At 67.7% G+C, this 55,974-nt stretch carries 46 protein-coding genes; 15 read left to right on the top strand and 31 right to left on the bottom strand.

The genetic code is table 11. The features are described from left to right. Both ACQY7V_RS04395 and ACQY7V_RS04390 read left to right on the top strand, forming a co-directional pair. Positions 1 to 516: LysM peptidoglycan-binding domain-containing protein (locus ACQY7V_RS04395; RefSeq protein ID WP_428639076.1), on the top strand; the 516-nt coding region annotated here is incomplete at its 5' end. After that, positions 513 to 989: an Rv3235 family protein gene (locus ACQY7V_RS04390; RefSeq protein ID WP_184452185.1), complete on the top strand. Its 477-nt coding sequence runs from the start codon at positions 513 to 515 to the stop codon at positions 987 to 989. The genes ACQY7V_RS04395 and ACQY7V_RS04390, both read left to right, overlap by 4 nt. 34 nt (positions 990 to 1,023) lie before the next feature. Here ACQY7V_RS04390 and secA read toward each other — a convergent pair whose 3' ends face one another. The 6 genes from secA to mtrA form a co-directional block, all read right to left on the bottom strand. After that, a complete protein-coding gene (gene secA / locus ACQY7V_RS04385; protein ID WP_428639073.1) occupies positions 1,024 to 3,906 on the bottom strand; it encodes a preprotein translocase subunit SecA in 2,883 nt (960 codons plus the stop codon). Positions 3,907 to 4,117: 211 nt separating this feature from the next. Then, a complete protein-coding gene (hpf, locus tag ACQY7V_RS04380; protein ID WP_154478256.1) occupies positions 4,118 to 4,771 on the bottom strand; it encodes a ribosome hibernation-promoting factor, HPF/YfiA family in 654 nt (217 codons plus the stop codon). Positions 4,772 to 4,971: 200 nt separating this feature from the next. Continuing rightward, entirely contained in the window at positions 4,972 to 5,676 is a 705-nt protein-coding gene (locus ACQY7V_RS04375) for a ComF family protein (RefSeq protein WP_428639071.1), read from the bottom strand. A gap of 104 nt (positions 5,677 to 5,780) precedes the next feature. Next, positions 5,781 to 7,442 carry an LpqB family beta-propeller domain-containing protein gene (locus tag ACQY7V_RS04370; RefSeq protein WP_320836475.1) on the bottom strand — a complete coding sequence of 554 codons (1,662 nt, stop codon included), beginning with the start codon at positions 7,440 to 7,442 and terminating at the stop codon, positions 5,781 to 5,783. Then, complete coding sequence (gene mtrB / locus ACQY7V_RS04365) at positions 7,439 to 9,094, bottom strand: MtrAB system histidine kinase MtrB (RefSeq protein ID WP_407826333.1); 1,656 nt, start codon at positions 9,092 to 9,094, stop codon at positions 7,439 to 7,441. Before mtrB ends, ACQY7V_RS04370 begins: the two co-directional genes overlap by 4 nt. Beyond that, on the bottom strand, positions 9,075 to 9,755 hold the full coding sequence (gene mtrA / locus ACQY7V_RS04360) for an MtrAB system response regulator MtrA (protein WP_235361241.1): 681 nt from the start codon (positions 9,753 to 9,755) through the stop codon (positions 9,075 to 9,077). Before mtrA ends, mtrB begins: the two co-directional genes overlap by 20 nt. 146 nt (positions 9,756 to 9,901) lie before the next feature. Between mtrA and ACQY7V_RS04355 the strand changes: the two genes are divergently transcribed. Beyond that, complete coding sequence (locus tag ACQY7V_RS04355) at positions 9,902 to 11,023, top strand: hypothetical protein (RefSeq protein WP_235361242.1); 1,122 nt, start codon at positions 9,902 to 9,904, stop codon at positions 11,021 to 11,023. Here the strand turns inward: ACQY7V_RS04355 and ACQY7V_RS04350 are convergent. Next, positions 11,020 to 11,502, bottom strand: a complete 483-nt coding sequence (locus ACQY7V_RS04350; RefSeq protein WP_320836474.1) for a DUF3499 domain-containing protein — start codon at positions 11,500 to 11,502, stop codon at positions 11,020 to 11,022. The genes ACQY7V_RS04355 and ACQY7V_RS04350 overlap by 4 nt on opposite strands. 73 nt (positions 11,503 to 11,575) lie before the next feature. Between ACQY7V_RS04350 and ACQY7V_RS04345 the strand changes: the two genes are divergently transcribed. Continuing rightward, positions 11,576 to 11,995, top strand: a complete 420-nt coding sequence (locus tag ACQY7V_RS04345; RefSeq protein ID WP_320836473.1) for a metallopeptidase family protein — start codon at positions 11,576 to 11,578, stop codon at positions 11,993 to 11,995. Between the two features lie 4 nt (positions 11,996 to 11,999). Here the strand turns inward: ACQY7V_RS04345 and ACQY7V_RS04340 are convergent, their stop codons facing one another. Genes ACQY7V_RS04340 through ACQY7V_RS04330 form a run of 3 tightly spaced genes read right to left on the bottom strand, consistent with a single transcriptional unit; the run spans position 12,000 to position 16,854 of the window. Further along, the gene (locus ACQY7V_RS04340) at positions 12,000 to 13,400 is read right to left on the bottom strand and encodes a DUF5719 family protein (protein WP_303773591.1); all 1,401 of its coding nucleotides are present in this window, start codon (positions 13,398 to 13,400) and stop codon (positions 12,000 to 12,002) included. After that, complete coding sequence (locus ACQY7V_RS04335) at positions 13,397 to 16,576, bottom strand: glycosyltransferase family 2 protein (RefSeq protein ID WP_320836472.1); 3,180 nt, start codon at positions 16,574 to 16,576, stop codon at positions 13,397 to 13,399. The genes ACQY7V_RS04340 and ACQY7V_RS04335 overlap by 4 nt, the downstream gene beginning before the upstream one ends. A gap of 8 nt (positions 16,577 to 16,584) precedes the next feature. Beyond that, on the bottom strand, positions 16,585 to 16,854 hold the full coding sequence (locus ACQY7V_RS04330) for a WhiB family transcriptional regulator (RefSeq protein WP_407822783.1): 270 nt from the start codon (positions 16,852 to 16,854) through the stop codon (positions 16,585 to 16,587). A 161-nt stretch (positions 16,855 to 17,015) separates the two neighbouring features. Here ACQY7V_RS04330 and ACQY7V_RS04325 point away from each other — a divergent pair, with 161 nt between their 5' ends. After that, entirely contained in the window at positions 17,016 to 17,798 is a 783-nt protein-coding gene (locus ACQY7V_RS04325; RefSeq protein ID WP_320836471.1) for a hypothetical protein, read from the top strand. A gap of 81 nt (positions 17,799 to 17,879) precedes the next feature. Here the strand turns inward: ACQY7V_RS04325 and ACQY7V_RS04320 are convergent, their stop codons facing one another. From ACQY7V_RS04320 to ACQY7V_RS04310, 3 genes are all read right to left on the bottom strand, one after another. Beyond that, complete coding sequence (locus ACQY7V_RS04320) at positions 17,880 to 18,827, bottom strand: glycosyltransferase (protein ID WP_303775128.1); 948 nt, start codon at positions 18,825 to 18,827, stop codon at positions 17,880 to 17,882. A 3-nt stretch (positions 18,828 to 18,830) separates the two neighbouring features. Then, positions 18,831 to 19,838, bottom strand: a complete 1,008-nt coding sequence (rfbB, locus tag ACQY7V_RS04315; protein WP_303773762.1) for a dTDP-glucose 4,6-dehydratase — start codon at positions 19,836 to 19,838, stop codon at positions 18,831 to 18,833. A 103-nt stretch (positions 19,839 to 19,941) separates the two neighbouring features. Then, positions 19,942 to 20,961 carry a glycosyltransferase gene (locus ACQY7V_RS04310; RefSeq protein ID WP_235361250.1) on the bottom strand — a complete coding sequence of 340 codons (1,020 nt, stop codon included), beginning with the start codon at positions 20,959 to 20,961 and terminating at the stop codon, positions 19,942 to 19,944. Between the two features lie 169 nt (positions 20,962 to 21,130). Between ACQY7V_RS04310 and ACQY7V_RS04305 the strand changes: the two genes are divergently transcribed. Then, positions 21,131 to 22,903: a hypothetical protein gene (locus tag ACQY7V_RS04305; RefSeq protein WP_303775124.1), complete on the top strand. Its 1,773-nt coding sequence runs from the start codon at positions 21,131 to 21,133 to the stop codon at positions 22,901 to 22,903. Positions 22,904 to 22,964: 61 nt separating this feature from the next. Here the strand turns inward: ACQY7V_RS04305 and ACQY7V_RS04300 are convergent, their stop codons facing one another. Then, positions 22,965 to 24,401, bottom strand: a complete 1,437-nt coding sequence (locus ACQY7V_RS04300) for a sugar nucleotide-binding protein (RefSeq protein ID WP_407826332.1) — start codon at positions 24,399 to 24,401, stop codon at positions 22,965 to 22,967. 201 nt (positions 24,402 to 24,602) lie between these two features. On the opposite strand from ACQY7V_RS04300, the gene rfbA reads away from it, so the two are divergent. The 4 genes from rfbA (at position 24,603) to ACQY7V_RS04280 (ending at position 29,444) form a co-directional block, all read left to right on the top strand. Continuing rightward, on the top strand, positions 24,603 to 25,475 hold the full coding sequence (gene rfbA / locus ACQY7V_RS04295) for a glucose-1-phosphate thymidylyltransferase RfbA (protein ID WP_235361252.1): 873 nt from the start codon (positions 24,603 to 24,605) through the stop codon (positions 25,473 to 25,475). A 128-nt stretch (positions 25,476 to 25,603) separates the two neighbouring features. After that, on the top strand, positions 25,604 to 26,488 hold the full coding sequence (locus ACQY7V_RS04290; protein WP_320836469.1) for a LicD family protein: 885 nt from the start codon (positions 25,604 to 25,606) through the stop codon (positions 26,486 to 26,488). After that, positions 26,485 to 27,729: a lipopolysaccharide biosynthesis protein gene (locus ACQY7V_RS04285; RefSeq protein ID WP_235361254.1), complete on the top strand. Its 1,245-nt coding sequence runs from the start codon at positions 26,485 to 26,487 to the stop codon at positions 27,727 to 27,729. The genes ACQY7V_RS04290 and ACQY7V_RS04285 overlap by 4 nt, the downstream gene beginning before the upstream one ends. Positions 27,730 to 27,851: 122 nt before the next feature. Further along, the gene (locus ACQY7V_RS04280; RefSeq protein WP_428639063.1) at positions 27,852 to 29,444 is read left to right on the top strand and encodes a DUF2142 domain-containing protein; all 1,593 of its coding nucleotides are present in this window, start codon (positions 27,852 to 27,854) and stop codon (positions 29,442 to 29,444) included. A gap of 51 nt (positions 29,445 to 29,495) precedes the next feature. On the opposite strand, the gene ACQY7V_RS04275 is transcribed toward ACQY7V_RS04280, so the two are convergent. The 6 genes from ACQY7V_RS04275 to ACQY7V_RS04250 are packed head-to-tail and all read right to left on the bottom strand — an operon-like array spanning position 29,496 to position 37,281. Next, a complete protein-coding gene (locus ACQY7V_RS04275; protein ID WP_428639078.1) occupies positions 29,496 to 30,677 on the bottom strand; it encodes an ABC transporter ATP-binding protein in 1,182 nt (393 codons plus the stop codon). 53 nt (positions 30,678 to 30,730) lie between these two features. Then, positions 30,731 to 31,600, bottom strand: a complete 870-nt coding sequence (locus ACQY7V_RS04270; protein ID WP_154478225.1) for an ABC transporter permease — start codon at positions 31,598 to 31,600, stop codon at positions 30,731 to 30,733. Further along, positions 31,597 to 32,712: an acyltransferase family protein gene (locus ACQY7V_RS04265; protein ID WP_428639061.1), complete on the bottom strand. Its 1,116-nt coding sequence runs from the start codon at positions 32,710 to 32,712 to the stop codon at positions 31,597 to 31,599. Before ACQY7V_RS04265 ends, ACQY7V_RS04270 begins: the two co-directional genes overlap by 4 nt. Then, positions 32,702 to 34,600 (bottom strand): rhamnan synthesis F family protein, encoded by a 1,899-nt coding sequence (locus ACQY7V_RS04260; protein WP_428639059.1) that lies wholly within the window; start codon positions 34,598 to 34,600, stop codon positions 32,702 to 32,704. The genes ACQY7V_RS04265 and ACQY7V_RS04260 overlap by 11 nt, the downstream gene beginning before the upstream one ends. 21 nt (positions 34,601 to 34,621) lie before the next feature. Beyond that, entirely contained in the window at positions 34,622 to 35,479 is an 858-nt protein-coding gene (locus ACQY7V_RS04255; protein WP_320836465.1) for an NAD(P)-dependent oxidoreductase, read from the bottom strand. A gap of 44 nt (positions 35,480 to 35,523) precedes the next feature. Beyond that, entirely contained in the window at positions 35,524 to 37,281 is a 1,758-nt protein-coding gene (locus ACQY7V_RS04250) for a rhamnan synthesis F family protein (RefSeq protein ID WP_320836464.1), read from the bottom strand. Positions 37,282 to 37,379: 98 nt separating this feature from the next. On the opposite strand from ACQY7V_RS04250, the gene ACQY7V_RS04245 reads away from it, so the two are divergent. Next, a complete protein-coding gene (locus ACQY7V_RS04245) occupies positions 37,380 to 38,543 on the top strand; it encodes an acyltransferase family protein (RefSeq protein ID WP_428639057.1) in 1,164 nt (387 codons plus the stop codon). Positions 38,544 to 38,605: 62 nt separating this feature from the next. Then, on the top strand, positions 38,606 to 39,502 hold the full coding sequence (locus ACQY7V_RS04240; protein WP_154478215.1) for a glycosyltransferase family 2 protein: 897 nt from the start codon (positions 38,606 to 38,608) through the stop codon (positions 39,500 to 39,502). A gap of 51 nt (positions 39,503 to 39,553) precedes the next feature. Here ACQY7V_RS04240 and ACQY7V_RS04235 read toward each other — a convergent pair whose 3' ends face one another. The 7 genes from ACQY7V_RS04235 to ACQY7V_RS04205 form a co-directional block, all read right to left on the bottom strand. Then, the gene (locus ACQY7V_RS04235; protein WP_154478212.1) at positions 39,554 to 39,925 is read right to left on the bottom strand and encodes a DUF2304 domain-containing protein; all 372 of its coding nucleotides are present in this window, start codon (positions 39,923 to 39,925) and stop codon (positions 39,554 to 39,556) included. After that, positions 39,922 to 40,656, bottom strand: coding sequence for a glycosyltransferase family 2 protein (locus ACQY7V_RS04230; protein ID WP_428639054.1), 735 nt, complete (start codon positions 40,654 to 40,656; stop codon positions 39,922 to 39,924). Before ACQY7V_RS04230 ends, ACQY7V_RS04235 begins: the two co-directional genes overlap by 4 nt. Before the next feature lie 114 nt (positions 40,657 to 40,770). Further along, the gene (locus tag ACQY7V_RS04225; protein WP_154478207.1) at positions 40,771 to 41,694 is read right to left on the bottom strand and encodes a DMT family transporter; all 924 of its coding nucleotides are present in this window, start codon (positions 41,692 to 41,694) and stop codon (positions 40,771 to 40,773) included. Beyond that, a complete protein-coding gene (locus tag ACQY7V_RS04220) occupies positions 41,691 to 43,490 on the bottom strand; it encodes a MarR family transcriptional regulator (RefSeq protein WP_235361264.1) in 1,800 nt (599 codons plus the stop codon). Before ACQY7V_RS04220 ends, ACQY7V_RS04225 begins: the two co-directional genes overlap by 4 nt. 89 nt (positions 43,491 to 43,579) lie before the next feature. Continuing rightward, positions 43,580 to 45,514: a DUF6541 family protein gene (locus ACQY7V_RS04215; protein WP_320836461.1), complete on the bottom strand. Its 1,935-nt coding sequence runs from the start codon at positions 45,512 to 45,514 to the stop codon at positions 43,580 to 43,582. Positions 45,515 to 45,519: 5 nt separating this feature from the next. Continuing rightward, positions 45,520 to 46,827, bottom strand: a complete 1,308-nt coding sequence (locus ACQY7V_RS04210) for a nucleotide sugar dehydrogenase (RefSeq protein WP_428639052.1) — start codon at positions 46,825 to 46,827, stop codon at positions 45,520 to 45,522. Between the two features lie 67 nt (positions 46,828 to 46,894). Then, a complete protein-coding gene (locus ACQY7V_RS04205) occupies positions 46,895 to 48,100 on the bottom strand; it encodes a glycosyltransferase family 4 protein (RefSeq protein ID WP_428639050.1) in 1,206 nt (401 codons plus the stop codon). Positions 48,101 to 48,279: 179 nt separating this feature from the next. Here ACQY7V_RS04205 and ACQY7V_RS04200 point away from each other — a divergent pair, with 179 nt between their 5' ends. Together ACQY7V_RS04200 and wecB are read left to right on the top strand one after the other, a co-directional pair. Next, positions 48,280 to 49,425: a glycosyltransferase gene (locus ACQY7V_RS04200; RefSeq protein ID WP_320836459.1), complete on the top strand. Its 1,146-nt coding sequence runs from the start codon at positions 48,280 to 48,282 to the stop codon at positions 49,423 to 49,425. 32 nt (positions 49,426 to 49,457) lie between these two features. Continuing rightward, a complete protein-coding gene (gene wecB / locus ACQY7V_RS04195; protein ID WP_428639049.1) occupies positions 49,458 to 50,528 on the top strand; it encodes a non-hydrolyzing UDP-N-acetylglucosamine 2-epimerase in 1,071 nt (356 codons plus the stop codon). Positions 50,529 to 50,560: 32 nt separating this feature from the next. On the opposite strand, the gene ACQY7V_RS04190 is transcribed toward wecB, so the two are convergent. From ACQY7V_RS04190 to ACQY7V_RS04175, 4 genes are read right to left on the bottom strand one after another with little or no spacing between them, the layout of a single operon-like run. Then, a complete protein-coding gene (locus ACQY7V_RS04190; protein WP_428639047.1) occupies positions 50,561 to 51,613 on the bottom strand; it encodes a glycosyl transferase family 1 in 1,053 nt (350 codons plus the stop codon). Positions 51,614 to 51,636: 23 nt separating this feature from the next. After that, positions 51,637 to 52,818 (bottom strand): glycosyltransferase, encoded by a 1,182-nt coding sequence (locus ACQY7V_RS04185; protein WP_320836458.1) that lies wholly within the window; start codon positions 52,816 to 52,818, stop codon positions 51,637 to 51,639. After that, on the bottom strand, positions 52,815 to 54,089 hold the full coding sequence (locus ACQY7V_RS04180) for a lipopolysaccharide biosynthesis protein (protein WP_428639046.1): 1,275 nt from the start codon (positions 54,087 to 54,089) through the stop codon (positions 52,815 to 52,817). The genes ACQY7V_RS04185 and ACQY7V_RS04180 overlap by 4 nt, the downstream gene beginning before the upstream one ends. Before the next feature lie 14 nt (positions 54,090 to 54,103). Next, complete coding sequence (locus ACQY7V_RS04175) at positions 54,104 to 55,102, bottom strand: hypothetical protein (RefSeq protein WP_428639045.1); 999 nt, start codon at positions 55,100 to 55,102, stop codon at positions 54,104 to 54,106. Between the two features lie 69 nt (positions 55,103 to 55,171). Between ACQY7V_RS04175 and ACQY7V_RS04170 the strand changes: the two genes are divergently transcribed. Then, the coding region (locus ACQY7V_RS04170) for an asparagine synthase-related protein (protein ID WP_428639043.1) at positions 55,172 to 55,974 on the top strand (803 nt) is incomplete at its 3' end.

Raw genomic sequence — 55,974 nt, 5'->3', positions numbered from 1 at the left:
GAACTGGGCGCAGCTGGCGCGGAGCCCCGGGAGGAGCCGGCGCCTGCGGATCCCGCATCACTCACGTGGATCTGGGAGGCGAGCGACTCCGCAGACGCCCGGGCCCGCGACTCCGGGGCAGCGCACGACTCCGAGATGAGCGCCGGCTCGCAGTCGAGCGCCGCCCCCGCTGCGCGCCCGGATTCCGCCCCCGCATCTGCCCCTGCCCCGTCGGGGACGCGCACTCCCCCGGCGCCCTCCGGGGGCGAGGGGAGGCCCACGGACGAACGGCGCCCCACGGCCGGGCGGGGCGCCCTCAACCCCGAGGAGGGATCCCCCGCCGCGCCCACCCGCATCGTCCTGCCCGGCGACAGTCTGTGGGAGATCGCGCGCGCCCAGCTGCCTCCCGGCGCCGACGCGGCGACGATCGACGAGACCTGGCGCGCGATCTACGCGCTCAATGCCGATGCCATCGGTTCCGACCCGAATCTCATCCGCCCCGGACAGACCCTTCTTCTTCCCCAGGAGTCGAAATGAGCGGCCCTTCCCGCGCGCGATCCCTCGATCGCTTCACTCAGACCAGGCGCACCTTCCGCTGGGACATGACCCAGGACGTCTCCGCGACCGAGCTCGCCGACATGAGACTGTGGCTCGACTCCCGGTCCGAGGGCGGTCGGCTCGACCCCGACGTCCCGGACGCGTCGACGTGGTCGGCGGGCCTCGCCCGGGCGATCGTCGAGTCCCTGCTCGGGATGCGCGACAGGCGCCAGCTGGAACGCTGGATGATGCCCTCCCTGTACGCGGCGCTCAAGCACCTCCGCCTCGACTCGGCCTCGACGGGGCGTTCACGGCGCTCCTGCTTCCCCTCGGCCTGGCGGAGCGATGAAATCGCACCGGGCGTCGCGGAGTCCGCGGTCGTGGTGCGCGGCCCGCAGCGCTCCTACGCCGTCGCTCTGCGGCTCGAGGCGTTTCGAGGGCGATGGATGACCACCGCCCTCGAAATCGCCTAGCGCGCCGCGCCGCCGCGCGCGTTCACGAAGATGCTCAACGCCGCTTCCGCGCCTTCTTCGCCGCCGCACGACGCTGCTCACGGTTCGACGACCCCTGCGAAGCAGCGGGAGCAACCTGACCCGATGCCTCGCCCTCGGAGGAGGAGTAGCGCAGGGCCGCGGTCGTCCTCGCCTGGCCGAGGTCGCCCATGACGGAGGCGGCGCGAGCCGTTCGCGCCCGCTGCTCGGCGCGCTTGGCGGCCTGCGCGGCCTTCTCGGCGGCCTTCGCCTCAGCCGCGGCCTCAGCCGCGGCGACGGCGTCGAGGGAGGGGGAATCCGAGGCTTCGGGCGCGGTCTGCGCCCCCTGATCGAAGAGGCCCTTCTCCCGGGCCTGCTCGAGCGCCTTGTCGAACTGCTTGGCGAATGCGAAGACCTGCTGAACGGACTCCTCGCGAATGCGCTCCATCATCGCCTGGAACATCTTCGCGCCCTCGTCCTTGTATTCGACCAGGGGGTCGCGCTGGCCCATCGCGCGCAGGCCGATGCCCTCCTTGAGATAGTCCATCTCGTAGAGGTGCTCGCGCCAGAGGCGATCCACCGTCGCGATGACCACGCGGCGCTCGAGGTTGCGCATCGGGTCCTCGCCGAGCTGGGCGAGCGCCAGGGGGTTCTCCTTCAGGGCGTCCTCCGCGTCCTCGTACACGGCGTGAATGTCGCCGACGAGCTCCGTGATGAGGTCATCGCGGACGAGGGAGCCCCGCCCGCCGTGCTCGGCCTCGACCTCGGCGTAGGAGACCGAGGGCGGGTAGTACGCGCGCAGCGTGTCCCAGATGACGTCGAGATCCCATTCGCGCGGGGACAGGCCGCCGGTCTTCTCGTCGACGATCCCCGCGATCAGCGTCTCCATGAAGGACTTCATCTGCGGTTCGAGGTCCTCGCCCTCGAGCACCCTTCGGCGCTCCTCGTACACGAGCTCGCGCTGACCGGTCATCACGTCGTCGTACTTGAGGACGTTCTTGCGGATCTCGAAGTTGCGCGCCTCGACCTGATGCTGCGCGGACTGGATCGAACGCGAGACCAGGCGGTTCTCCAACGGGAGATCCTCGGGGTAGGCGCCCGAGGCCATGATCCGCTGCGCCATGCCCGAGTTGAACAGGCGCATGAGGTCGTCTTCCATCGACAGGTAGAAGCGGGATTCACCCGGGTCGCCCTGACGGCCGGATCGGCCCCTCAGCTGATTGTCGATGCGCCGGGACTCGTGGCGCTCGGAGCCGAGGACGTAGAGCCCGCCGAGTTCACGGACCTCCTCGCGCTCGGCTTCAACCGCGGCATCGGCCTCGGCGAGGGCGAGAGGCCAGGCGGCGCGGTACTCCTCGGGGTTCTCCTTCGGATCGAGCCCCTGGGCGGCGAGGTTCGCCTGCGCGATGAACTCGGAGTTGCCGCCGAGCATGATGTCGGTGCCGCGCCCGGCCATGTTCGTCGCAACGGTCACGGCGCCCTTGCGGCCCGCCATCGCGACGACGGCCGCTTCACGGGCGTGCTGCTTCGCATTGAGCACCTGGTGGGGGATCCGCTTCTCCTTGAGCAGCTGCGAGAGGAGCTCGGACTTCTCGACGGAGGCGGTGCCGACGAGGATCGGCTGGCCCTTCGCGTGCCGCTCGGCGATGTCCTCGATGATCGCGTTGAGCTTGCCCCGTTCGGTCGGGAAGACGAAGTCGGGCTGATCGACGCGGATCATCGGCTTGTTCGTCGGGATCGGGATGACGCCGATCTTGTAGGTAGAAGCGAATTCCGCCGCCTCGGTCTCCGCGGTGCCCGTCATGCCCGCGCGCGAGCCCTCGGGGTAGAGGCGGAAGTAGTTCTGGAGCGTGATCGTGGCGAGGGTCTGGTTCTCGGCCTTGATCTCAACGCCCTCCTTCGCCTCGATGGCCTGGTGCATGCCGTCGTTGTAGCGCCGACCCGGCAGGACGCGGCCGGTGTGCTCGTCGACGATGAGCACCTCCCCCTGATCGACGATGTAGTCCTTGTCGATGTGGAAGAGCTCCTTCGCCTTGATCGCGTTGTTGAGGAAGCCGATGAGCGGGGTGTTCGCCGCCTCGTAGAGGTTCTCCACGCCGAGCTGGTCCTCGACCGCGTCGATCCCAGGTTCGAGGACGCCGATCGTCTTCTTCTTCTCGTCGACCTCGTAGTCGACGTCGCGGGTGAGGAGCTTCGCGATGCGCGCGAACTCCACGTACCAGCGGTTGACGTCGCCCGATGCCGGGCCGGAGATGATGAGCGGGGTACGGGCCTCGTCGATGAGGATCGAGTCGACCTCATCGACGATCACGTAGTTGTGGCCGCGCTGGACCATGTCCTCGACGCGCTGGGCCATGTTGTCGCGCAGGTAGTCGAAGCCGAACTCGTTGTTCGTCCCGTAGGTGATATCGGCTTCGTACTGCTTGCGGCGCTCGTCGGGGCGCTGGCCGACGAGGACGCAGCCGGTGGTCAGACCGAGGAAGGTGTAGACGCGCGCCATGATGTCGGACTGGTACTTGGCGAGGTAATCGTTGACCGTGACGACGTGGACGCCCTTGCCGGTGAGCGCCCGCAGATAGGCCGGCATGGTCGCGACGAGGGTCTTGCCCTCACCGGTCTTCATCTCGGCGATGTTGCCCTGGTGCAGGGCGATCCCGCCCATGACCTGCACGTGGAAGGGCCTCATGTGGAGGATGCGCCACGCGGCCTCCCTCACGGTCGCGAAGGCCTCGACGAGCAGGTCGTCCAGGGTCTCGCCCTCGGCGAGGCGGGCCTTGAACTCCTCCGTCTTCGCCTGGAGCTCCGCGTCGCTCAGGGCTTCGAAGTCCTCTTGAAGGGCGTCGACCTGACTGGCGAGCTGGTCGAGCTTCTTGAGGGTGCGCCCTTCGCCTGCGCGAAGGATCTTGTCGATGAAGGACACGAGGACTCCTGTGGGTTGAATCGGGGCGAGGGCCCCGTGCGCGTGGCGCGCACCCGTTCAGTTTACGGAGTTCGCGGCCCGGACTCGACCTGACGCGGGCGCGACTCGTCTCATTCGCGGGACTTCCAGCGCCTCGGGGGTGCGATCCCCGTGCTCAAGGGCCCGCCGGAGATGCCTCCGGCGGGCCCTTGAGCTTCAGCGGACGCGGGGTTCAGGCCCTGATCGTCGTGTTGAGCCTGAGGACGCCGTAGGTCCAACCGTGACGGTGGTAGACGACGCAGGGCTGCATCGTCTCCTTGTCGATGAAGAGGAAGAAGGGGTGCCCGACCATCTCCATCTGGTCGAGGGCCTCGTCGACGCTCATGGGTTCGGCTTCATGGACCTTCTGCCGCACGATGATCGGCGAGTCCCCGAGCTGTTCCTCGCGGGCTTCGCCGACCTTGAGGTCTTCTGCGGAGCGCAGCGACGCGGGGGCGGGAGCGGCCTCTTCGGGGGCCCCGCCGTCGAGGGCGACCTCTTCGAGGAGTTCGACGTCCTCGATGTCGCGGGGGTAGCGCCGGCGGTGGTCCTTGTCGCGGTCGCGCATGCGGCGCAGACGTTCGAAGAGCTTGCCCGCAGCGATGTCAACGGCTGCGTAGCGGTCGGCGGACTCCGCTTCAGCGCGGATGATCGGCCCCTTGCCGTAGACGGTCAGCTCGATGCGCTCCGCGGTGTCGGCTTGGCGGGGGTTCCGCTCGTGGGTGAGTTCGACGTCCACCCGCTGAGCGCGGGGGTAGAACTGGGTGACTTTCGAGACCTTCTCTTCGACGTAGGCGCGGAAGTTCGGGTGGATCTCCGCATTGCGCGCGACGACAGTGATGTCCATGTTTCCTCCAGAGGAAGTCGGCGGGCTCCTTCGCCCGCGAATCGAATGCCCGAACGCATCGCCGCTTCGGGCCGTGATCTGAGCTATCACCTCCTCCGATCGCGCGGGGAGCGGTTTTCGTCTTCACCGCCTCCCGCGCGGTGGCTATGGGAGGAGTCTACCCCAGAACGTGATGCGCGTCATAGGATGCGCAGTCCCTTTCACCTGCTGCGACCCGCCCCCGCCTGCGCGAGAACGGCCCCGGCCCGGGCTCCTGCGCACACCCGCGCGAGCTCCCTCAGAGTCGCACCGGTCGTGATGACGTCGTCGACGAGGATGATCCTGTCCGGATCGGGCAGGCGGACTCGGGCCCGCATGATCCCCTCGCGCCCCCGTCTTCGCGCCGCCCCTCCCCTGCCGGCCTGCGAATGGGCGCCGATCCTCACGGCGATCGCATCGACGACGAGGACGCGGGCGCCGCTCGCGCAGGCGAGGCCGCGCGCGACGCCGCGCGCGAGCACGTCCGTCACCCGGGTCCCCGTCAGCCGCCGTTTCCAGCTCGGAGGCGCGGGAACGACCCACCACGGCTCGCCCGAGCGGGGATCCTCCCCCTCCCGGAGGGCGACGATGCCCGCGAGCGCGCGGCCGAGGGTGAAACCGGCTTCCTCGAGGAAGGCGCTCCCATCGAATGCGGGCGAGTGCTTCGCCGCGAGCAGGATCGAGCGGAGCTCGCCCTCGTACGCGCCGGAGGCGATGAGGGGGATCGACTCGCCCGCCCGGGGCGCGTCCTCGAGGAGGCCGACGACGGGCGGCCTCCTGGCGAGCGCCGCGCAGGCGGGGCACACGACTTCGTCCCAGGCCCCGCAGCCGAAGCACTGGGTCGGCCACAGGAGCCCCTGGGCGGCCCTGAGGAGCGTCACGGTCATGCCCCGATGCTCGCACCGGGATGCGTCCTGGGCGGCGCGGGGCGGGGGCGCCTGTGGACGGGCCGGCGATCCCGACGCCCCTGGATGAAGGCGCCGGGTCCTGCTCATCCGGGGAAGCGGATCTCCTTGAAGGTCGCGGGCACGTCCTGCCAGAGCGCCCCGGATCGGCAGTGGACTCCCCCGCGGGAGTCGAGGACGCACAGATTCATCGCCGATGAGCCGGCGCTCAGCGAAACGATGTCCTCGGGGGTGGAGATCGCCGATCCGAATCCCCCCAGGTCGACGTCGATGAGGCCGCTCCCGCCTCCGCGAGCCTCATCCGCGCGGGCGACGGCGACCACGAAGGAGGTGCCGTCCGTCCAGGCCGCGTCGATCACGCCCGTCGCGTAGGAGCCGCCCGACTCGAGTCCGACGATGCTGCGGGGCGCCCCCTCGGTGTCCCGCAGGACGGCGCCGATCCACAGCGCGCCGCCTTCTTCGCCCTCGCGGACGATGAGGGCCCTCGCCCCGTCGGGCGAGATCGCGACCGAGCGGACGGGGACGTCCTCGCCCCCTTCAACGGGGACTTCGATGACCGACCCGTCCGAGCGCGCAGCGATCGCTCCCGCCGGCGCTGCGGCCCAGACGTAGCCGAATCGGTCGATCGAGGGCGCTCCCGAGGACTGGTGCGCCACCCGGGCGCTCTCGGGCTCCGCCCCGCCTCTTTCGATGCGCAGCTCGCCCTCGTGCCTCCACGCGACGAGGTCGTGAGTGACCGGGGACATCGCCGGGGAGCCCGCCCCCTCGAGAGGCTGTTCGGCGAGGTTGAGGGGGACCACCGTCATCGCCGAAATCGTGCCGATCGCGCTCTCATTGAGCCCGACTCGCGTGTCGAGGGAGAAGGCGGGCCCCTCGGGCAGGGGCGAGTCGCTGAGGTCGATCCCAGAGACCTTCAGTTCCACCGCGGAGATCGAGGCGTCCTGGGCCAGGGTGCGCGCGATCTGCCAGTGGAGGAGGGATCGGGCCGTGGAGCTCTCGGGGACGGGCACCTCCAGGGAGACGGTGGCGACTCCTTCGCGCACCTCGATCCCCTGGGAGGGGATGGTCGTCCCACCGGGGATCGCGTTGGTGACCGCCTGGGAGATCCCCTTCTCGGGCCCGCCGACGAGGCCCTTGAGGAGGTGCGTGGACAGGCGCCTCGACGGGTACCAGCGCGGATCGGGGACGAGGGCGTCCCCCGTCGTTGCGGGGAAGTAGAGGTTCGTCAACTCGTACGAGGCGCTGAAGGAGGCCTGGGAGATGATGTAGGCGTTCTCGGGGGCGTCGATCCGCCACTGCCCGTTCTCCTTGACGAGGGCGAGGCTCGCGGTGATCTGGGAGTCGGTGCTGCGCGTCAGGATGCCGTTGGCGTCGACGGAGGCCACGCCCTGGGCGCTGACGGTCACCGAGACGCGGTCCCCGTCCTCCGCCCCGCTCTTGACGAGGGGGCGCGTCGCCGTGTCGTAGATGAGGACTTGCTCCGCCGGATTCCATTCCTGGGCGCTCCCCGAGGTGAGGAAGAGGCGCGCCGTGGCGAAATCGTCGTTCGCGCCCGCGGCGCATGCGAGGAGGAAGTCCGTGACGAGGGTGCTCGGATCGGAGTCGGGGGACGGACCGTCCGCCGCGAGTTGGATCGGCGCGGAATCGGGGATCGACACGTCGAAGGGCTGCGGGGCGGAGGCGTCCGGCAGGGAGGTGCACCCCGTGAGGAGCAGGAGGGCGAGGGCGAGGGCGAGGAGGCGTTTCATGCGTCCTCCCACAGGCCGAGCGGCCCCGGTCCGATGGGGGCCCCGGGTTCTTTCGGGATCGTCATGAGGAAGGAGGAGCCGTTGCCGGGCTCTCCCCGAGCCGTCAGGATCCCCCCGTGCAGTGCGACGTCCTCGGCGGCGATCGACAGGCCCAGGCCCGTGCCGCCCGTGGTGCGCTTGCGCGAGGCGTCGGCCCGGTAGAAGCGGTCGAAGACGCGGGCCGCCGTCTCCTCGGTCATGCCGACCCCGTGGTCGCGCACGCGCACGGCGACCGCCTCCTCGTTCTGGGCGATGGTGATGTCGACGCTGGTCCGGTCGGCGAACTCGAGGGCGTTCACGAGGAGGTTCCTCAGGACGCGTTCGATCCGACGCGCATCGATGGATGCGGCGCAGCGGTGATCGGGCTCGCGGACCGTCACTTCGACCCCCAGTCGCTGGGCGAGTTCGGCGTTGGCCTTCACGACCTTCGCGACGACGGCGCGCAGATCGGTGAGCTCCGCGGCGAGATCGGCCGATCTCGCGTCGTAGCGGGAGATCTCGAGAAGATCGGTGAAGAGCGAGTCCATGCGGTCGGTCTGCTCGTGGAGGAGTTCCGCCGAGCGCTTCGCGGCAGCCGGGAGCGATTCGCGATTGTCCCAGATGATCGAGTCGGCCATGCGGATCGTCGTCAGCGGCGTGCGCAGTTCGTGCGACACGTCCGAGACGAAGCGCTGCTGGAGTTGGGAGAGTTCGTCGTATTCCTCGATCTTGTCCTGCAGGGAGGCCGCCATGTCGTTGAAGGCGCGGGACAGGTCCGCCATCTCGTCTTCGCCGTGGACGTCGACTCGCGCATCGAGGTCCCCCGAGGCGAGGTGCTTGGCGGCGTCGGCCGTGCGGCGCACCGGGAGGAGGAATTTGTAGAGCATCCAGAACACGGCGAGCGGGAGGCCGAGGACGATGGGGATCGCCGCGACGAGGAGGACCCGCATCGCCATGTCGACCTGGCGCTGGTCCGAGGCGAGGGAGTAGACGATGTAGAGCTCGTGCGGGCCGGCCCTGGGGATTTCGACCTCCATCCCGACGAGGATCCCGGGGGCCCCGGAGGAGTCGCTGAGGCGGATCGAGACGGACTGCCATTGCGCGGAACCGGAGTCGCGGACAGCTTGCCTCATGGCGCGGTCGATGAGGTCGAGGACGTCGGCGTCGACGATCTGGTTGATGCGGAAGGAGGTGAGGGAATCGGGCGAGCGGAGGAGTGCGACCGAGACGGCGCCCGCGCCCGCGGCCGAGGAGCGGATCGATTCGACGACCTGTCGGGCCGTTTCCTGAACCTGATCGGGGGTGCTCGCCGTCGATTGATCGAATGTCTGCCGGGCCGAGGAGAATCGGACCGCCGCGTCGTCGAGGACCAGGTCCTTGCGGGATTCGAATGCGGAGGTGCGCAGTTGCGCCGAGACGGTGAGCGCGAAGACCGACATGAGCGCCAGCGCGGCGGCGGTGACCGCGAGGGCCGAGCGGATCGACAAGGACCTGCGCACGGCTAAGGCGGGCTTCGATGAGAGGAGGCGGGCTCCGACGCGGGAGCGCTTCCACGCGCCGACGAGCGGGGCGAGCAGGCGCCGTGACGGGACCGAGCGCGCGCGCCCTCCCGATTCAGGCCCCTGTTCCCGCACGGTACCCGACGCCCCTGACGGTGACGACGATCTCGGGGTTCTCCGGATCCCGTTCGATCTTCGAGCGGAGCCTTTGGACGTGGACGTTCACCAGTCGCGTGTCGGCCGCGTGCCTGTAGCCCCACACCCTCTCGAGGAGCTCCTCGCGGGTGAAGACCTTCCAGGGCGCGCTGCCGAGGGCCACGAGCAGGTCGAATTCGAGCGGCGTGAGGGCGATCGGCTCCGCTCCCCGGTGGACGGCGTGTCCGGGCACGTCGATGACGAGGTCGCCGAGGACGAGGCGCGCGTCCCCCGATTCCTCACGGCCGCGCAGGCGGGCCCGGATGCGCGCGATGAGCTCCTTCGGTTTGAAGGGCTTGGGCACGTAGTCGTCCGCGCCCGCTTCGAGGCCCGCGACGACGTCCGCCGTATCCGAACGCGCCGTGAGCATGACGATCGGAACGTCGGATTCACGTCGGATGAGGCGGCACACTTCGATGCCGTCGAGTCCGGGCAGCATGAGGTCGAGCAGAACGAGATCGGGCGTGCTCCGATGGAAGGCGTCGAGGGCGACAGAGCCGTCCGGGCAGGTATCGACGGCGAAGCCCTCGGCCCCGAGGACGATTCCGATCATCTCGGCGAGCGCCGCATCGTCGTCGACGACGAGGATCCGCGAATTCATGTCACGATAGTGTCACGAATTGCGTGATCGCGGGGGCAGACTCGCGGACTTCCCCGACCGAGGAGCAGGAAGCCGGGACCGCTCCGCGTGGACACCCCGCTGCCCATGCGGAAGACTGAGGGCGACCCGGACAAGGAAGGACTGTCGTGACCGATCCGCAGATCCACCCGCTGAACGACTCGTATCGCGTCGAGGGGGCGCCGGGCTGGGGCCCGGCGATGCCTCCGGGGGCCTCGTCCGGATGGACCCCCTCGGCCTGTCCCGAGACGGACGAATCGGAGCCCTCGGGGATCATTCCGCTCCGCCCTTTGACGATCGCCGACATCTTCTCGGGCACCCTGAACGCGATTCGCGCGAACCCCCTGCTCCATCTCGGTCTGACCGCCTGCGTGATGGCCCTCGTCGGCGCGGCCGCGGGCATCCAGGGCGCCGGCCTGTCCCGGGCGCTCCGCCTCGTCGAGCGCGCATTCGTCGTTTCGACCGGTGCCGACCCCCTTTGGGGCCTCAGAGGCGTCCTCATCCCCTCCCTGTCGTTCTCCGCGCTCGCCCTCGTCCTTTCGGTCCTCGCCTCCGTGCTGCTCACCGGGATGCTGTCGCTCGCGGTCGCTGATTCGGTGGTCGGTCGCAGGCCGACGGCGCGCGAGACGTGGAAGCGCCTGCGCCCGCGATTCGCGCCCCTGCTGGGAACGACCCTCCTCATCTCCCTGCTCTCCGTGGCCTTCATCGCGGTCATGACCGCGGTCATCCTGATGATCGTCTTCGGGCTCCTGGCCCTGGTCCCCGAGATGGAGAGCTCGCTCTTCATCTGGGTGATCATGCTCGTCCTCATGTGCCTCATCGTCATCGCGGTGACATTCGCCGCCCTCGTCGCCCTCACCGTTCGACTGGTCTTCGCACCGATCGTCTGCGTCTTGGAGGAGCGCGGGCCCGTGGAGTCGATCTCACGATCGTGGGCGTTGACCGGGGGCGCTTTCGGCCGACTGCTCGGGCGCTATCTCCTGATGGTCCTGGTGGTGAACACCCTCGTCGGCGTCGTGGTCGGGGCCTTCACCGGGGTGACGACGACCGTCATGATGCTCCTCAACTCCCCGGTGTTCGACGGCGCAGCCACCGGTTTGACGGTGATGCTCGCGGGCATCGCCGTTCCGGTCCAAGTGGCGTGCGCGGTGCTCATGTACACCGATGAGAGGATGCGGACCGAGGGTCTGGCCCCCGCCCTCGCGGCCGCACGGGCGAGTGCGGCCGCCGGGTCCCCCATGGGCTCCTAGTCCTGGCGCGGTGCCGGTCCTTCGGCGTCGATGACCTGGAAGCGGGCGCGCCTCTTCGCGAAGGCCGACTCGGGATCGAGGGGGTTGTCGTCGGCCGCTCGGGGCCGGGAGGGGGCGAAGGGCCCGCGCTCGGGCTCCCCCGCTCGCATCGATTGAGCCGCCGTTTGAGCGGCCGGACGGGCCGGGGGGGCCTCGTTCTCGGGGGTCTCAGCGGCCGCGCGTCTGACCGCATCGACGAGGGCGAGCAGGTCGTCGCCCGTGGGAGCGGCCGGTTCGAAATGCGTCTGGAGACGGACGACCTGCCACCCCTTCGGCGCCGTGAGGTGCTGGGCGTGAATGTCGCAGAGATCGTAGGCGTTGGGTTCGGCGACCGTTGCGAGGGGGCCCAGGACGACCGTCGAGTCGGAGTAGTCGTAGGTGAGCGTCGCGACGCCGGGGCGCTGGCAGCCGGGCTTGGAGCAGTGTCTGGCCGAAATCACTGGACCAGAGTACGGCACGGCGGGCGCGCCGAGCGATTGAGCGTTCGGTGCGTCACCTCGCTAGGCTGGACGGGTGCCCCTTGCTGCTCATCGTCCCGCGCGCGACCGTCACGGCCGCGGCCCCCGAGGCCCTCTCTTCTTCCCGGGCACTCCCGCATGGCGGACCCGTCGGGAGGCCTTCGACGAGCTCGTCGGGGCGGTTGTCGATGAGTTGACGCGCAGGTGGTCGGCCGTTGCCCGGATCGAGTTCGCGACCGAGGACGTTCCGCCCTCCGATCCGGCTCCGTGGGAGGACCACTCCGAAGTGCTCGCCCGCGTGTTCTTCGCGGATCGACGCCGCGGCCTTTCCGACCGGATCGTGGTCTACCGCTTGCCGATCGTGCTGCGCTCGGAGGGCGGGGATTACGCGGAGGCCGTGCGGCGCGTCCTCGTCGAGCGCATTTCGCACATCATCGCGCTCGGCCCCGACGAGATCGACGACGCCTTGAAGTAGGGGCTCACGGTCCCAGCCGGACCTCGGCTTCGCGCGCGACGAGTCCCGCGGTGCCGATCGGCCAGGCGGAGTGCAGCGCGCCCGAGGGGGTTTCGACGCTGATGAGGAGCGCGGCGCGGACGGGGCCGTCGGCGCGGAACAGGGCGTCGTCCTCGCCGAGCCGGATCTGTGCCGAAGCGCCTGCGGCGAGCTCGAGGCGCTCGGATCCGAGGCTCACGGCGACGGGCGCCCCGCCCTCGAGCGCCGGGTTCGCGACGAGGAGCGAGGCGGCGACGGTTCCGCTCCCGGAGGGGGTGGCGATGGAGGTGGCGCGCAGCGGTTCGGCCAGGAGCTGCCCGTCGACCAGCGGGCGCAGGGCGCCCAGGCCGGGAAGATCCGCCGTCATGACCGCGGATGCGGGGACGAGCGAGGAGATCACCTCCCGCTGCTCCTGCGAGCCGGGCCAGGGGCCGACGATCCTGGTCTGGATCGCGGTCGCTACGATCGCCTGATCGGAGTCGATGCGGATCCCGATCGCCTCCTTCGAGGCGCCGGTCAAGGGGATCGAGAGCACTCCCTTGGCATCGATCCTCACGTCCCCTCCTTCGAGCGCCCGGGGGCCCGAGGGGGTGAGCAGGGTGATCGACAGGGCGGCCGGATCCTCGCCGGGAACGGCGACGAGGAGCGACGAGGAGTCTTCACCGCCCACGCCGAGGATCGTCGTGCTCTTGAGCGGCGTCGTCGAGGGGATCCAAGTCGTGCCCCGGGGGATCTCCCCGTTCATCTTCGACACCTGCGCGAAGGCGGCGACGCCTGCGCCGTCGGCTCGGACGCGCAGGACGAGTCTTTCCTCGTCTGCGAACCATCCGGCGGGCAGGAGCGCCACGGAGGAGTTGGCGGGCACGGTGACGACCTGGCCCGCCTCGCCGAGGGGCCCCAGGGCTCCGTAGCCCTCGATGGTCACCTGGGAGGGGGTCGGCGCCGGGTTGGACAGGAGCAGGACGGCATCGGATCCGACGGTGGTGGGCCCGATCGCGAGCCATTGGTCGAGTGAGGGGACGGCGCAGCCGGTGGTCGTAAGGCCGAGGAGATCGCCGCCTCCCTGGCCCGAGAGGATCATCGCACTCGGGATGGTCAGCGTCTGGCCCTCCCCGGCTCGGGCGGTGAGGGTTTCCGGCGCGTCATGAGCGGCGTCGAGTCCCGTGGAGGACCAGATCCCCGCGGAGGCCCGCCGGGTCGTGTCGAAGGGGTCGATGATGCCGGTGGGGCAGGCCAGGGCGACGCTCCTCGCGTTCGCTTCGACGAGGGCCGAGGGCGCCTCGCGGACGGGCTCCGTCGGCAGGAGGGCGTCCGTGAGGGCGGCCGCGCCGAGGAGGACGGTTCCGAGGAGCAGGAGGCCGAGGGGGGCGATGCGCGCGGATTTCATTTGCCGGACCTCCAGGGGATCGCGGCGAGGGCCGTCAGAGCGAGAATGAGCAGGACGGTGATCTGCCAGGTGAGCGTCCGGGCGCGGGCGTGGGAGACGACGAGCGTCCCCGGGCCGAGATCGCTGAATCCCTGGGCCCAGCCGTCGACGGTGGTGGGGGCGAGTTCGACGCCGTTGAGGCGTGCCCGCCATCCGGCATCGGCGCGTTCGGCGAGGACGAGCGCGCCCTGCGTCTGCCCGTCCAGTTCGACTCGAACGCCCTCGGCCGTCGAATCGACGGGCTCCGGCCCGCCTTGGGCGTCGATGCGCACGCGCGAGGGGGCGGTTCCTCGCGGCCGGACCCGCCAGACGATTCCGGCATCGGTCTGACCGATGCGTTCGAGGCCGACGGCGCGATCCAGGCCGCCTGCGATGAGGGGGAGTCCCGGTGAATCCGCGGGGACCAGGACCGTATCGACTCCGTGCGCGGCGATGTCGGCGACGACGTCCTCGTCCGGGTAGACGACGAGGGCGAGTGCGGCGCTTTCGAGAGCCTCGACGGCGGGATCGGCGTTAGCGCCGCCGACGAGCGCACGTGCCCGGGACAGGGGCGTGGAATCAGTGAGGGAGGGGCCGGCTCCTCGCCACAGGGCGATGTCGAGGCGGGCGAGGCCCTCATCGGCGTCGAGGACGAGGACGCGCGCCTGGCGCGAGGAGATCTGCCCCTGCTCGCTCACGGCGGCGATCAGGGGCGCGGAGGCGTGAACGCCTCGGGAGACGGGGGCGGGCGCGTCCGAGGGGGCGGAGGCTGCCCCGATGCGGTCGATGAGGGGGGTCGCTCCGGCTGCAAGGGCGCACAGGGCCAGCAAGGCGCCGAGACGGCCCGCGCGGCGCATTCCGGGAGCCCCGATCTCCGGCAGGGTGGGAGCGGCGAGGAGGCCCGCCGTCATGAGACCGAGGGCGGCCAGGGAGAGCATCGGCGAGATCCACGCCGTGGTCACCTGCGAGTCGACGACTCCCACGTCCACGCGGCGCACGACGGCCGCGAGGAGGAGGAAGAGGGCGGAGAGGACGATGAAGGCGGGCGCGAAGCCGAGGCGCGCGGAGTCCGCATTCGTCGTCCTCAGCGCCTGCGGCATGAGGAGGCAGGCCGAGATGAGGAGCACGACCATCGGGATCGCCTGCAGGATCAGGCGGAGCGGCTCCGACTCGAGGACGGGAAGCCCGAGGAGCACTTCCCACGAGCGCGCCATCATCGTCGCGGCGTCGGGGCCCGCGGCGGTCGTCAGGGCCCGCCAGGATCCGGAGCTCGTCACCGCATCGACGGCGAGTGGCGCGAGGAGCACGCAGGAGGGGATGAGGACGAGGAGGGCGAGTCGGCCCCCGCCCCGTCCCAGGAGGACGATGACGGCGACGAGCACGAGGAGGAGGGCCCAGGGGACGCAGGCGACGAGTGCGGCGGAGAGGATCGCGAAGCGCGCGAGGGCGCCCGAGCGCCGTCCCGGTTCGAAGGCGGCGATGTCGAAGGCGCCGCGCAGGCGCAGCGGGACCGCCGGTGCCGCGAGGCCCACCCAGATGCCGGCGGCGAGGGGGAGCAGGACGTGGAAGAGGGCCGGGGCGAGTCTGCCCTGCTCGAGGCTGACTCCGAGTGCGGGCAGCGCCGTCCAGGTCAGAGCCGTCGCGCCTCGAAGGCCCGGACTGCGCGTGAGACGGCATGCGAAGGCCCAGGCGCTTCCCGCGGCCGCGGGAAGCGCGAGAACGAGGATCCAGGCCAGCACCGCGTTCATGGGGATGCCCGCGAGCCCGAGGGGGACGAGGACGAGGGCGAGCGGGAGGAGGAAGGGGTCGGGGGCTCCGGGGAGGCCGTCGCCTCCGGCGATCCACCATGAGAAGGCCGCGTGCCACAGATCCGCGGGCGCTTTCGGGGCGGCGGCCCATGCCCCTCCTGCGAGAGTCGGGCCGATCCCCCACCAGCGCAGGAAGGCGAGGGCGGAGGCGAGGGCGAGGACGAGGGCGAGCACCCAGGCGTTGCGGGCGGAATAGGAGGCCCTCGCCTTCGCCACGATCGGATCGTCGAGGTGGTCCTCGGAGGGGCCCTCGACGCGTTTGAGGTCCTTCTTGAGAGCGCGCAGGCGTTTGCCCCGGACTTCGAGGGGGCGCAGTGCCGAGCGGGGGACACGCGCGATGAGCCGCATGCGCGAACGTTCGACGAGCAGATGAGGGGTGAAACGGATGAGGCGGAGCCAGGCCGTGATCTCGGGCGGGAAGAGGCGCCCGCGACCGCTCAGGAGGCGCGCGAGGGCGCGCAGGGGCGTCCAGAGGAGCAGCCATGCCATGAGGAGGGGCAGCAGGGGCGAAGGCACCGCTTTCGCCCAGTTGTACAGCTGGGCGAAGCGCCTGGCGCCGAAGCTCGGGTCCGCCGGATCGCCCTTGAGGGTGCGCGCTTTCAGCGCCGAGTCGAAGTCCGAGCCCCCGTTCCCGCCCTCGAGGGCGGGTGAACCGGGGCCGCGCGGGATCAGGGAGGCCCTGGCGTGCCGGATCCTGGCCCCTGGGACGACGACGACGCGGAAGCCCGCGCGGTGCAGGCGGCGCGAGAAGTCGAGGCCGTCGCCGAAGGGGCCGAGCGCCGAGTCGAAACCTCCGACCGCCTCCCATGCCCCGGGGTCGAGCAGCATTCCCGCGGTGCCGATTCCGAGGACATCACTGCGGCCGTCGTACTGCCCCTGGTCGATCTCGCCGGGCAGGATCGATTCGAGGCGGCGCGCGCTCGATGTCGCCTCGATGCCCACCTCGAGGAGCCCGGCGCCTTGCGCGTCGAGCTGTTTGGGGCCGGCGGCCGCGATCGTGCGACCGAGGTCGGCGACTTCCCACAGCCTCTCCAGGCAGGTCGCCTCGGGTTCGGAGTCGTCATGGAGGATCCACCACCAGCGGGCGCTAAGCAGGCCGGGGTCGAGCGCGCGCACCGCGGTATTGAGGGCGTCGCCGAGGTTCTTCGCGCCGGGGGTCGCGATGGTGCGGATGGCGGGATCTGCTCCGTCGAGGCGCGCCGTCGCGGGCGCGCCGGGGGAAGCGGACCTGGAGCAGTCGAGGATGAGGATCTCATCGGGTGCGAGCGTCTGCGCGCGACAAGCCCCGAGAACGCGCGATGCCGAGTCGGGATCGCGCGCGACGATGAAGGCGAGGATCTGGGATTTCACCAGATAGCTCAGCCCGCCATGCGACGAATCCGGCGCCGCTCCCTTTCGGAGAGGCCGCCCCAGATGCCGAAGCGCTCGTCATTGGCCAGCGCGTATTCGAGGCATTCCTCTCGGACCTCGCAGGATTGGCAGACCGCCTTGGCTTCGCGAGTGGAGCCGCCTTTTTCAGGGAAGAAGGCCTCGGGGTCCGTCTGCGCGCACAGGGCATGCTGCTGCCATGCGAGGGGGCCGTCGACGAGCGCGAAGAGGTCGGCGTCGTCGGTTCCCGACCATGCGATCGGGCCGTCGCCCAGGATGTTCCACACCGCGCCGTCTCCTCACAATTCGTGCATCGATATGAGAATTACACGCGTGTCATACGCCTAAGTCAAGCCGGAAGGGGTAAATGAGAAAGTCTTCGCAATCGCCGCTCATGCGCTGCGCGACTATCCTTGCGGCCATGACCGAGCTGTCGGAATTCGTCACCGGGATCGCGAATCGCCCCTCTCCCCTGCTGACCGTGTATTCGACGGAGCGCGTCGAGCTCAACGGCGCAGTCGCGGCCCGGTGGTTCGCCAAGATCGCGAATCTGGCCGGGAATGAACTCGGAGCGGATCTCTTCTCCGACGTCGATCCCGCGGGCTCGCCCGGCGCCTTCCGGATCCGCCACGAGCTGTGGGCGCAGGTCGTGTGGAGCATTCCCCTGCAGGCGATGGGATGGAGCCTCCTGGACCCCGAGGACGAGCCGGGACCATCGGATCTGCTCCTCACCGCAGCGATCGACGAACCGGCGCTCGAGGCCCTCGGAGCGGGGGCCTGGGTTCTCGCCCAGTCCCGCGAGTACCTCTCCTTCTCCTGGACCGGCTCCCCTCTGCCCGCCGGGGCCCTGGACGCCCTCGCCGAGACGATGGCCCAATCGGATGCCCTGGAGGTCGTCCCTCCGCCGTCCGCGCCCGCATTGGAGGAGATCGCGCGCGCATGCGGATCCGCGGATGCTCCCGCCTCAGCGCCGCGCGGGGCGCGCGACGGACGCAATGCGGGGGCTGGCGCCGCTTCGACCAGGACGGGGAGGCGCCTGATCGCGGTGGATCGGAGCGAGGGACCCTCCGCGCCGCCGCAGGTGATCGGCGAGTGCCTGCGCGCCTGGCTCGAGGGCGCCTCCGTCGTCCTCGTGGATTCGGCCCTGTTCGGGCCCGAGGAGATCGCGCGGATCGCCGAGGCCGAGGGGGCGGCGCCGGCCTAGCCGCCGCGCACGGGCCTCGTCACCGCCGACGGCGGGTCACCACGGGCAATGGGGGAATCCCGGTCGCCGTCGCGCTCGGGCTCACCACAGCGCCGCGAGGCGCGCGCCTGCGAGTTCGAACCCTTCGAGGCGACTGCGGCGGATCTGGGGCCAGCGCGCGAAGAAGGCGAGTCGGGAGGGGAAGGACCCGGATTCGAGGAGGCCCAAGAGGCGCTCGAGATCACGACGATCCCCCTCGGAATAGGTGTTGATCCGCCGCACCGCCCTCGCAGTGAGGATGAACTGCCGCAGGTAGAAGCCGTCCCTCAGCTTCGACACGCGCGCTCGGCGCGCGGCCGTTCCCGAATTCGCGCCCTGAACGTTGCCCTCGTGCTGCCGGTAGTCCAGCGTCGGCTCCGACAGGATGCGCCACCTCAGTCCGATCGCCCGGGCGAGGGCGTAGAGGTACCAGTCGTGAACGCCGATCTCGGAGTAGTCGAGCTCCTCCAGGACCGCGCACAGCCGCGAATGAGCCTCGGGACTGAAGACGTAGGTCGACCCGGGGCCCGCCGCTTCGAAGATGTGATCCCACTTCCGCTGAGGACGCGACTTGCGGATGAGGCGACGCGTTCCATCGGCTTCGACGGCGACCACATCCGATGAGCAGACCTCCGCCTCGCCTCCGAGGAGGGGGGCGAGCTCCCTGATGAGCTTGTCGGCGTGCCAGACGTCATCCTGGTCGCAGAAGGCGACGAAGGAAGCGTCCGGCACGTGGCGGACGAAGAGATGGAGGAAGTTCGCCGTGACCCCGGGAGGTCCTTGCCGCGGCTCGAGCACCTCGATCCGCGGATCGCGCGAGGCGCGTCCGAGCAGATGCTCCCGGGTGCCGTCCGCCGAGCCGTCATCGGAGACGACGAGGCGGACATCGACGTCGCGTTGCCCGAGGATCGAATCGACCTGGGCATCGATCCACCGCCGACCGTTGAAAGTCGCCATGAGGACGGTGACGCGCGGACGCGATCCCGTCGCGGCGGAGTGTGCCTCGGTCACCGATCAGTGCCCCTCGGCCGCGTACTTCGCCTCGACCTCGTCCTTGAGCGGGGCCCACCAGGACTCGTGCTCGGTGTACCAGGCGATCGTGTCGGCCAGGCCCGAGCGGAAGTCCGTGAAGAAGGGCTCCCAGCCGAGCTCCTCGCGCAGCTTGGTGTTGTCGATCGCGTAGCGCAGATCGTGACCGGGACGGTCGGCGACGTGATCGAAGTCGTCCGCGGGGAAGCCCATGAGCTCGTTGAGGATCTCGACGACCTCCCGATTGTTGGTCTCCCCGTCGGCGCCGATGAGGTAGGTCTCACCGATGCGGCCGCGCTGGAGGATCTCCCACACCGCGGTGTTGTGGTCGCGCACGTGGATCCAGTCGCGCACGTTGAGGCCGTCCCCGTACAGGCGGGGGCGCACGCCGCGCAGACGGTTCGTCACCATGCGCGGGATGAACTTCTCGATGTGCTGGTAGGGGCCGTAGTTGTTCGAGCAGTTCGAGATCGTCGCCTCCACGCCGAAGGATCGCACCCAGGCGCGCACGAGCATGTCGGAGCCCGCCTTCGACGCCGAATAGGGCGAGGAGGGGTTGTAGGGGGTGGTCGGGGTGAACTTCGCCGGATCGTCGAGCTCGAGATCGCCGTAAACCTCGTCGGTCGACACGTGGTGGAAGCGGACCTTGTGCCTGCGCACCGCCTCCAGGAGGGTGAAGGTGCCCACGAGATTGGAGCGGATGAAGGGCGAGGGATCGATGAGCGAGTTGTCGTTGTGCGACTCCGCGGCGAAGTGCACGACGGCGTCGGCGTCGGCGACGACGCCGTCGACGATGTCGGCATCCGCGATATCGCCCTCCACGATGCTGAGGCGGGCCGCCTGCTCCTGCGTGACGTCCTCGAGGGAGCCCCGATTGCCCGCGTAGGTGAACTTGTCGAGGACGATCACGTCGACATCGCCGTGATCCTCAAGCAGCGTATGGACGAAATTCGCGCCGATGAACCCGGCACCACCTGTGACCACGACCTTCACGACGACTCCTCACGATGACTCGGTCTGTTCCCCCCATTATGCCGCACCCCGTTGCTCACGCACGGCGAGCCGGGCCGGTCGGCCCCGATACGGCGATCCTCACTCACTTGACCTGGAGAAGATCGCGGCAGAAGGTGAGAAGGCCCCTGGAGCATCTTCCGTATCGGCCGCTCAGCCCTTCTGCGAGGATCGCGGGGATCCTCTCGATTCGGCCGCTCGGCATGAGCGAGCGCGCGCGCTGATGCCGAGCCGCTTCCGCGATCCGCGCGCGGTCGGACGCGCTCCCCCGCCCCGTGCGCGAGGCGAATTCGGAGGCGCTGAGCGCTCGGACGAGTCTGCGCCTGTCGTCATCGGGATCGGGGGCGAGCATCCGCATGACCCGATGGATCATCGACTCCCGACGAGCGCCGATCTGATTGTTCGCATGCTGTCGGTACGAGGTGAGGGCTTCGGGGAGCAGGCGCAATGAACGGTCGATCGCGGCGAGCATGCCGAGCCATTCATCGTGGATCCACCCCTCGGGCACCGGCATGGCCGCACGGGCGAAGTCGCCCCTGACCGCCGCCGTCGCACCGGTGACGAGGTTCCGTTTGAGGAGCACGGCGAGCGCATCGCCGCTCTCGAGGTTCCTCCTCTCCCACGCGCAGACGCGGAGCTCGCCCAGGAGCGTCGTCCCCAGGGGCGCCCCATCGGAGTCGATGAGCACGGCGTCCGTGTGCACCAGTTCGACGTCGTCAAGGTGACGGACGAGCCGTTCGACCTTGTCGCGCGCCCACACGTCATCTTGATCGCACAGGAGGATCACGTCGCCCGTCGTCGAGGCGATCGCATCCGAGAAGTTGTCCTTGACTCCGAGGGCGGGGCGGTGACGCCGGATCACCAGATCCACCGGAGCATCGGCGAGCATGGATTCGACGATGCGGATCGTCGTCTCATCCGGGGAATCATCCCCGAGGACGATCTCATCAACGGGGAGGGTCTGATCGAGGATCGATGCGATCTGATCGGCGATGAAGGCCTCCCCTCGATAGGTGCACAGGGCGACCGAAATACGGGGAGGCCGCGGGATCCCCGGGAGGGGATCCGCATTCCGCCCGGCGCTCTCCGACTTGCCCTGAACCATGCCGCCCTCACCTCGACCTTCAACCGCGGACAGCGGGAACCCTACCGGAGCCCGGCCCATCGGGAGAAGCGGGGCCCGGGCGGGAAGCGGGAGCGCCTACACAATCGCCTCAGTTCATGATAGTTTGCATGGATCCGCCTCAGGCGACTCAAGCGAAACAGGAGCATCAATGCGGCGCAGCGCTTTCACCCGATTCGGCACCGCCCTCGTTCTCGGCGCGGCCTTGTCCCTCGCCCCCTTGTCCCTGAGCCCGGCCCGGGCCCATCATGCGATCCCCTCGGGCCCCGAGCATGCGATCGCCCACGAGGCGACCCGTCCGGCCTCCGCGCTCCGCTCAGCCGCTCCTCCCGCGCCCTCCGGCCAATGGGTGCTCTCGGGGACCTCCTGGTACTGGCTGATGCAGTCCGGCGACTACGCCCGCGAGGCGTGGTACGAGATCAACGCGAGGACCTACTCCTTCGCCGCGGACGGGACGATGAGGACGGGATGGCATCACCTGTCCGGCGAGTGGTACCACTTCGCCGATTCCGGCGCCCTCAGCCGGGGCTGGGTCAACGACCGCGGCACCTGGTACTACCTCGACCCCTCCTCGGGAGCGATGAGAACCGGCCTCCTCAGCGAGTCCGGGTCCACCTACTACCTCGAAGCGAACGGCGCCATGGCGCTTTCCTGGCGGCTGATATCCGGGAGCTGGTATTACTTCGACCCCGATCGCGGAGGCGCGGCGGCGACGAGTCGCATGAGCATCGCGGGAGCCGTCTATTCCTTCAACGCCGAGGGCCGGATGATCACCGGCTGGTCCTCCTCGCCTGAGGGCTGGCGCTACTACGGCGCGAACGGACCCGAAGCGAGAGGATGGCTGGACCTCGGCGCCTGGTACTACCTCGATCCCTCCACGGGCCTCATGCGCACGGGCGAACTCCGCCTGCCCTCGGGCGTCTACTTCCTCTCCGCATCGGGATCAATGGTCACCGGCTGGAACCCCGAAGAGGGCTCGTGGCGGTACTACGACTCCTCGGGGCGCAGATCCTTCGGCTGGATCAGCACGGGCGGCACCTGGTACTACCTCGACCCGTCGAACGGACTCATGCAACGGGGGTGGGTCGCGGTGCGGGGCGCCTGGTACTGGTTCGACGACTCCGGCGCCATGGCGACCGGCTCACGGTCGATCAACGGCGAGATCCACCGTTTCGCAGCCTCCGGCGCATGGATCCCCACCGGTCAGACCGAAGCCTTCACCCCCGGTCTCATCATCTCCGACGCGAACATGTTCGACTCCTCGAGCATGACTGCGACATCGATCCAGGCCTTCCTGCAAGCCCGCAACCCCTCCTGCCGGAGTGGAGCCGATGGGACGCCCTGCCTGTCGCGCTATCGGGTGACGACGCAGACGATGGACACGCCCTACTGCGCGCCCTACGTCGGCGCAGCGAATGAGACGGCGGCATCGGTCATCGACAAGAGCGCCCGGGCCTGCGGCATCAATCCGAAGGTGCTCCTCGTCATGCTTCAGAAGGAGCAAGGACTCGTGACGGCCTCCGGAGCGGCTCTGCAATCGAACGACCCCGATCTGGGGCGCTACGACAAGGCGCTCGGCTACGCGTGCCCCGATTCGGCCCGCTGCAGTCCGACCTACCGCGGTTTCGCGAAGCAGATGTATCACGCTGCTTCTCAGCTCGTGAAATATGGCGAACGCCCGGAGGCCTTCCGCTACAGGGCGGGAGCGACCTCTCCGATCGCCTACCATCCCAATGCGGCGTGCGGATCATCGCAGGTCTACCTCGAGAATCGGGCGACCGCGGCGCTGTACAACTACACGCCCTACCAGCCGAATGCGGCGGCGCTGGCGAACATGAACGGAAGCGGCGATTCCTGCTCCGCCTACGGCAACCGCAATTTCTGGAGGATCTACAGGGATTGGTTCGGCGATCCGCGTCGTTGAGCCCGCCTGAGCCCGCCGTGCAGCGGCGCCCTCGGCGCCTCAGGACGCCGAGGGCGCCGTCTCAGGCGCGGCGGGCGCTGACGAACTCGTCGAGCTTGTCCATGGAATGCGCCGGGACGAAGCCGCTGGCCTCGATCTTCGTCAGGTCCAGGACGCTCGACAGCGGACGGGGGGCCACTCCCTCGCGCCCCGCGAAGTACTCCTCGGTCGTCACGGGCCTCACGTCGCCGGGATCCCGCCCGACGAGTTCGAACACCCGTTTGGCGACATCGGCCCACGAAACGACGGGGCCCTCACCCGAGATGTTGTAGGTTCCGCGGGGAGCATCGGAGCGGAGGAGGTGGATGATCCCCGCGGCGAGGTCGTCCGCGAAGGTCAAACGCCCCGTCTGGTCGGCGACCACCGCCGGGCTCACGCCGCGGTCGGCGAGATCCATCATCTGCTTCGGGAAGTTCTTCCCGTCCCCGACGACCCACGAGGTGCGCACGAGGTAGTGCTCGGGGACCGCCGCCACCGCCGCATCCCCCCCGGCTTTCGACTGGGCGTAGACGCCGAGCGGGCTCGGGGGCTCATCCTCGGGATGGATGTCCCGCGTTCCGTCGAAGACGTATTCGGTGGAGATGTGCACGAGGAGGATCCCCTCACGCGCCGCCGCACGGGCGAGGTTCGAAGGGCCGGTCGCATTGGCCTTCCACGCCAGGGCGCGCCCCTGCGGGGTCTGCGCCCCGTCCACGTCGGTCCACGCCGCCGCATTGATGACGATGTCGAAGTCCGACCAATCGAAGCGGTCCATCGCCTCCGAATCGGAGATGTCGAACTCGGGGAGATCGACGCCGCTCGCCTCGTAGCCCGCTTCGGGGAGCTGCTTCATGAGTTCGCGTCCGAGCTGGCCCCGCGCGCCCGTGACGAGAACGCGCTTGGCGTCGGCGCGGGGGGCGGGGAAGGGGGTGAGCTCGCCGAGGCGGGGATGAGCGAGATCCTTGTCGGAGCGGATCGCGCGCTCCAGCGGGATCGGCCAGTCGATGCGGACGGTCTCGTCGGCGAGGTTGAGGAAGGTGTACTGCGCGTCGGGCGACCAGTGATCGTTGACGAGGTACGTGTACGCCGTGTTCGGCTCCAGGGTCTGATAGGCGTTGCCCACTCCCCGGGGAACGAACACCGCCACGGAGGGATCGATCTGCGTCGTGTACACCGCTCCGAAGGAGGGGCCCTCGCGAAGATCGACCCAGGCGCCGAAAACGCGCCCCGTCGCGACGGAGACGAACTTGTCCCAGGGCTCGGCGTGAATGCCGCGGGTGACGCCGACCTTGTCGTTGAAGGAGATGTTGTTCTGGACCGGGGCGAAATCGGGAAGCCCGAGGGCGATCATCTTCTCCCTCTGCCAGTTCTCCTTGAACCATCCGCGGTTGTCCCCGTGGACCGTCAAGTCGATGCGGAGGAAGCCGGGAATCGGCGTCGTTTCAATACCGAGCTTCTTGCCGGTCATCGCTTCCATCATCAGTGCTCCTCAAGTTCCCGGTCCCGCGAGCGGACCTATCCCAGGATAGTAGAGCACGATCCCCCTCAGAACCGTCCGGCCCGCCCGCCCGACGAGCCCTCCACTCGATAACCCGCCCGCCAGCCTCCCCGGCGAGGAGGCCCGACGTGCGCATAATTGCACGGACACCACCTTCGCAGCGCCCAGGAAAACGGAGGAACCATGAAGGGCATCATCCTCGCCGGAGGCTCGGGAACCCGTCTCAACCCGATCACCCTCGGCACCTCGAAGCAGCTCGTCCCCGTCTACGACAAGCCGATGATCTACTACCCGCTCTCGACGCTCATGCTCGCGGGGATCCAGGACGTCCTCGTCATCACGACCCCGCATGACGCCGACAGCTTCAAGCGCCTCCTCGGCGACGGCTCGCAACTCGGCGTCAACATCTCCTACGCCGTCCAGGAGGTCCCGAATGGTCTCGCCCAGGCCTTCGTCCTCGGCGCCGATCATGTCGGTGCGGACGCCGCCGCCCTCGTCCTCGGCGACAACATCTTCTACGGCCCCGGAATGGGCGCGCAGCTGCGTCGGCACACCGATCCGGACGGCGGCGCGGTCTTCGCCTACCACGTCTCGGATCCGACGGCCTACGGCGTCGTCGAATTCGACGAGGAGTTCAACGCGCTCTCCATCGAGGAGAAGCCCGCCAAGCCGAAGTCGAACTACGCGGTTCCGGGCCTCTACTTCTACGACAACGACGTCGTCGAGATCGCGAAGAACCTCGAGCCCTCCGCCCGGGGGGAATACGAGATCACGGACGTCAACAGGCACTATCTCGAGGCCGGAAAGCTCAAGGTGGAGGTCCTCCCCCGCGGCACCGCCTGGCTCGACACCGGCACCTTCGACTCCCTCGCCGATGCGACCGGCTTCGTCCGCACCGTCGAAGCCCGTCAGGGCATGAAGATCGGCGCTCCGGAGGAAGTCGCATGGCGCATGGGATTCATCGATGACGAGGGCCTTCGCCGGCGGGCCGAACCGCTCGTCAAATCGGGTTACGGCCAGTACCTCCTCGACCTGCTCGAACGGGACGAGGCCTGAGCGGCGGCCGCGATCGGGCCCTTCCGTCTCCCCGATGAGAAGGGCCCGATCCCCTTTGTGAGACAATCGCAGGGCCCAGGCGCGCCCCGGAGGGGAGCGCGGCATCGGATCACACGACAGGGGACCTCATGGCATCGGATATGGTCGACGATCCCGAACTCCTCGCCCGAGTCCACAAGCTCCTCGTGGAGATGCTCCACGACGTGGATGCCGCGTGCCGTCGGCTCGGCATCCCCTATTCGGTCTACGGGGGCACGATGATCGGCGCCGTCCGCCATCAGGGCTTCATCCCCTGGGACGACGACATCGACCTGCTCATGACGCGCGCCGACTACGAGCGCTTCCTCGATGAGGCTCCCGCGCTGATGGGGCCCCGCTATCGCTTCGACAACACCCGAGCCCTGCCCGAGTATCCGTACATGTTCACCAAGCTCGGCTTCACCGATACGCTCTTCATCCCCGAATTCGCGAAGAACGCGCGCTATCGCATGCCGATCTGCCTGGACGTCCTGCCGCTCGACACCGTTCCGGCCGACCCCGGGGCCTTCAAGAAGCAGTCCCGAGCGACGTGGCTGTGGGGCCGCCTCCTCTACCTGACCGGCACGCCGACGCCGATGCTCATCAACACGCACGGCCTCAAGCGCCTCGCGATCCACACGGCGACCGGCATCGCCTACTACGGGATGAAGCTCCTGGGCGTCACGCCGCGCCGCCTCCAGAAGCGCTTCGATGCGGCCGCGCGCAGGCACGAGGGCGAGAGCACCGGCCGCTTCACGGACTTCTCGATGCGCGACCCCCAGAACTGGATCGTCGACCTCGACGAGATCCAACCGACGATCGACGTGCCCTTCGACGGGATCACCGTCCAGATGGCCCCCGCCTACGATGCGATGCTGCGCCGCACCTACGGCGAGTACATGGAGTTGCCCCCGGTCGAGCAGCGCCGGAACCACAAGCCGGTCGAGGTCGATTTCGGCCCCTACTCCGCCGCGGGAACCGACTCCGCATCATGACTTCGCGCGCGCCCGTCCCGTCATCGTTGAAGAGCGACTTCTTCTGGAACACGGCGTGGTCGATCATGGTCGCCGCCTCGACGGTCATCATGCTGCTCGCCGTGACCCGGTCCGCAGGTTTGGCCGCAGGGGGCGTCTTCTCCATCGCCCTGGCCATCGGCCAGCAATTCCAGACGCTCGGCATGTACGAGGTCCGGACCTACCACGTGACCGATGTCGAGGGCCGTTTCAGCTTCGGCGACTACCTCAGCGCCCGATTCTTGACCGTCGGAGCGATGGCGATCGGCATCCTCGTCCTCTCGGCGACCCGGGGCGCCTCCCCCGCTGATTGCGCCGCTCTCGCACTGATCGCCTCCCTCAAGCTCTTCGACGCCTTCGAGGACGTCTTCTACTCGGAGCTTCAGCGCTCGGGGCATCTCGCCCTCGCCGGACGGGCGGGATTCATCCGCTCCTTCGTCACCACTGCCTGCTTCACCGCCCTGATCTTCGCAAGCGAGGATCTCCTGATCTCCGCACTCGTCTGCTTCATCGTCTCCCTGGCGACGATGCTCCTCGTCTTCATCCCCCCGTCGCGGCGCGTGTTCCGACTCAGGCCCCGCTGGAGCGCCCCCTCGATCCGCTCGCTCATGCTCGCCTGCCTCCCGCTCTTCCTCGCCTCCTTCATCGCCATGTATCTCGCGAACGCACCGCGTTTCGCGATCGACCACTTCCTCGATCACGACCAGCAGGGGTATTTCGCGATCATCTTCATGCCCGCCTTCGCGATCAATCTGGCCTCCACGATCGTCTTCCGCCCGCTGCTCACGGGGATGGCGAGCATCTGGCTGCGCCGCGACCTCGAGGCGTTCCGGGCGGTCATCGGCAAGGGCCTCGCGGCGACGGCCGGAGCCTTCCTCCTCGTCGCGCTCGTCACCGACCTGTTCGGAGCCCCGATCCTCGGATTCGTCTTCAACAAGGACGTGTCCGCCTTCCGCTGGGAGCTCCTCATCCTCGTCCTCGGCGGCGCGATGAACTCGGCGAGCGTCATCCTCTACTACGCCCTGACGACGATGCGCCTCCAGCGCCTCGTCTTCGTCGGCTACCTGGTCTCGGCCGCGGTCGTCTCGGCGGCCCTGCTCCCCCTCGTCCCCTCCATGGGCCTGCTCGGCGCCGCGATCGGCTACGCCCTCGCGATGACGGTCCTCGCCCTCTTCTTCCTCACGACCCTGCTGATCGGGGTGAAGAAGGCGCCTCGGAGCTAGGGCCCGCCGATCCTCACCCTCTCCCGGGGCTCAACGCGGCCCCCGCTCCCCTCTTCGGTCCGCAAGCGGGCTGATAGGATCGAGGACCGATCCGGCTCTCCAGATTCCACGGGGGTACTCGCGTGCATTCTCCTCACCCGTCGACTTCAGTCTCCGATGCGGTCGCGGCGGCACCGCGGAAGCGGAGCGCGCGCCTCCTGACCCCGAGGGGCGTGTTCTGGACGGCGTTCGCCGCTTTCTTCCTCCTGACGACGGCGTGGTCCCTGTCCAATCCCCTCATGGCCTCACCGGACGAGCAATCGCATCTGAGGAAGGCCGCGGCCACCGCCTACGGGCAGGTCTTCGGCGAGGAGATCCTCGTCGATCGAGTCGTCGAGATCCCGGAGGTCTACGCGGATGCCGACGTGTACCTGTGCAACGCCTTCAAGCCCGAAGTGCCGATCTCGACCTGCGACGATTCACGGATCCACACCGCCGAGAGCGCGACCGGGTGGGTCGAGGTCCCGACTCCCGCGGGCCGCTACAACCCCGTCTACTACGCGCTCATCTCCTGGCCGGCTCTCATCTCGCACAGCGTCGCGAGCATCTACGCCATGCGGATCATCTCCGGCCTGATCGCCTCCTTCTTCCTCGCCCTCGGCCTGCGCTCGCTCCGCCAGGCCGGACTCCCCCCCGTGGCCGTCATCGCCGCGACTGCGGGGATCACGCCGATGACGGCCTTCCTGGCCTCGTCGATCAATCCCCAGTCCCTGGAGATCTCCGCGGCCTTCGCCGTGTGGTGCCAGATGCTCCTCATCATCAGGGCGACGCCTTCGCAGGATCTGGGACGCCGGATGTGGCTCCTCGCGTTCATCGCGAGCATGTTCGCCAATTCGCGGGGACTCGCCCCCTTCTTCCTCGCCCTCATCGTGGTCTGCACGATCGTCCTGCAGCCCTGGCGGATGAGCTGGCGGGTCATCCGCGACAAGCGGTCCTGGGGGCCGATCGCCGTGACCACGCTCGCCACTGCCGCGGCATCGATCTGGATTGTCGCGACCGGGGTCCTCACGAGCTCCGAACCCGCTCCCGATCCGTCCGTGACCCCCCGATGGCTCGCGATGTATACGCTGAGGATGACCGACGCCTACCTCCAGCACGCCGTCGGTTCCTTCGGCTGGCTGCACGTCCCCCTGCCCATGTTCGCCGTGATCCTCTTCCTGTCCGCCTACGTCGTCTCGATGGTGCTCGTGCACGTCTACGGGACCTGGCGGGACCGCATCGTCGTCTTCGCCTCCCTCGTCATCACCTGCATCGCAGTCCCCGTCGCCCTGCACGCCTCTCAGGCGCGCAGCCTCGGCATCATGTGGCAGGGGCGCTACATCCTCCCGATGTTCATCGGCATCCCCGTCCTCGCGGCCTTCGTCCTCGCCGAGCGGATGGGGCGCACTTCCGCCGCCCTCGATCGCCGTCTCACCACGGCGTGGGCGTTCATCTTCTCAGCGGTCCACTGCTTCGCCGTGCTGGTGGAGATGCATCGTCACATGCTCGGGATGAGCTCGGGATGGGACCTCAGGCGAAGCGAGTGGTTCCCGCCGATCCCCCTCTGGCTCCTGGGGATCGTCTTCATCGCCTTCACGCTCATGATCCTCAGCCTCATGAATCGCATGGGAGCGGCGCGCCCGGCCGGAGCGGAGACGGCTTCGGCTCAGCCCGCAGGCGAAGAGGAAGCGCACTGAACGCCGAGGGCGGGACGGGGAATCGACCCCGCCCCGTCCTCGGCGAGGATCTCACTGACGATCGATGTAGGCGTTCATCGGCATCTGCGGCGTGATGTCCGTGAAGCGCGCGTCGAGGGAGACGACGCCGCCGGACTCCATCCTCGGCCCCGGCATCACCTCGAAGGTCCGCGCCTTCTGGAGCGCGTCGATGACGCTCGTCAGATGCGGAGGTTGAATCGCCGCTGAGATCACGTACTCGTTGGGCCGCAGCATGAGGCGCGGAATGCGCAGATCGACATGCCCCTCCCCCACGGGCAGGACCTTCGGGACGAAACCCGCGTCCAGCCCGTGCAGGCCCCAGACGACCACGCCGTCAGCCGTGTCGATCGAAGCGCCGAAGACGGCGCCCTCGATCTCCTCATCGCACTGGTAGTGCATGCGGATCGTCACGTCCTGGCCGATGTCCGCTCGCTGAATCGGGGCGCCGGAGGCGTCGAGAAGATCGATCCTCGTGATGCGGGCCTCACCGCTGCCGAATCGACGGCCTCCGCCCTCGACCTCCTCGGTGCCGTTGACGACCACCGAATAGCGGTCGATGACTTCGGCGGCCTGTCCGACCTCCTGAAGGCGTCCGTGATCGAGCCAGGCGACCTCGTCGCAGAAGGTCCGCATCTGCTCGAGCCCGTGGGAGACCACGACGACAGTCCGGCCCTCGGCCCTGAAGTCGGCGAACTTCGACATGCAGCGGCGCTGGAACTCCATGTCGCCCACGGCGAGGATCTCGTCGACGAGGAGGACGTCCGGTTCGACGTGGATCGACACCGAGAAGCCCAGACGCACGTACATGCCGGAGGAGTAGTTCTTCACCGGCTGATCGATGAAATCCCCGACGCCCGAGAAGTCGACGATGTCGAAGAACTTCTTCTCGATCTCCGCCCGGCTCATCCCGAGGATCGCGCCATTGAGGTAGATGTTCTCCCGGCCGGACAGCTCGGGGTGGAAACCGGAACCGACTTCGAGCATCGCGGCCACGCGACCGCGCGAGGTGATCCGGCCCTGATCGGGGGTGAGGATCCTAGCGATGCACTTGAGCAGCGTCGATTTGCCCGATCCGTTGTGCCCGAGAAGGCCGAAGGTCTCGCCCTCGGGAATCGAGAAATCGATATCGCGCAGCGCCCAGAAGTCCTCGTAAGTCCCTCGACTGCGCTGGAGGAAGGCGCTCTTGAGCGATTGATTCCGATTCTTGTACATGCGGAAGCGCTTGGAGACGTCCTGCACGGTGATCGCGGATTCGGTCACTGGTCTCAGAGCTCCTCGACGATGCGCGCGCTGTGGCGGTGGAAGAAGAGCGCTCCGGTGATGAAGACTCCGAATCCCCAGAAGAGGCACGCCAGGGTGACGGGCACCGAGGGCAGGGCGAAGTCGTACAGACAGGCGCGGAACGCCTCGAGATAGGTCTCGGCGGGGTTGAGGCGGAAGAGCGTGGTCAGGGGGATCGGCGCCCCGTTGAAGCCCCATCCCCTTTCGAAGAGGTGATTCTCGACGTCGTGGAGCATCCCGAGCGAGAAGACGACCCCGGAGGCGTACATCCACACCTGATTGAAGATCTGCCACAGATGCGAGATATCGCGGAAGTACACGGTCGCCACCGACAGGAAGAGCGCCATGCCCGTTGAGAACATCGCCGTGAGGAGGGTGATCCCGATGAGCGCGGGGATCATGAGGAGAACGCCCGGACCGCCCACGATCAGGGAGATCACGACGAGGACGAGGAGCTCGAAGGCGAAGTCGACCACCAGGGCGAGAATGCTCGAGTAGACGAGGATCTGGCGGGGGAAGTAGACCTTCGTCAAGAGGCCGGCATTGTCGACCAGGGAATTCATGCCCTTGAGAATGCCTCCCGACATGAAGTTCCAGCACAGGACGCCGATGCCGATCCACAGGGCGAAGGAGTCGATCCCCGAGTTGCGTCCGGGATCGACTGAGCCGCGGAACACGAGGCCGAAGATCAATGTGAAGACGAGGATCGTGGCGAGAGGATTGATGAGCGACCAGAGCCGCCCGAGGGCCGTCCCCTTGAATTCCGATGAGACCGCGCGCTGGGTGAACCTCAGGGTGAGATCGAGCGTGCGGCGCCACTGCTCCTTCTTCGAAGGGGTGAATCGAACGCTCATCGTGCTCCTCCCGAGATCTGCTCCGGTGCACGGTCCTCGGCGGGGAGCGGCTTCGTCGTCCACCAGGATCCGCTCCAGGCGTCGCCGACGAAGGCCACGATGCGGGCCGTGAGCCGATCCAGGGCGATCGCGATCCCCAGCGTGAGGACGCAGACCGCCGCGAAGAACACGACGGTCTGGGCGCGCCCGAATTCCCGCCACGGGATGTCGGAGAACATGAACAGCTTGTAGATGATCACGTGGTGGACGAGGAAGATCGGATACGAGTACTTCGCCACGAGGCCGACGAGTGCGCGCACCGGCCGGATCGCGATGAGGTCCGCGGCCGCGACCAGGACGACGAAGGCGCTGATGCCGACGGCGGTCGTCGCGAGGTCCTTGTTCACCCCCTCGCCGAAGACGGCGAAGCAGACGAGGACGAGCAGGGCGGGCAGCGCGAGGAGCTTCGGGGTCTTGGGGAGGTAGCGGATGAGGTAGACGCCGAAAGCGAGCTCGGGGAGGCGGGTCGTGATGATCACCGAGAGCGGAGCGCTGATATGCGGGCCGAGCAGCAGGGTCGCGGCGTACAGGACCGCCAGGGCGCCCGCGGTCCAGACGGGGCGCCGTTCGATGCAGTGCAGCAGCAGCGGGAAGACGAGGTAGAAGACGATGATGAAACCGAGGAACCACTCGCCGAGGAGGTAGACGGTCGGAACGTGGAAGTTCGCGACCAATCCGTCGATGCCGAACACCGTCCAGATGATCGAGGAGGCGGGCCCGGCGTTCATCGGATGTCCTTTGGAATCGATGAAGAAGAAGAGGGTGCCCAGGACCCAGGCGGTCCAGAACATCGGATAGATGCCCTTGAAACGCTTCCAGTAGAAGGCCTTCAGATCCAGGGGCGAGGAGTAGGTGTAGGCGAGGGCCGAACCGGAGATGATGAGGAAGAGCGAGACTCCGAGGTCGCCGACGTAGATGTTGAAGGGCCTGTTCGTCAGGAGGTACCCGCCCTCGGAGAAGAAGGGGTTGTTGAAGTGGGTGAGGACGATGAGGAAGGTGGCGAGCGCTCGGATGAGGTCGAGGTAGAAGAGGCGGGCGCGCTTCGGCCGCAGCGCCGTGCTGTCACTGCCCATTGCGCCACCTCCTCGCCGACATCGTCGTCTTCCTGAACACCCGGTAGACGAAGCGGGCGGGGGGCGTGACCGCCGCCGGCAGTCGGCGCTTCACGCCTTCGCGGAGGATGCGCCACGCCGAGGAGTTCGCGATCGCCGCGCCGACCATCCGCTTCTCGGTCCCGAGACTCCAGTGGGGCGCGATGGCGCGCGTGAGCTCGCGGGTGTAGAAGGCGAGATTCGTCAACTCGATGCGCGCGAAGCGGTCGGAGAAGAGCCAGCCGCTGAAGTAGCCGGCGCTCTGCGCGACGTAGCAGTAGGAGCGTTCAATGGCGTGGCTGATGGTGCCGTCACCGGCGAGGGGCTCTTCGGGGAAGTCCTCGTAGGTCCACTCCTTTTCGAACAGGGCCTTCACCGCCGCGGGGCGGAACCAGAAGGTCGATCCGAGGGGGGCCATGATCCCCTTCGGCTCGTGGATGGGGACCTTGACCCCGAGTTCGGCCAGGAGCTGCTTCGTGCGAGGAAGGTTGGGCCCCCATGCGTAGCTCGAGATCGGGAAGTAGTCCGCGTGATTCGGGGGGGCGGGCGTCAGGACGCCGAGCTTCGGCTCCCGATCGAAGAGGGCGAGGACGTTCTCGACGAATGCTCCGGTCGGCAGGACGTTCTCGAAGCATTTGAGGGCGAAGCCCTCCCCGACCGTGCCCGGATCGATCTGGGTGACCTTCTTGTCGTGGATGAAGCAGACGAGGTCGTAGTCGAGGACGAGCTCGCGGGCGCCGACGAGGAGGGCGGAGACGTCTCGACCGCGATTGACGATCGTGCGCACGATGACGGTATTCGCCAGCCCCTCGACCGCGGCGCGCACGGTATCCGCCTTCTCCTCGGAGCCGACGGTGATGATGATGTCCGCGTCATCGGGCATCGAGGCGGCGTAGCGGAGCATCTGGTCGAGGAGCTCCATGTAGTGGATGTGCATGATGAGCGCCAGGCGGCGCCCCTTCGGCTCGAGCGCGGACGAGCGCGTCGGCAGCACGTAGGTGAGCTGGAGGTTCTTCACGAGGTCGGTGAGCTCGCAGGTCCTCAGAAGGTTCTGCCAGATGAGGCCCGTATCGAAGTCGGTCTCATCGCGCAGGTACTCGTACAGGTCGAGCGCGGCGTTGCCCACGGATTGATCGAGGACGTCTTCGTAGTCGTGGAAGAAGGAGCGCCGTTTGAAGATCGGGCAGCGCTTCTCGGCGATGAGCCGCTTGGGGGCGAAGATGATGGGGTGGGAGGTGAAGCCGATCAGATCGCGAGTGTCGACGTAGAGGTCCCAGGAGAAGCCGAGGTCCTCGAAGCGTTTCGTGAAGGGCTTCTCGTGGAGTGATACGGAGGCCGCGTATCCGGAGATCGCCGGCATCGTGTCCCAGTACTCCTGGAATGGGGCGCTCGAGACCAGCGAGCGGCGGTAGACGTGGAAGTGGCTCTGGATGTGCGCCGGAATCGCCGCGGCCGCCGGAGCGTCATCGGCGGCGGGGACCTCGTGGAAACCCGTGATCCCCCAGAAGTCGAGGTCGCGTCGGCCCATTTCGTCGAACATCTCGGTGAAGGGGTGGACTGGCCCCATGATCGTCGAGTTGAACAGGACGATCTCATCGAAGCGGAGCAGGTCCTCCCAGCCGCGCGAGTCGAGTGCCGTCTTGTAGGCCCAGACGTCCAGACCCTTGTTCTCACGGACGATGAGGTCGTCCGCCCATTCGCTGAGGCGCTCGCGCCCACGGGCGTTGAGGCGCCCGTTGACGACGACGATGAGCTCGTCGAGGCACGGGCGCATCCCGGCCAGGAGCACGCGGACGTAGTCGTCGACCACGCCCTGCGCATCGTAGAAGAAGAAGACGCCGAGCCGACGCGCGGAATCCTCGAGAATCATGCGGTGCCCCCTCTCGAAGCTTCAGCCGTCGGCGCGGCGGTGCGCGTCCGCGCTGAGGATCTGCCTGATCTTCGCCGCGTCCCCCCAGACGCCGGGCGAATCGTAGGGACGATCCGGGTAGGCGCCGTACTCGAGGGAGATATCAAGGCCGTTCTCCCGGATGTAGCGCTCGACGCGTTCGGAGAGCGCCATGGGCTCGCCGCTGCAGGCGTTGATGATGCCCGTGACCTCGTCCTGATCGAGAATCGCGGCGATCTGGTCGGCGAGTTCATCGATCGAGATGAAGTCGTAGAGGTTCTTCCCGCTCGTGAAGGGGAAGGTCTTCTGACCGGCGGTCGCGGCGGCGAGGAGCTTGGAGAAGATCGAATTGCCGTGGACGTCGTCGCCGACGATGTAGTAGGCGCGGATCCACTGGAAGACGGCTCCGCGGGCCTGCGCCGACAGGCGCGTCGTCTCGCGAAGCGCATTCTTCGCGATTCCGTAGAGGGAGGCGGGGGCGCACGGCGATTCCTCGTCGATCGCGCCCTCCCAATAGCCGACTTCGTGCATCGTGCCCATCACCGCGAGGTGCTTGAGGCCGGCGGCGTAGAGGTTCTCGATGAGCCGGTAGTGCTTGGGGAGATCGTCGATGTGCGCGGGCGAATTGTGAGTGAAGCCATCCCGCCACGCCATGTGCAGCACGACATCGGGGCGCCCCATCGCATCGTAGATGCCCGGGTCGTCGGAGAACAGATCGAGGGACACGCGTTCCGCCCGCTCGTCGACCCCATCGAAGCGGATGTCGAGCGCCTTGACCTCGAGTCCTCGTTCAAGAAGGCTCTGAACGACATGCCGACCGATATAGCCGCCGGCACCGGTCACGAGAACAGACTTACACATGTTTCGCGAGTGTAGCAGCCCGGATTCGGGCCTCTCCGGCGACGCTAGCCGCGACGCCGATCTCGCCGCGAGTCGATGAGGGCGCGCACCCGTCTGACGGCGACGACGCAGATCGGGATCCGCCGAAGTCCTCGGCTGAGCGCGCGGGCGATTCCTCGAAGGCCCCCGCGCCCCGGAGTGCCGGCGCCGTCCTCGCGCCCCTCGGCGAGTGCGCTGAGGGCCTCTTCGAAGGAGGCCTCGGCGCGCGGCGCGCGGGAGGCGGGAAGCAGGTAGCGGCAGTGGTGGCCAGATTCCGCGGCCTCGTATGCGATGAGCATCATGAGCGCCCGCATCGAGTCGCTCCCCCTCTTGCAGATCCCGAGAAGGGTTTCCTTTTCGAGGGCGAATCGGCGGAGCGCGACGGGCCTGAAGAGCACCGGGCCCGTCCCGGGAGCCAGGGGGATCCGCTCGTCGAGCGGCACGCCGATGCGCAGTTCGCCGGCGATGCCCCGCGCCTCGGGGAGGAGGGGGCGCCATGAGTCCTCCGACTCCCCGAGGCTCTCGGGGGGCATCGGCATCGCCACGCCGAGGTTGGGATGAGCGCGGAAGAGGGCGCGCGCCGCTTCGAGTTGCGCCGAGGAGGCGAGGAGGGGCTCTTCGGGGGCTGCGAGCCCGTCCTCGCCGAGATCGAGGACGAGCCCCTCGGCCTCCTCGACGCTCTCGGGGGCGGCGGTGAACAGCGCCAGGAGCGACGGCATTCCTTCGAGGGGGGCGAGTCTCGTCTCCGCCTCCAGCCCCTTGCGCGCGCATTGCGCTTCGAGTCCTTCGATGAGCTCCGGATCCGGGCAGCTCAGAATGATCCGGGCCGCTGACGGAATGCGGCTGATCCTGCTCAGGAGCGGCTCGATGCGCTCCGCCGAGGTCACATGCGCATGAACGGTGAGCGGATCGGCGCTCCTCGGAGGCTCGGGGCGCTCCCCCAGCACTTCGGTCAGGCGGGCATTGGCCCACAAGGAGCGGGGAGAGCTCGTTCTGACCACCCCCGCCAGGATCCTGTCGGAGGCGAATCCGAATCCTTCGGCCGCGCGCATCACCTCCGAGGCGTCGACCCCTGCTGCGGCCATGTAAACGGGGTCGTGGAAGAAGACGCGCCGTTTGAGGATCGGGCATCCGGCTTCCATGAGCGCGATCGGCTCGAGGATCGAGGGATTGCCGGTGGAGAACCCGGTGTGCGCGAAGGCGGTCCACCATCGGAATCCGAGATGCGCGAAGTGCGGAGTGAATCGGGATTCGTGGTGGGCGATCGAGTCCCGGTACGAGCGGATCGGCGGCATCCGCTCCCAGTACTCCCGGAATGCGGCGGCCTCCAGGAGTTCGCGTCTGACGGCGATGAAATGGGACTGGATGTGGCGGGGCATGCGGGTGGCGGCGAGGAAGGGATGGGGCCTGAGCTCCGCGTGATCGGTCAGCCCCCAGAATGCGGCGTCCTGCTTCTCCGCTTCCTCGAAGACCGGGGCCCATGGGCGGATCGGCGCGAAGAAGGTGTTGTTCATCAGGACGAGTTCGTCGAAGCGGGAGAGCGAGTCCCATCCGATGCGCTCCAGGGCATCGTGATATCCGCCGACGTCGTAGCCTTCGTTCGGGCGCTCCAGCACCGCGTCGCAGTGCTCGAGCAGACGATCGCGTTCCCCTTGCGCCAGAGCGCCGTTGGCGACGACGAGCCTCCACGACAGGAAGGGCTCGAGACTGTCGAGGACGTCGAGCACGTAGTCGTCGACCCGCCCCGAGCGGTCATGCAGCAGGTAGATCCCGGCTCGATTCATTGCTGTTGGACTCCGCCTCCCCACGACAGCGCGACCAGACAACGATACCCCGGCCCTCTCCGCGCCATCGGGCCCTCGTGACCTCGAGGAGGGGATCCATGGATTTCGGGGTGCGCTCGCCCTTCAACACTCGTGATCTCGATTCGCGCGACAACGCCTTGAACATGCTCAGGCTCGTTCTCGCCCTTCTCGTCGTCTTCTCCCATGCTCAGATCCTGGCGGGAGTCGGGGACGGCGTCGTCGTGTACGGCCAGCATCTGGGGTCGTGGGCGGTCGTCGGATTCTTCGGGATCTCCGGCTACCTCATCACGGGGTCGCGCACGCGCTCGAACGCGGGGACCTACCTGATCAATCGCGTCGCGCGGATCTTCCCGGGCTTCCTCGTTTCGCTGGTCTTCGTCGCCCTCGTCCTCGGGCCGATGGCGCACGTCATCGAGAAGGGGACTCTCGACGGCTATTTCTCGACTCCGCCGACGCCGCTCGATTTCATCTACTCGAACATCTTCTTGAGGGTCGGCTACTACAACATCGGGACGACGCTTTCGCAGGTGCCGTACCCGAGCGCCTGGAACGGCTCGCTGTGGAGCCTGTACTACGAGTTCTGGTGCTACATCATCATCGGCGTCTTCATGTCATGGGCGTTCATCCGGAAGCGCGCGTGGCCGACTGCGCTCCTCTTCGCGGTCTCGCTCCTCGCGCACGCGGGGATCGGGCGCCTCAACCCCTATTTCGGGAACAACGCGGAGTTGGCGCTCTTGATCTTCATGCTCCCCTACTTCCTCGGGGGAGCGCTCATCCATCAGGTGAGGGATCGCCTCCCGATGCGCGGGTGGATCGCGGCGATCGCCCTCGTCGTAGCGTGGGGCCTCATCGCCTTCATCCCCTCCTTCGGGAAGCAGGCCGCGGCGCCGGCCCTGGCCTATCTCGTCCTCTACCTCGGAGCGGTCCTCCCCTCGCCGAGGATCGTCCAGGTTCACGACGTCTCCTACGGGGTGTACATCTTCCACTTCCCCGTCATCCAGCTCCTCATCCTGCTCGGGGTGAATCGACTCGGATTCGTTCCGCTCCTGCTCATCGCCCTCGCGCTGACCCTCGTCCTCGCGACGGCCAGTTGGTTCGGCATCGAGCGGGCCGCCATGCGATGGACGCGCGGAAAGGCGCCCTGGGCGGACATCCGCCTCGGCTCGGCGCCTCGTCCCCCTCATGCGCGCGATGACGAGGGCGCAAAGGCGCCGGCCACTGCGGGCGGTGCGCTCGGCTGAAGCGCCGCCTGCGCCTAGACTTGAACACGCTCTCGATGCGACTTCCAGGAGAGGGGGAGGGCATGCACAGCCTCGACATCATGCTTCCGTTCTGGGGAGAACCGGCCTACCTCTATGAGACCGTTGACGCCGTTCGCGCTCAGGATTGCGAGGACTGGCGCTTGACGGTCGTCGACGACTGCTACCCGGATCCGGCGGTCGCCGAGCACTTCGCGGCTCTCGACGATCCTCGGATCGTCTACATCCGCAACGAGCAGAACCTCGGCATCACCGCCAACTACCGGCGCTGCCTCGAGATGGCGACGGCCGAGCTCGTCATGCTGCTCGGATGCGACGACGTCCCTCATCCCGATTTCGTCCGACGCGTCCTCCACCTGCACCGGCGCTTCCCGCATGCGCAGATCATCCAGCCCGGAGTGGAGATCATCGATTCGTCCGGGACGGTGATCTCGCCCCTCGTCGATCGGGTGAAGGCGCTCCTGCGCCCTTCCGCGTCGGGTCCGCGCATCCTGTCGGGCGAGGCGCTCGCGGCTTCCCTCCTGCGCGCGGACTGGCTCTACTGGCCCTCGCTCGTCTTCGAAAGGGAAGCGATCGCCGCCGTCCCCTTCAGGGAGGGCTTCCCCATCATCCAGGATCTCGCCCTGGTCATCGACATGGTCGCCCGGGGCTCGGCGCTCCTCATCGATCCCCACGTCTGCTTCTCGTACCGGCGGCACGCGGAGTCGGCCTCGTCGACCGCGCTGTTCGACGGCCGCCGATTCGACGGCGAGCGCCGCTACTTCGCCCTGGCCGGCTCCATCGCGGAAGGCAACGGGTGGCGCCGGGCCGCGCGGGCTGCGCGCATTCATTCGACCTCGAGGGCGCACGCCCTCGCCCTCGTCCCCAAGGCGATCGGCCGCAAGGACAAGACGGCCGTCGCGACCCTCCTGCATCACGCGCTGGGCCGCACGAGGGACTAGGGCGCGCCCGAACACGAGCGGGCCGAGGGGCTCGCTTAGGCCCCTGGCGGGCTAATCCTCGGACCGCTTCGTCTCCGCCCGAGTCTCCAGCTCGTCGATTCGGGCGTTGAGCAGGGCGATCTCCTCGACGAGGCGCCGCCTCTCCTCGCCCGCCTTCGACAGATCGATGGAGTATCGCAGGGACAGCAGGAGCAGGACGATGCCCGCTGCGAAGAACGCGAAGTTCAGGGGGACGACGATCCCGAGCATGTGCGACACGCCGTGCAGGGCCGCGGGGAAGATCGAGAAGACCGCGCTCGCGATCGCGATGACGATCCACCACGTCGCGTACCGCTGCTTCATCCCGGAATTGCGCAGGCTCAGGAAGATCGCGATGAGCACGATCCCCGTGAAGACGACGCCGAGCCAGTACGTTTGGTTCATGCCGCATTCCCCTTCTTGTGGGGTCGTGTGAGAGCGATGCCGAGGGCGACGAAGGCGCGGATCAGGAAGCGGGCCGACTTCAGCGCGTCATGGGAGGGCGTGCCTCCCGCGCGCGGACGCATCTCGACGGGGATCTGACGGATGACGAACCCCTCCCTGGCCGCGAGGACGAGGAGCTCGATCGTGTCGCCCAGGTATTCCGCGGGGTAGTTCCGCGCGAAGAAGTCGATCGCCCTCCGGTTGCACATCTTGAAGCCCGATGTCGTGTCGGTCAGGCGCGTCCCGCACACCCGCGACAGGATGAAGGAGAGGACGCGCATGGCCATCATGCGCGGCCCGTGCACCTCGTAGTCGCCCTTGCCGGCGAATCGGGCGCCGATGAGCAGGTCCGTCCCCGATGCGAGCATCTCGTCGCGCATCGCGGGGATCTCGGCCGGGTCGTGCTGGCCGTCCGCGTCGAGTTGGACGGCCCAGTCGTAGCCCTTCCTCGCGGCGTACAAGTAGCCCGCCCGCATCGCTCCCCCGACGCCGAGGTTCATGGGAAGATCGAGCACGCGGACACCGGATCGCCGGGCGATCGCCACCGTCGCGTCATGGGATCCGTCCGAGACGACGAGGACATCGGCGATGCCACCGGTTTCGCGCTGCACCTCCGCGAGGACTTGACCGATGACCTTCTCCTCATTCCACGCGGGGATGATGATGAGCATATTGCGGCGCACCTGCGGCATACGGCTCCTTGACGACGGACATCCTTGGACTGCGACCATCGTATAACGCCGCTGCGCGGGCGAAGAAGAAGGGCCCCGCGGTGAGGGCCGCATGCGCCCGGCATCGGCGCTGCTTCACCAGCTCGCGCGCAGTTCCTTCCAGTTCGGCGTCGCGGCGAGGACCGTGCCCACGAGGATGACCATGCAGCAGACGATCTGGAGCACGGAGGGGACCGTGCCGATGAGGAGGAGTGCGAAGATCACCGCCCAGGCCGAGTAGGAGATGTTGAGGGCCATGCCCCGTGAAGCGCCGACCGTGTTGATCGCCGTGTAGTAGAAGAGGTAGGACGCGGTGCCCGCGAGGGCCGCCAGGGCGATGACCCCGGTCCCGAGGGTGGGGATGGCGCGGATGCCGAATCCGAGGACCCCGGCGATCGGCGCGACGACGAGAAGGTAGACGAGGGCGGAGGTCGATTCGCGGATCTGGAGGGCCGAATCCTCATCGACTTCGTCGTCGCGCATCCCCCATGCGAGGATCACGGCTTCGGAGCCCCAGCCGAGAACGCAGGCGAGGGCCGCCACGATGCCGAGGACCGCGTTTCCCGAGGTGGCGCTGCCCGTCGAGGAGTAGCCGATGAGGATGATCGCCCCGAGTGCGACGAGGAGGGCGAGGATCTGGCGCGGACGCATGCGCTCCTTGAGGAAGAGGTATGCCAGGAGGGTGCCGACGGCCGGGTAGAAGGTGGAGATGATCGCGGTGTACCCGGGGCCGATGTTGTTGATCGCGATGAGGTAGCCGGTCATGCCGAAGGGGCCGCCGAGGATCGCGCCGAGGGCGATGGCTTTGCCGGAGCGCGTTCGGATGGCCGCCAGAGTGCGGCCGAGCCTTCCGCGCGCGCCCATGTAGACGAAGAGGATGAGGGCGCAGATCGCGTCGTGGAGGAGCGCGGAGGCCATCGAGGCCTGGGAGGCTCCCGCGAAGGGCGCCATCGCCAGGGCGATTCCGAGGATGACGGTGTCCAGGCCCCAGAGGGCTCCGGAGAAGACTCCCCATCTCATGCTCGGACTCCTTCCCCGTCCGCGGCCCCGTACTCGGCGAGCAGGCCCGAGACGTAGTCCGCGGCGTGGCGGTAGTAGACGTAGAGGACTTCGCCGACGTTGTCCCCTTCGGCCTCTTTGAGGAGCGCCCAGACGTACCAGCACCAGCCCGCGAAGACGACGTAGGACCAGAAGTGGCGCTTCTCCTGCTCGGTGGGGGTGCGTCCGAAGTAGTACGCGAGGGCGGTGTTCGCCCGTTCTTCATCCATCGCCTCGGTGCAGACGACCATGGTGCCGAAGTCTGCGGCGATATCGGACATTCCCGCGTATTCCCAGTCGATGAGGTCGATCCGGCCGTCGGTTCCGACGAGGAAGTTCAGGGGGAAGAAGTCGTTGTGCGAAGGGCCCAGACCGAAGCCGTCGGCATCGGCGAGCTCCTTGAGGCGCAGGACCCTGCCCTTGAGTTCGTCATAGCCGGGCACTTCGATGGGGCCGAATTCCTTGAGGAGGGATTCGTAGCGCAGCCCCTCTTCGACGAAGTCGAAGCGCCGTCCGAGGACCCGGCCCGATCGGTGGAGCTCCCGATCCATGCGCATCGCGGTCGCGAGTTCCTCATCGTTCGCGACGTCGAGGATGCGGCTGTTGGGGATGAAGCGGGAGATCTTCCATCCCTTGAGCGGATCGGAGGCGAGGAAGGTCGTGTCGATCCCGATCTCGCGCGCGAGTTCGAGGGCCTCGGTCTCGGCGAGGCGGTTGACGATCTTGCCGGTGCCGACGCCGGGGTGGCGGTACACGTACTCCTCGTCCCCGACGCGGAAGTGGCACGACAGGTTGGTGATGCCCTGTTTGAGGGGGTAGAAGTCCGTGATCTCGTCCTTGGGGCACCCCAGCACCTGCGAGATCGTGTCGAAGACCTCCGAATCGACGTTCTCCATGAACTTCGGGTCGAAGGAGCGCAGTTCGTCGACGGAGTCGAACTCGTAGATGACGCCCGCCGGATACTTGCGGATCACCATGTCGAGGTCCTTGACGTGGTCGAGGTAGATCGATTCCCACAGCTTCCCGGCTGTTTCGGGCATGAGGTAGACGTCTTCGAGGATCGCGCGGAAGCGCGCGGAGAAGGCGCGGTCGAAGTAGACGTGGCCGAGCATGGTCCACGCATCGGCGCCGCCGACGGTGGCGCCGGTGATCCGTCCTCCGGGCCCTGTGGCGATGCACCATTCGGCTGTCGGCCCTTCGGCGTATTCGGCCGAGTAATAGGCCGTGTACACGTGGGATTCGAAGGGGTTGGAGGTGAAGTAGTCGTCGGAGGAGCAGATGTAGGTGTTGGCGAGCCTGTCGCGGACGAGCCACAGGGAGCCGTTGTTGTTGCGCGTCATGTATTCGCGGTTGACGACGATCTTCACCCCGAATTTCTCGACGAGGTAGAAGAAGTACTCCTTCTTGTACCCCACGACGACGGTGATGTCGGTGATCCCGGCTTCATGGAGCTGACGGATCTGGCGTTCGATGAGGATTTCGCCGCGCACCCTCAGCGTGCCTTTCGGGCGCTCGTAGGAGATGGGGGCGAAGCGCGAGGAGAGTCCGGCGGCCATGATGACGGCGTTGTCGACCCTGTGGGGGTCGAGGGCGCGTCGCCCGTCCTCGGTGAGGCGGCGGTTCTCGATGAAACCGAGGGCCTCGCATTCGCGGACGGCCGCGTTCACGCGTCCGAGGGACATGCCCGTCGCGTCCTTGAGTTCGCGTTGGGTGAGCGCACCCGGTGCGCGGAAGAGGGCGAGGAGCACGTCGAATTGCGCGCGGGAGAGAGGGGCCATCACACACCTGTTCATTCTTGAAGAACGAGAAGATGTGTTCAATCATAACGGCAGTTCAACGATTTGTGAACAGCACGTGCCGCACTCCCTCACCGGCACAGCTCGATGCGCCACAACTCCGCTGTCCCGAAGCTCGCGATCTTCGTGAAGCCCGAAGAAAGATCGAGATCGGCGTATCCCGGATAGAAGTACTCCACATCGTCGCGCCAGACCTCGGAATCCGTGTACAGCAGCGCGTTCCCGCCCTCGTCGCGGATGATCCGGCAGACCTGCGGATCGGAGCGGATCTGCGAGAAATGCTGCGCGAGATAGCCTTCATCGGAGGAGGCGGACGGGGCGGACGCGATCTTGTGATAGGCGCTCGCCGAGGTGTACAGGGAGATGAGCCCGGCGCCCGTCTGCGGGGCGCCGTAGACCACGTCATCGGCGCCGAGGTCCGAAGCCGAGGCGAGGAGCCCGGCGCGCTCATCCGGGGAGATCCACAGGGGGTGGATGATCCAGCCCGGCAGGAACCCCCGTCGCGCCCAGATCGAAGAGTCAGTCGAAGCGCCCCAGACGCTCACGAGCGCGAAGGCCGCCACGACGAGGGTCGCGACGAAGGAACGCGCCCGCCCGCCCGAGGGCGCCAAGCGGTTGAACAGGCGAAGGGCGATCCATTCGATCGCGAAAGCCGAGGAGGCCGCGTACACGAGGATCAGGATCTCGAGATAACGCCCCGAGTCGCGCCAGAACCCCCCGGCGAAGGCCCACCACCACCCTTCGGGGGCATCACCGACCACGAGGACGGCGATGAGCGCGCCCCAGGCCCCCACGAGCGCACCGCGACGCGTGAACGCCGCAAGGGCGACGCCGAACAGCCCGGCGAGAACGAAGGGCGCATAGCTGAAGGCAGCGCCGTCGACCGGGGGGAAGAGGAGGATCTCCTCGACGAGCTCGAGGGGGTCCAGCCAGGAGGTCGAGTAGCGGGCCAAGGCTTGAAGACGGGGGACGAAGGGCATGAGCAGGAGCGGGAGCAGGCACGCGAAGGCGGCGCCCGCGCCCAGGAGCACTCCGCGGACGCCCTCCGCCACCGCCGCGGCGCGCCGAACCACCGGCACGAGGACGATGAGGCAGGACGCGATGAGGAAGAACTGACCGGCTCCGGGATGGCCCACGCACAAAGCGCCCGTCATCACCGCGATGAGCAGGAGCATCGTCCCGTGCCGCCCCTCGTCGAGCAGGCGCTGGAGGACGGCGATCGCCCCCGGCACCAGCACGATGGCGAATGTCGCGGCGAACTGGGCGAAGAACAGGAAGGGCATGCTCGGGAACCACATCGTCGCCCAGACCAGCAGCGGACCGGCGATGAGGGCGGCGGCGCCTCCCCCGAGCGAAGCGATGAGAAGGGACACCCCGAGGGGCGCGAGCACCCCGACGACGGCGAGGAGGGCCGCATTCGCCGCGAAGGGGGTCGATGTCCACGGGACCAGGAGCGAGGCCCAGGCGTGGAAGCCGTTCGGATACAGCGGCGAACCGCTGACATCCCGGGAGGAGGTGATGATCGAGGCGTTTGCCGAACGATGGATCCCCTCAATGAGATTGAGGTGGAGCATCGCATCGTGGTTCTGCAGGATCGCCCACGGATTCCCGAGGGCATCGGTGAAGAAGACGAGCGCGAAGAGCGAGGCGATCAGCACGCCGCACGCCGCCCACACCCGGTTCCCGAGCCGCGGCCCGCCAGGGGCGGCGGTGAAGGGGAGCAGGCGCGCGGAACGCGGAGCGCACCACCGGGCGAGGGCCATCGAGGCGACGAGGACGGGCGCAGCGGCCGAGGCGACTGTCACGGGGGTCCATCCCACGCCAAGAAGGTCGAAGACGACGCCGCTCACCCCGATGAAGCCGAGGGTGAGGATCGGCCCCGCGCCGAGGGCGACGGTCGGCGAAGCGCCCCAGCTCCGCGCGGCAAGAGCCCCCGGGAGGACGAGAACGGCGCTGAGGAGCACCGCCGCGACGTAGAGCGCCCCCCAGGAGAGAAATGCCTCCATCTCGTTCAGGACGCCGAGGACCAGCGCCCGCCCCCGATGGTCATACGGGGGACTCCCTTCCAACGGGCGGCGTCCGTCACCCGACGCCCGTCGAACAGGAGCCTGATCCCGGGGAAGTCCGTCGGAGCGAGATCCTCGTATGCGGCGTGATCGGCCTGGACGATGACGGCGTCAACCGCTTCGCCGAGGTGGTAGGGCTCCCACCCGAAACCCGCGAGCTCCTCATCGGTGTACATCGGATCCTCGACCACGACCCGCGCGCCGCGCTTTTCGAGGGAGGCGACGGTGTCGAAGATCCCGGAGAACGCAGTCTCCTTCACACCGCCGCGGTAGGCCGCGCCGAGGACCGCGATCTTGAGATCCTTGAGATCGCCCAGCACGCCCTCGAGGCGCGAGACGACGTATTCGGGCATGTCCGCATTGAACCAGCGGGCCGTCGAAACGACGCTCGCATCGGGATCGGTCGAGAGGTAGAGGCGCGGGTAGACGGGGATGCAGTGGCCGCCGACCGCGATCCCGGGCCGGTGGATGTGGCTGTAGGGCTGGGAATTGCAGGCGTCGATCACCCGGTACACGTCGATGCCCGCCTTGTCGGCGTAAACGGCGAACTGGTTGGCCAGACCGATGTTGACGTCCCTGTAGGTCGTCTCGGCGAGCTTGGCCATTTCGGCGGCCTCGGCGCTGCCCATGTCCCAGACGCCGTTCGGACGGGGCAGATCGGGGCGCTCATCGAAGTCGAGGAGCTGCTCGTACAGGGCGATACCGGCTTGCGCGCCCGCCTCGTTCAGGCCGCCGACGAGCTTCGGGTAGCGGCGCAGGTCCTCGAAGACGCGGCCGGTGAGGACGCGTTCGGGCGAGAAGACGAGGTGGAAGTCCTCGCCCTCGTGCAGACCGGAGATCTCCTCGAGCATCGGCTTCCAGCGATTGCGGGTCGTGCCGACCGGAAGAGTCGTCTCATAGGACACGACGGTGCCCGCAGTGAGGTGCTCGGCCAGCGACTTCGTCGCGGCGTCCATCCACCCGAAGTCGGGCTTCGAGTCCGCGTCGACGAAGAGCGGAACGACGAGGATCACCGCGTCGGCGCCGGGGATCGCCTCGGAGTAGTCGCTCGTCGCCCTCAGCCGCCCCGCGGGCACGAGCTCGGAGAGGAATTCCTGAAGGCGCGCCTCACCCGGGAAGGGCTCCTTCCCCTCGTTGACGAGGGCGACGGTCCGCTCGGAGACGTCGACGCCGATGACCTCGTGCCCCTTGTTCGCGAATTGGACGGCCAGGGGGAGGCCGATCTTGCCGAGGGCGACGACCGCGATGCGCATGCGTGAATCTCCTGAAGTCGGGGCTTTCCTCCCGCAAGTGTAGCCATCGCGGCGCGGGGGATCCGCATTACCGGACGGCCCGGAGAAGGACCTCGGCGGCTCGACGCCCCGTCGATTCGATCGAACGATGATCGACGACCCACGAGTGAAGGCGCTCCCGCTCCTGTCGAAAACGCCGCTTTTGAAGCGCCGCGGCCATCGCCTGCGCGGTTTCGCGGGCCTCATGGGCGACGGCCCATCCCAGATCGGCCTCCCGGATATCCTCGCGCGCGGGCCCCGCACCCGAATACACGACCGGGCATCCGCATGACAAGGCGGCCAGCACCTTCGTCGGATATGCGAAGTCGTATCCGATCCCGGGTTTGATCGACACGAGCGCCGCAACGGCTCCGCGCTGCCATTGAGCGGCCTCGTCCGGGGGAACCGAGGGGACGAAGACGACGGCGGGGCGCCCCGGCGAGCCGTGAATGCCCGCCGCCATCTCAGCGAGGCGGGGCCATGCGGACCCCTGTCCGAGGAAGACGATCTGCGCCGAGGGGTGCTGGCGCCTCAGGAGCTCAAGGGCCTCGATGAAGACCTCGGCGCCCTGCCACTCGGATGCCGTGCCCGCATAGACGAAATAGTCGTCCCCGATGCCCAGAGCGCGTCGGACGGCATCCGGGGGCGTGTCCCCTCCGACGTCGAAGACCGCGGGGTCGATGCCGTTCGGGACCACGACCACCTCCGAGGCGCCGAGTTCGCGCGCACGGCCCGCCACTTCGTCATTGATCGCGATCACGGCGCGCGCGCCCTTCATGGCGAAGGACTCCATCGCCCGAACCACCCGTTTGACGACTCCCGGAGCATTCGTGGCGGCGGTCGCATCGGACCACACGTCGGGGGCGTACCACACGTACGGGACGCGTTTGAGCGCGAGCGCGCATCTCGCGACGACGCCGGTGGTCGGCGGCGGCTCGATCAGCGCCCCCCTCGCCCGACGCGCGACGAGGATCCGGAAGAAGGCCGGCACGTCGAAGCTCATGTATGGGAGATACCCCCGCAGGTACCCGCTCTTGTCGCGAAGCGCCGGCCAGCGCGACACCTCGACGCCCGGGTCGTCGTCGCCGGACGCCCCCGGCGGAGGCGCGGTCGTGAGGACGCGGACGCGGGCGCCCGCCGCGACGAGCGCTCTTTCCACCGCTCTGAGCCGGAAGGAGGCCGCCGAGCTCTCCGGCATGTGAATGCGCGAAATCACGAGGATGTCATGCGATTCCTTCGCCAAAGGGGTCAACATCGGGCACTCACCGCCACCAGGATTCGATACGGATGCTCGGAATCATACCCGGTAGCGGCTGACGGGGATGAGGCGCCTCACGCGCTCATTCGAGGGGATCGGACAAGCGCCTTGATAGCATCGACGAGGGCGAGGAGGCCTCGAATCGCCCACAACGCTGGACTGCACGAGAGGACCTGATGCGCATCCGAACGCCCCGGACGCCCGGCTTGAACCTCCTCATCTACCCTTCCCCGCTCGCCGGCCCCGGAAGGGTCTCGAAGATCGCGAGGAGCCTCCAATCGAGCGGCCGCTTCACGGGAACGCGGATCGTCGGGGTCGATTCGACGGACTTGCCCTCCCGTCAGGATCTGGGCGGAGGAGTCGAGCTCATCCGGATCCGGGGGGCGAACTTGAAGGATCGCTTGGGCGCCCTGAGAATCCTCACGCTATGGCAGGCGCGCGTGTATCGGGCGTTCCGGAATCAGAAGGTGACCGCCGTTGCCGCCCAGAACCTCTTCGTCCTGCCGATGGCCCACGCGCTCGCGCGTCGAACCGGCGCCGTGTTCGCCTATAACGCTCACGAACTCGAGACGGAGACGATCGCTTCGAAGGGCTTGAGACGGAAGGTGCAGCGCCTCATCGAGCGCAGGTACATCCGCAAGGCCGATGTCGTCTCGGTCGTCAACGAACCCATCGCCCAGTGGTATCGGAGCGCTTACCCGGGCGTCGAGCCCGTTGTCGTGACGAATTCGCCGATCGATTCAGGGGAGCGCGTGGATCTGCGGACGCGGCTCTGCGTCCCCGATGACGCCCTCCTCTACATTCATGTCGGCTTCATCACCGCCGGACGCTCCGTTCCGCTCATCCTCGACGTCTTCTCGCGTCATCCCCAAGCGCATGTCGTGTTTCTCGGGGACGGGGCGCTGCGCCCCGATGTCGAGCGGGCCGCGAAGGACTTCCCGAACATTCATTGGCTCCCCTCAGTCACCCCCGACGACGTGGTCGCGCACGTTCGGGGGGCCGATGTCGGATTGTGCCTCATCGAGCAGCCCTGCCTCTCGATGGCGCTTTCAACGCCGAACAAACTCATGGAGGCGCTGAAGGCGGGGATCCCCCCGCTCTGCTCGGACCTGGTCGAGGCGCGTCGGATCCTCGGGGATTCCGCTCGGACCTGGGTTCTCGAGGACCCCTCTTCACAACTCGAATCGGCGATCGCGCGGATCACGCCCGCCGATGTTGAGCGCTTCAAAGCGGATCCGCCGAAGATCCCGACCTGGGACGAACAGGCGGTCTCACTCGTCGCCTCCTACGCAAGGGCGCTCGACGCCCCCGATCCCCGCTGATCGCCCACGCCGTCATCCACGAAAGGAACGCCATGCGCGTCATGTCCGTCGTCGGGGCCCGTCCCCAGTTCGTCAAGCTCGCGCCCATCGATCACGCCTTCAAGGCATCCGGGATCGATCACATCATCGTCCACACGGGCCAGCACTACGACCCCCTGCTTTCCGACGTCTTCTTCACCGACCTCGGCATCTCGGCCCCCGAGGTGCACCTCGGCGTCGGCTCAGGATCTCATGGCCGCCAGACCGGGGCGATGCTCTCCGCTCTTGATGAAGTCCTCGAGACCCGCAGGCCCGACTGGGTCCTCGTGTACGGAGACACCAATTCGACGATCGCCGCCGCCCTCGCAGCGGTGAAGCTCCACATCCCGGTCGCTCATCTCGAGGCCGGGCTGCGCTCCTTCAACAGGCGGATGCCCGAGGAGATCAACAGGGTGCTGACCGATCACGCCTCCGATCTCCTCCTCGCCCCCACCGTCGTGGCCGCGGAGCACCTGGCTCACGAAGGCCTCGCCGAACGCAGCGTCGTCGTCGGCGACGTCATGACCGATGTGCTGCTCAAGATCCGAGACGAGGCGGCCTCCCGCATCGGATCCCCGATCATGAGCGCTTTCGGCTATGAGGCCGGCTCTTACTCGCTCGCGACCATTCACCGGCCCGACAACACCGACGATCCTGAGCGCCTTCAGTCGATCCTCGATTCCCTCGCCTCGATCGATCACCCCGTCGTTCTCCTCGCCCATCCGCGTCTCATCGCCAAATGCGAGTCCTTCGGGATGACGATCGATCGGGGGAACCTCATCGCGCACGAGCCCCTGCCCTACCCGGAGCTCATCGCCTCCGCGATGCGCGCCCGGGGCATCATCACCGATTCCGGAGGTCTTCAGAAGGAGGCCTTCCTCCTGCGGGTGCCGACGACGACGGTCCGTCCGCAGACCGAGTGGATCGAAACGGTCGAACTCGGGTGGAACGTCCTCGTCGAACCGGGAGAATCCCTCATCCACGCAGCCGAACGGCCCCGACCGGCCGATACCGATGCCTCCCCCTACGGAGACGGTCGCGCCGCCGAAACGGTCGCACAGGTGCTCCTCGAACGATCACGATGAAGTCGACGCGGGCCGGGGAGCCCGGCCCGCGATCATTCGAGGAGGGCCGAAGCCGCTTGACGCGCGCGGGCCGCCCATGTCGTCTCCTCGCGGACCCTCAACGCCGACGTTCGAGCGTCCCCGATCCCGGACGGATCGGCGATCAATCGCGCAAGGACGTCCCCGATGCCCCTGCGCGAATACTCCGGAGCCCATCCGGCCCCCGTCTTCTCGATGAAGTCACCGGCGTAGGTGCCTTCGGTGGCGAGGACGGGAAGACCTCGACCGAGATATTCGAAGAGCTTGATCGGCGCCGCGAAGGAACGGTATTCGATCGGTTTCATCGCGAGGACCCCGATATTCGCCTGAAGGAAATAGGGCTCCAATTCAGCGCCCCTTCCATGAACAACGCGAATCCGATCGCAAAGGAATCGCTCGTAGTCCGCCCGATGCGCTTCCCACTGCGCCGGGGGCACGCACATCGTGAGCTCGGCTCCCCCAGTCTGCGCGACCGCTGCGGCGCATTCGGCGAGGTCGTAGAAGCGCCCCAAGCCGCCCACGTAGAAGAGGCGCACCCCTTCCTTCGAAGGAGCGAGCGGCGAAATCGGCGCTCCGGGCGGGAGTTCCCGGAACTTCTCCGGATCGATCACGGGGATGTAGTCCCCCATCCGCATCGAGGGCAGGAAAAGGACATCGACCGTCTGAGAGAGGCGGCGCAAGTCCCTCTCATAGTGGTAGCGCATTGCGAGTCGGTACGGCAATCGCCGCCACTCGAGGAAACCGGGGAACCGCCAGTAAACGTCCCGGTAGAAGGCGCCGACGGGGACCCCGGCGGATCGGCAATCGGCGAATAGTTGAAAATCGTCCCTCGGATCGACATGCGAAGACCGCGGTTCCGACATCGCGATGGGACTCGAGGAGAGCTCGGAGTAGCAGAATGCCACGTCGCCGGCGCGAAGGGCCCTCCGCGCGGCGACCGCCTTCTCGCGCCGTTCGGCCGCCGTGCCCGTGACATCGATGACGTCGTATCCTTCCTGACGGAACGCCTCGAGCATCCGATAAGGACGAATCGCAGAACCGACTGCGCCGTCAGCGGCAACCCGCATCGGGGAATGGAAGATCACCTGCGTCAAAGCGTGGTCCCCTCCTTGTCCGTAAACGACTTCTTGACAACGGCGTCATACATCTCGGTCCATCGCTTCGAGAAGGCTTCCGTCGAGTAGCGCTCCCGGGCAGCGCGCCTGATGTCTTCCGGAGAGTCGTACTTCTCCCCTTCGCTGATTCTCCGCATCGCAGCGACGAGCGCAAGACGATCATCGACCGGAACGAGCTCGCCGTTTCCCTCACGCACGGCGAACTCCCCGGCCCACGTCGTTGATGCTACGAGGCGAAGTCCCGCTGCCTGCGCTTCGGACAAGACGGTCCCGCCCGCCTCAACCGCGCTCACCAGGACGAAAACATCCGATTCGCCGAGAGCCCGAGCCGTCTCGGCGCGAGTCCGCATGCCGAGGAAATCGATCCGGACCGAAGAGGAGCATCCGGCGAGCGAGTTCCGGACCGCCGCTATTGCTTCAGGAGTACCGCCAACGACGGATAACGCCGCTCGCTCCGCATCGTTGGCGAAGGCCTCTGCGAACGCACGGCACATTTCAATCACGCGCTTGTTCTCGTCGATATGCGAGACGTGAATGAATCGAACCGGGCCGCTCCCGCGCCGAAGAGGCCTTTCGACGCCGAAGAAGGAATCCGGAACGGGTAACTCGACGGCGAGCCATCGCGTTCCCGAATACCGACGCGCCAAAGCGGAAGCGAATCCGGAGGAGACCGTCGTGAGGAGCGACGCGCCTTCGACTGCGGCTTCAATGACCTTGCGTCGTCTCAAAAACGCATCAGCGCGGATCGAAGAGGGCCGGTGCTCGGTGAGAACGTAGGGGATCTTCCAGATCTCCGAGAGCAGGGCGGCGCTCGTTCCACCTGGAAACACCGTGTGCGCGTGAAGAACATCGGGGCGAAGATCCGGACGAATGATCCTCACGGCGCGGGTGAGGAGCGATCGGTGGATTCGGTGCTCCAGTGCCACCAGCACCGGAGGCAGTGCCGGCAGCGCCACCCGAAGCACGGGGATTCCGTCTTCATCGACGATCTCAGGGCGCTTGCGCCATGCGCGTGACTCGATGCCGACCGGGAAGGTGACGACGACGAGAAGTTCGATCCCCGAATCGAAGAGCATGCGCGCCTGTTCCCGGAAAAAGGAACCGTTGTATTCCGATCCGGGTGCGGGGTACCACGACGGTACGAAACAAACTCTCATGCGGAGCGCCCCCCACGATCAAAGTCCCCTGCCGTTTTGAGGCTCATGAGTACGAGCACCCCGAGCATAGCCGCCATCAAGAAGCCGAGAACCGTCACGGTCTCCAGAAGTCCGAAGGAGGAGAACTTGAGCCAGGCGAGCGGAACGGCGCAGTAGAAGAGCGCGAAGACGAGCATTCGCTGTTGATTCTCGGTGATGACGAAGAGATTCGAGATCGGCGAGGTGAGGACGTTCATGTAGAGCCACGGCGTGAGGGCTCGGGCGAAATAGCCCGCCTGCTCCCATTGCGAACCGAAGACGAAGGGGAAGAGCCAGGGCGAGACGATGTAGAGGAGGAGGAAGGGGAGGGCCGCGGCGAGCGCTGCGCTCTTCAAGGTCTTCACGACGAGCGGCTTCATCGAGCCGCGAGGCGTATCCGACAGCTTCTTGAGGAAGACCTGGCCGACGCTGCCCGCGATCAGCCCCACCGGGACCTGCATGATGTTCCACGCGAGTTGGAACTGGCCGAGGGACGCGATCGTCACCGCCCCGATGAGGAGGTTGATCCCGCTGTTGCGGAGCGCGTCGACGAGGGCGTTCGGACCGTTGAGGAGCGGCATCCTCCGGTAGCGATGCGCAACCTCTCCGATCTTCGGCTCGCCGATCTCCTTGGAACGCGAATCCTTCGTCTTGCGCCGGAGCACGATGAGGACGACGAGCTGACCGAGAATGGTGCCCGACATGAGCGCTGCGAGGCCCCCGTGGAAGACGAGCCCCAGGATCAGCTGGAACCCGGCGATCGCGAGGGCGTTGACCACGCTCACCGTCGCGATGTCGGCGAATCGTCCCTTCCGCGTGAGCCAGAAGCGGAGATTCTGCGCCTGAGCGACGAGGAATACGGTGATCCCCGCCCCCATGAGCCACTTCCCGAGCTCCGGGGAGTGGTGGTAGTGCTCGGTCAGCCACCGCGATCCGAGGATGAGGACGAGCGAGGTGAGGAGGGAGACCGCGATGATCGATCGCGATGCGAGTCGCTGGACGACTCTCGCGGTCCGATCATCATCGGGGAGCATGACCGCCAGGTCGAAGCGCAGGGCCGCGACTGTGATGACCAAAGCGGTCACTGAACCGTAAACGCCCAGCAGCCCCTTGTCGAAGTCCGTGTAGGTCCGCGCGATGAAGATCTGAAGGACGAGGGTGACGCCCTGTGCGATGAGAGTGCCCGACATGAGGGTGAGCACCCCGCGGAGGAGCGGACTCGAGGTGAGGACCCCGCGGAAACGAGCCGCCATCCGCCTCACTCGATTCATCTGCCGGCCCCTCGTCGTCCGTAGGAGGCGAGCAGCGAGTCCACGGCCTGAATCGGCCCGTGGTGAGCGGCGACCCAGGATGCGGCCTCCGTGGGCGCCTGCAGTTCCATCCCTTTAGCGACCGCCTCGCGAACCGCGGCGGGGATGTCGTCGAGCCGATCGACCTTCTCCGAGACGACGGGGACGTCGCGCAAGGAGGGATGGTCCCCCGCGTACCACCGCGCGAGCAGCGGCATGACCAGGGGAATTCCGATCGTCATCGCTTCGAGCTCCGACGCTCCCATCACGCCGGTCGCCTGTCCGACTGCGAGGCGCCCCGTCGATAGCCAAGAGAGATACTCATCGTGACTCATGCGAGGCACGAGGCGCACGCCGAGCTTAGCCGCCTCCTGCGCCCGAGCCCCCCAGTCGACGCCCTCGATCCTCGCCTCGGGCGCTGCGCTCCTAACTGCGCGGAGCACCTCGAACAAGCGGTCTGCGCCCTTGGAGTCGTCCCAGCGCGAGGGGAAGACGATCGGCCCCGTCTCGGGGAGCTCGCGTACGCGGGGGACGGCCGCGGTGTCGACGACCACGGGATGGAGCAGTGCATCCGGACGCAGATCGAGCACGTGCTCGGCAAGATCCGGTGTCGTGTAGAAGACGAGCTCCGCCCTCGTGATCGCCCGTTCAACGCAGCTCCGGCGAGCGGGATCGTATCGTGCGATCCTCGCGTCCGAACCGTGAAGATGGAGGGCCATCGGCCTGGGAACCCACCACGTATGCGCATCGACCGTGGCGCCGTGAACATGAATGAGATCCGAGGGAAGCGCCTTCGCGGAGAGCCGCAGCTCCCACGCCGCCCCCCGGAGGGCGCGTCGCACGGGGCGCATCCGGGGCGACCACGCAGGATCGACCCGGGCGATCGGCAGGAGATCCCAGTCCAGGCCGCGACTGCGCGCTTCGCGCACCAGATGGGTGCCGATGCTCGCGATGTCGTTGACGTGGAGAACGCGCATATCGCCATTCAATCAGACCCGTGACCGCGTCGTAGAATCCACGTACCGCCCATGCGATGAGGGGACCCCATGCATCCGCCGATTCTTCTGCTCACGACACCCGGATGGTCGACGTCCGAGGACGGCTCGGCCCGCGCGTGGTCACCTGTCGCGGGCCTCGGGCCAAAACCGGCCCATCTGAGCGCCGAAGAGCTGTCGAAGACCGCCGGACACTGGGCGCTCGTCGAGACCGACGGTCCGCGAGTCGTCATCAGCGTCGACAAGATGCGCTCCCTCCCGATTGTTTTCACGCGCATCGACGGCCAGTGGATCGTCGCCGACGACATCGAATCGATGCGCGCATTGCTTCCGTCATGGGAGCCCAACGTCGAGCAGGCCCGTCTCTTCGATCATCTCGGATACGCCGTCGGCGGCGAGACCCTCGTCGCGGGCGTCCACTCCCTGGAGGCCGGGCAGCGGGTGACGCTCCACCCGGACGGCACGATGACGCGAGTGCACTACGCTCCCTACGCGCACACTGCGCGCTTGTCGACGCCCGAGGAATTCGATGCTGCCTTCGCCGGAGCCCTGGACTCGACGATCGACAGGCTTCTCGAGGCCTCAGGCGAGCGCCAGCTCGTCGTCCCCCTCTCGGGCGGCCTCGATTCCCGGCTCCTCCTGGCCTGGCTCATCAAGCGGCGGGCCCCTCGGATCCTCACTTTCACATACGGCAGGAAAGGATCGTCCGAGACTGCGATTTCAAGGCGAGTGGCCGAGGCGCTCGGCGTTGAATGGTTCAGCATCGACCTCGTGCCCGAAGAGATGAGACGCGTATGGGCCTCCGCAGAGGGAACGGCCTTCCGGAGGGCGAATTGGAGGGGGGCCTCCCTTCC

Source organism: Schaalia sp. (assembly GCF_050312375.1).
GTDB lineage: Bacteria > Actinomycetota > Actinomycetes > Actinomycetales > Actinomycetaceae > Pauljensenia > Pauljensenia hyovaginalis.
This window is presented reverse-complemented; position numbering and strand designations above follow the sequence as displayed.

Coding starts and splice junctions, on each gene's coding strand:
- ACQY7V_RS04390 (WP_184452185.1), top strand. CDS start 513: ATGAGCGGCCCTTCCCGCGCGCGATCCCTCGATCGCTTCACTCAGACC.
- hpf (WP_154478256.1), bottom strand. CDS start 4,771: ATGGACATCACTGTCGTCGCGCGCAATGCGGAGATCCACCCGAACTTC.
- ACQY7V_RS04375 (WP_428639071.1), bottom strand. CDS start 5,676: ATGACCGTGACGCTCCTCAGGGCCGCCCAGGGGCTCCTGTGGCCGACC.
- ACQY7V_RS04370 (WP_320836475.1), bottom strand. CDS start 7,442: ATGAAACGCCTCCTCGCCCTCGCCCTCGCCCTCCTGCTCCTCACGGGG.
- mtrA (WP_235361241.1), bottom strand. CDS start 9,755: ATGAATTCGCGGATCCTCGTCGTCGACGACGATGCGGCGCTCGCCGAG.
- ACQY7V_RS04340 (WP_303773591.1), bottom strand. CDS start 13,400: ATGAAATCCGCGCGCATCGCCCCCCTCGGCCTCCTGCTCCTCGGAACC.
- ACQY7V_RS04325 (WP_320836471.1), top strand. CDS start 17,016: ATGACCGAGCTGTCGGAATTCGTCACCGGGATCGCGAATCGCCCCTCT.
- ACQY7V_RS04310 (WP_235361250.1), bottom strand. CDS start 20,961: ATGGTTCAGGGCAAGTCGGAGAGCGCCGGGCGGAATGCGGATCCCCTC.
- ACQY7V_RS04305 (WP_303775124.1), top strand. CDS start 21,131: ATGCGGCGCAGCGCTTTCACCCGATTCGGCACCGCCCTCGTTCTCGGC.
- ACQY7V_RS04300 (WP_407826332.1), bottom strand. CDS start 24,401: ATGATGGAAGCGATGACCGGCAAGAAGCTCGGTATTGAAACGACGCCG.
- rfbA (WP_235361252.1), top strand. CDS start 24,603: ATGAAGGGCATCATCCTCGCCGGAGGCTCGGGAACCCGTCTCAACCCG.
- ACQY7V_RS04290 (WP_320836469.1), top strand. CDS start 25,604: ATGGCATCGGATATGGTCGACGATCCCGAACTCCTCGCCCGAGTCCAC.
- ACQY7V_RS04285 (WP_235361254.1), top strand. CDS start 26,485: ATGACTTCGCGCGCGCCCGTCCCGTCATCGTTGAAGAGCGACTTCTTC.
- ACQY7V_RS04275 (WP_428639078.1), bottom strand. CDS start 30,677: ATGTACAAGAATCGGAATCAATCGCTCAAGAGCGCCTTCCTCCAGCGC.
- ACQY7V_RS04270 (WP_154478225.1), bottom strand. CDS start 31,600: ATGAGCGTTCGATTCACCCCTTCGAAGAAGGAGCAGTGGCGCCGCACG.
- ACQY7V_RS04265 (WP_428639061.1), bottom strand. CDS start 32,712: ATGGGCAGTGACAGCACGGCGCTGCGGCCGAAGCGCGCCCGCCTCTTC.
- ACQY7V_RS04260 (WP_428639059.1), bottom strand. CDS start 34,600: ATGATTCTCGAGGATTCCGCGCGTCGGCTCGGCGTCTTCTTCTTCTAC.
- ACQY7V_RS04255 (WP_320836465.1), bottom strand. CDS start 35,479: ATGTGTAAGTCTGTTCTCGTGACCGGTGCCGGCGGCTATATCGGTCGG.
- ACQY7V_RS04250 (WP_320836464.1), bottom strand. CDS start 37,281: ATGAATCGAGCCGGGATCTACCTGCTGCATGACCGCTCGGGGCGGGTC.
- ACQY7V_RS04245 (WP_428639057.1), top strand. CDS start 37,380: ATGGATTTCGGGGTGCGCTCGCCCTTCAACACTCGTGATCTCGATTCG.
- ACQY7V_RS04240 (WP_154478215.1), top strand. CDS start 38,606: ATGCACAGCCTCGACATCATGCTTCCGTTCTGGGGAGAACCGGCCTAC.
- ACQY7V_RS04235 (WP_154478212.1), bottom strand. CDS start 39,925: ATGAACCAAACGTACTGGCTCGGCGTCGTCTTCACGGGGATCGTGCTC.
- ACQY7V_RS04230 (WP_428639054.1), bottom strand. CDS start 40,656: ATGCCGCAGGTGCGCCGCAATATGCTCATCATCATCCCCGCGTGGAAT.
- ACQY7V_RS04225 (WP_154478207.1), bottom strand. CDS start 41,694: ATGAGATGGGGAGTCTTCTCCGGAGCCCTCTGGGGCCTGGACACCGTC.
- ACQY7V_RS04220 (WP_235361264.1), bottom strand. CDS start 43,490: ATGGCCCCTCTCTCCCGCGCGCAATTCGACGTGCTCCTCGCCCTCTTC.
- ACQY7V_RS04215 (WP_320836461.1), bottom strand. CDS start 45,514: ATGGAGGCATTTCTCTCCTGGGGGGCGCTCTACGTCGCGGCGGTGCTC.
- ACQY7V_RS04210 (WP_428639052.1), bottom strand. CDS start 46,827: ATGCGCATCGCGGTCGTCGCCCTCGGCAAGATCGGCCTCCCCCTGGCC.
- ACQY7V_RS04205 (WP_428639050.1), bottom strand. CDS start 48,100: ATGTTGACCCCTTTGGCGAAGGAATCGCATGACATCCTCGTGATTTCG.
- ACQY7V_RS04200 (WP_320836459.1), top strand. CDS start 48,280: ATGCGCATCCGAACGCCCCGGACGCCCGGCTTGAACCTCCTCATCTAC.
- wecB (WP_428639049.1), top strand. CDS start 49,458: ATGCGCGTCATGTCCGTCGTCGGGGCCCGTCCCCAGTTCGTCAAGCTC.
- ACQY7V_RS04190 (WP_428639047.1), bottom strand. CDS start 51,613: ATGCGGGTTGCCGCTGACGGCGCAGTCGGTTCTGCGATTCGTCCTTAT.
- ACQY7V_RS04185 (WP_320836458.1), bottom strand. CDS start 52,818: ATGAGAGTTTGTTTCGTACCGTCGTGGTACCCCGCACCCGGATCGGAA.
- ACQY7V_RS04180 (WP_428639046.1), bottom strand. CDS start 54,089: ATGGCGGCTCGTTTCCGCGGGGTCCTCACCTCGAGTCCGCTCCTCCGC.
- ACQY7V_RS04175 (WP_428639045.1), bottom strand. CDS start 55,102: ATGCGCGTTCTCCACGTCAACGACATCGCGAGCATCGGCACCCATCTG.